Origin of the sequence: Petrimonas sulfuriphila, from assembly GCA_038561985.1 — a bacterium.
Lineage (GTDB): Bacteria > Bacteroidota > Bacteroidia > Bacteroidales > Dysgonomonadaceae > Petrimonas > Petrimonas sulfuriphila.
The window spans coordinates 2,364,529-2,422,199 of the sequence record CP073276.1 but is presented as its reverse complement, the minus strand read 5'-3'; the positions used below and the strand labels follow the sequence as shown (position 1 = coordinate 2,422,199).

Here is a 57,671-nt window from a genome sequence, read left to right as displayed (position 1 = left end):
AAAAAGGCTACAAAAGTCGATTGCTAATTCGTTACTGAAATTGCAGGATGTTACGCATATCGGATTAGGGAAAGCTCCGGTTTTTCAGGTTGCTTCCAACAGGAGAGTCGATACAATTAATGGGAAGATGGGCGTGATGCGTGGATCTTCTTGTTCTGACCCCCGGCTAAGGAATATGTCGGAAGGGGTAGTTGATCCCGATGTGTCGTTACTCAGCTTTTGGAATAAAAATATCCCGCTCGCTGTTTTAAGTTTTTATGCCACCCATCCGCAGAGCTATTACCGTACGGGCATTGCAAATCCTGATTTTCCCGGGATTGCCCGGTATCTTCGTCAGTTGGAAGTTCCCGATGCGTTGCATGTTCATTTTAATGGCGCAGGCGGGAATATTGCCGCGGGAAAATACAATGACGGTAGCCGTGAGACTCGGTTTATTCTCGCAAAAAGGCTTGCCGACGGCATGAAACGCGCATGGGAAAATACGCAGAGATATTCCGTAAATAGCGGTAATGTTACCTGGTCTGTTACGCCCGTTTTGTTGCCATCCAATCCTAAAACAGCCGATATCGAAAAGGAAATGGCCACGAAAGACGGCATTTATTTGGCCAATAATTTAGGCAGGTTGGGTTGGTATAAACGGACTTTGCAGCGGAAAGCAATTGGTTTTGCTTGTTTGGGAATTAATGATGCGAGAATTTTTTTCATGCCCGGCGAACTCTTCGTAGAGTATCAGTTGGCCGCCAAAGCAAAAGCTCCTGATAGATTCGTGGCGATGGCCGCGTATGGCGATTATGGCCCATTTTATATTGGGACCAGGAATGCGTACCGGGAAGGCGGATATGAAATTCTTTCAAGCCCTGTTACGGAGAATGCGGAAGGCGTTATAATGAGGGCAATTGATGAACTTTTTAACAGGAATTAAACGAATTGTAAACTTGACTATAACATTCTAATTACCAGCGTATATACTTGATTTAAGTTAAGTAAATAATAGAGTGTTATTTTTTATTGCTTTTGATATCGTTTTTTACGTCTAATATTGAACAGAAACGATATGTTTATTCTACGATTTTCAACTTTTTTTAACACAATAAAATGTATACAGGCTTATGATGGCTCAAACTATATTTCTATTACTTTTATTGAATTTCGGTCTTGATGGGACAAGCGAGATTCCAAAAACAGAAAAATTCCCGGTGGTCAATCAAATCGATAAGGAGATTGGCCTATTCCCAATAGATTATAAATACTCTGGCTGGCGCGGCGGTGTAGGTGTTGCTTTTGGTCAACCTACACTCAATATACCAGATATAACCGAACTTGGCGTTGAAATAGTGTGGGGAGGAGAAGACGCAAAACGTACGTCGATGTTGGACATAGCCGTCTTCGACTATTGGAATTCTGTGGTCGAGATATCGATTAAAGATCCAGAAGGACGATATGATTTCAGTCATATAGAAGACAAAGAGAAAGCGGCCGTAATAGCATTTGACAAATATGCTGAATTACAATACGGAGTGCCGGGACTTTCGAAGTACGCTAAAGTGAAGTATATTTCAGATGGGGCGTATGGGGATGTCTATGGTGAAATGGATCTGTCGTCGATTAATCCTTTGGTGAAAGCTGTAGTATCCAGCAAACTGGAAAGATTAACGAAAAACGGGAATAAATATGGGGGAATGGCGCTTGACAATGCCGGAAAAGTTCCCGAGACCTTTCTGGAGTATCTTCAAAACAGTTTGCATCCTGCGGGATTTGGTATTTTCACCAATGGAGGGCCAAGTCATTTATACCGCTATGTCGATCTCTTCGCGAATGAGGGTTTTCAATTCTCACAACAAAGGATGCATAATATGCAGGCGGATGGTTTTAAAGGAGTTCAGGCGGAATTACTTACCCGTCAATTGTCAGCCGGAGAACTGGAAAAATACCTGAAAGCGAAACACTTTAATGGTATTGTATATTTCGGATATACAGACGGAAGAGTCAGGGCGGCCGGGACACACTATTCATTTTTTTCTTCCCGACCGGATATTTATGACCATCAACGATGGGTTCTGCGTAAAATCTTGCCACTAACCCGATCTATGTTTAGCGCGGGACCACAAGATAATGCGTATGCTTATCTTCTAAACAACAAGACAGAGCGTCGCGCCGAGTCATCTAATAAGAGTCGTCAGAATCGTGTTGATGCAACCGGAAGAGTTATTGAGCCGGGGTTGATTGAACCGGAAGATAATGATATTTTTAACGGAACTTTGGCGCTAGATGGAAGTGTTAAAAGATATGGCGATGATGTTGAGAAAGGAATTTATTTTTATGTCAATTCTAATAGGCCGGAGACCGTTGAATGCCGTCTTGATAGTTTAGATGCGGAGACATCCGGCTTACTTGTTTTTGATGAATTTTCGGAAAAGCCATTGAAATATCAAAGAGATGGAAGAAAGATCCGATTCGAGACGCCATCCGGTCCTTCTCTCATTCAATTTGGGAAAAAAGAGGTAATTGTTGAAAAAATCCTCTCACGTATTTCAAATCTATTTAAAGTGCAGTTGTTACAACGTGAAATGGATGAAAAACTAGGAATTGGATATACTCAAAAGAAAATGACTCTGCCATCCCCTAATTTATTAAGGGCAGATTTCGATAAGCCAATGAAACCATGGACCCCGTTTTGTCAGGGTTATCTCATCGATTTAAAGACAAAAAGGTCTGGACGCGGCAGTCTACGAACCGACGGAAATACCTATTCGATGTATAATAATCAATGGCCTTACCATAACCGACAGGGTGCCGCCCAGTTTGTTACGCTGAACCAGTCGAAACCGGAACCTCTGACGCTTACGGCTTATAGTAAATCTGTGAACGTTAAGAGGTCAGATTTAAAGCAGATCACTGACGAGAACCGAAGAGATCATTTTGGTGAACGGTTAGGGTATTATTATGCAATGCATTTATATCTGGATTATCAAGATGGGAACTGGCCAGAAGTTCATACTTTCACCTTCTCTCCCGGGACACATGATTGGGAAGAAGGGAAGATTACCGTTATTCCTAAAAAAGCGGTAAAAACAGCAATGGTCCTAGTGGAGCTACATCAGCCTGAGGGTACTGCCTGGTTTGATGATTTTAGTCTTGTTGAAAGTACAAACCCCCAGCACAACTTACTTGCGAGCGCTGATTTTGAAAATTCCGATATTCTTTTGGACAAAGCCAACGCGCGTGAATACGATTTGAAAGTATCCGCATTAAATGAAAGCATAAATCAAACGAGAAAGAAAGTATCTCTCAAAGAATTGAAACAACTTGAAAATGAAGTCATGTCGATTCAGCAATGGCTAATTTCACAGGGAATTGCAGAAATATCGGGGCGTGAGATGCGTGATTTTTATGATGCGTCCGAAAAATTAAGAATTTGTCGGAATCTACTGGAGAAATAGAAGAAAAGTGAATATGGGGTATTTCAGTTGTTATCTTGACGAACAACCAATACTCCATTTCCTACAGCTCTCACACTCCCATCCGATGGGTTGTTAACCACTTGATCTCGGACTACCATTACCGATGATCCTCCTCCATCTAAATTAATGGCATACCAAGCTCCGGCCGACAAGAGTATTTCACCGAAATCTTTCATCGTGCATCCTTTTGAAAAGGTTTGCCTACCGTCGGCAACCATTAAATAGGCTTTTCTTTTATCTTTAGAATAACCAATTCCCGTTCTTGGATTATATAGGTCATCACCTTCGGCTCGTTCTCCGTTCTTTAGAATAATATTATCGCTTCCTCCAACCATCTCTTTAATTTTAATTGTCAGATTTGGATTCGATTTTAGGGTAACTCCAAGATAAATATTGATTTCTTCATTCATTTTTAGCGTTTTTAAAAAATCTGCGGAGCTCCCCCTGCCATGCAAAACGGCACATCTTTCAGGAATTATTGATTTCCCCGGGTTGTCATAAATGTCTTCAACCTTGCATCGGATTTCTCGATTAGCTTCAAAAAAGAAACTTTCATTATCCTTAGGTCGTATTACAACCTTTGTTCCACCATCGACAGTTCCCGTTGTTTTACCGAATGAAGGTGTATAAAGTGTCATCAAATTGGGGGTAAGATTAGGGTAAGCCTCTAATCTCAGCATATTTACGGTATGTATTGTTGTGGTAAACTCTCCTTTCTTCAAGATCCCCTGAAAAATGGGCCTATCGATATAAGGTATTCCATCTTCACTTAAAATGAAACAAGCCCGGCCGGTCGGATTGGTTACCATCCCTCCATGATGGAACTGCCCACTTCTTGGAATGCCTATTTCAATAGGATCCTGATAAAAATAAAAATCCCCGTTTGTGGCCGCAACGACGTCGTAACCTTGTAATCTTTTCCGCTCTACCATTGCATTTGGGCGTTCGGTTGCGATGGCATTGTCCATCGCGAGGCAGGTCTCTACTCGGATGAAAGGGTTTGTCAAATCGATTTCTAATGCATAGACTCTCAGGGGGTATTCTTTTATTGCGATAGAATAGTAGGATAAACCCGGGCTAATAGTTTGTCTTTGTTGGAGTGTATCTACTCGATACCATTTCCCGTTGATTTTACAAACATCTTTAAGTTCTGTAGTCGTTACGTATAACTTGTCCAGATAGATAATCTGATTGTTTTTATCTTTTACGTAAGGCAGCAGATTATAGGTTGTCGCCGGTTCTAAATTATCAATTAAGATTGTTGAATTAACCGATGATTTTTTAACTGGATCTTTAGCTGTTACTTCCGATTTACTGTAGTGTATTCCCCATTCTTTTAACCGGCTTGTTGAGTTGAATGAAATTTCAACGGAAGTGCTGGTAATTTTACTGTAATCAATTATTGCTTTAAAAGCGATTGGCGATAGAGTCGTGAATTTTTTTTCAATTCCGTGATAGGTAACGCCATCATCGACATAAGCGCGATAATAATAAAGCTGATCAGAGACTAATTCACTTAAACGGACTTCATATCCACTTTCAGAAGTATTTGTATGGGACATTTTTATATATCCATTACCATTTTTAATTTCAATGCCATAATCTCGAATGGTTCCACTTCCGGCATCGGTAATTTTTCCTAAACAAGTGGCAGATATATCGGTAATTTCCTTGACGCCTATCGTTTCAACTTGGGGCGGGTTCACTCCTTTTTCCGGCGTTTCATTACAACTTAAAGAAAAGAATACCAATAAAAGAAAGTATAATATAAATTGATTGCCTTTCATTGACGTTTCGGAAAATTCAATTAATGCTTTTCTTTACGGATGTGTTGCCACCTTCCGATAAGGATATATCAACCGGTTGATTGCCCTGCCATGCCCCTCTTGTAAAATCAGGTACTTCTATAGGCCTGGAATTATTAGATAAAGACCACTGACTCAACGAAGTTATCACACTCCATGCAGCAGCGTCGTACACATCAATATCCATCGGTAATCCGTTTCTTAAACAGTCGATAAGCCTCCATGTCATCAGAAAATCCATTCCTCCATGCCCTCCGACCTCCTGCGCCATATCTCCGATCCTTTTCACAATCTTCGGCATATATTGCTCATTTACCTTTTTCATTTCTTCTTCGTTCAACCACTCGTCCCCGACGGAGATTCTGGCCGGGAGCGGATATTTCTGGGCGGCAGCGCGGGTTCCGCTGATGGCATGTATCCGCGAATAAACTCTGGGGCTTGTAGTGTCATGCTGCAGCATGATAGTACGACCCTTTTCAGTACGAATGATCGAAGTATTTATATTACCCCTGTAGGAATCGGTATTGAATTTTTGATAGAACGGGTCGGATGAAGCCAACTCTGCTACATTTTTGCCCAACATAAAATCATCTGACGACATAGAAACCATATGGCTCAATTTATCCCCACGATTTATATTCATGATCTGACAAACCGGGCCTAATCCATGGGTAGGGTAGATATTCCCGTTATGATACTGACTCTCTTCGAGTCTCCACATATCATTATCCCTCGTCTTTTCATAGATCTTTTGAAAGTGCAGATAAGCAGCATCGCCGTGTATGATATCGCCGAAAAAGCCCTGACGTGCCATATTCAATGTCAATAATTCGAAGAAATCGTAACAGCAATTCTCCATCATATAACAATGTTTCATCGTGTTTTCTGATGTTTCCACGATATTCCACGCTTCATCCACCGTTGCGACGGCCGGTACCTCAACAGCCACATGCTTTCCGCATTCCATCGCATAAACGGATATTCTGGCGTGAAGCGGACCTCTCGGCACCGCAATACTGATCAGATCTATATCGGGATTCTCACATAAACCCCGCCAGGCATCATTGCTTCCGGTATAAACCCCGGCTGTAGGTAATCCTCTCTTTTGCAATAACTGCTGTGCCTCATCAATACGAAACTGAGCAATATCACAAATAGCTTTTATCTCCACCCCGTCCAAAAACGTCATCTGATTAAGATTGGAATATCCTCTGTTACCGACTCCTACAAAGCCGGTGCGAACAGTTTTAAGTATTGGAGCCCGGTAGCCGCACATATTATTATATTGATTGCTTTTTGTCTTGTAACCGGAAATAGTTTTAATTTCGTTCGAAACCATTTCGTTGGCCTTAAGGCCGGGGGCGACCGTCAAACCGATGCCTCCGATTGCAATTTGCTTTAAAAAGTCTCTCCTGTTCTCTTTCATACGACAATATTTATTTTTTCTCTTTTCTATTATCCGAAACCATCAGTCACCTATAAAACCCTATCCATATCTATAATAGGCCATGGCTTTGCATCCTTCCATTCTCCTCTCGTAAAATCCGGAACTTCTACCGAATTACTTCTGTCTAGAACCGATCTTTCACTTAACTCCACAATGGAGGACCATGCTGCCGCATCATAGACATCCTGATCCAAGGGTAAGCCATTTCTCAAACAATAAATCAGTCTCCAATCCATAATATAATCCATTCCTCCGTGCCCTCCGACCTTTTTGGCCTGTTCACCTATATACCTCGATAATGGATGTTCATACTTTTTCATGATAGCATTAAAATCCTCATCACTTAAAAATTCATGCGGGTCGGGCTCCAGGGCTATCTTTTGTTCCGGATATTTTACCGCATATCCTTTTGTCCCATAAAGTTTATGAAGACGGTCATACGGAGCCGGACTCGTCACGTTATGTTCGATTAGGATTGTATTTCCATTGACTGTTTTGACAGTTGTACAGTTCATGTCGCCCAACTTATAGACAGTTTTCGCTTCCGAAGAATCTTTACCGTATTTGTTTTCCGCATAGAGCGTCAATCCGTGATGATTTGAAGACATTGACGTAAGATAATCAAAGCGATCGCCTCTGTTAATACCCATCATTTGTGCAATCGGTCCCAGTCCATGAGTGGGATAGGGATTCCCCGTATGCCTGGTGTAATGATCCACTCTCCAGGTATTATGGTAGCTGTCGCTTCTGTCCAACTGGCATCTCAAATCATGGATATAAGCGCATTCACCGTGAAATACTTCTCCGAATAGACCTTTACGGGCCATGTTCAACGTAGTCAATTCAAAAAAGTCGTAACAACAATTTTCCAGCATCATGCAATGGCGTTGCGCCTGTTCAGCCATATCTACCAGTGCCCAACAGTCGTCTATCGTCATTGCCGCGGGAACTTCGATGGTAACATGTTTCCCATGTTTCATCGCGTACAAGGCGATTGGAACATGCAGATTCCAAGGCGTTGCATTGTAAATTAAATCAATATCATCACGCTCACATATTTTCTTCCAGTCTTCCTCTTTGGAATAGACAATTGCCTCCGGACGTCCGGCATCCCTAAGATTTTCTTGCGCCGATGCAATTCTTTCAGGTACTAAATCATCGATAGCGACAATCTGTGTGCCCTTAATTCTGGCCAGACGGTAAACCGCACTATTACCCCTTCCTAAGCCAATCACGGCAATTCTCACCACAGGGAGAGGTTCACAACGCAAGCCCATCACCGATTTACCTTTTCGTCTGGGTATTTTCAATCCTTTCTTCGCTGTTTCTGATGAATTCCCTGCATAACCGGGTAATCCCAAAGCTCCTAGCGCAACCCCGCTCAACACGGTCTTTTTAATAAAATCACGACGAGTACTCATAAATCTTGTATTATTTATATTTCACTAAGCAATATGACTGAACTATCAAATATGGCTTCAATTTGAAGATTTATCCCAATTTTCATCAACTCTTCTCCGGTAAATGTTTTTCCATCCGCCCAGAAACTCTTACGATTGTTTCTAGTATTCAATTCTTCCAGTCTGTACCTTTTATTCGGATCTAACCCCTTTAATTTACATTCAAAGTATTCTGTCCTACTGTGGAACTCCAGGCTGTACGCGAATAAAACGGCGTGGGACTGTTTCCTGTCAACGTAGAGCGATGCCGACCATCCGCCTTCATTATTGGGGGAAAGTAACCGATACAAATCTCCAAACTGAACGATCGGTCTAATTTTCTTGTATGTACGGATAGCTTCCGTTACAAAAACTTTATCGTCACCGGCTATATCCTTCAACTGTAATTCTAGTCCCAAGCGTTGTGACATCGCGACATCGAATCTGAATTTCAAAGGTGTTACCATCCCCGTTTGATGATTAGGGCTCGTTGAAACATGCGACGCCGTTGCCATTGCAGGAAAGAAGAGACTAGTACTGTACTGAATAAAAAGGCGATTCAACGGATTGGTATTATCACTTGCCCAAAATTCATCATGAAACCGCAACGCGCCGAAATCCAAACGTCCTCCTCCAGATGAGCAAAGTTGAATCATCACATCCGGGTGTGATTCCCTAATCCGTTCATAGACTTTATACAACCCTCTCGTATATTCTATCCAGAAATGGGTTTGCTCTTCAGCTCCCAGGTAATCGGAACCGACATTGTCGACATGTCTGTTGGCATCCCATTTAATATAACTGATATGTTCCGACAACGATAAAACATCATTGAATGTTTTCACTACAAAATCCTGCACTTTCGGGTTACTGAGATCCAATAACCATTGATTACGAATAGTCAGCATTTCCCTGTCCCCGCTTTTCACGATCCATTCAGGATGCTTTTCGGCCAGTTCGCTTTTAGGATTGACCATCTCAGGTTCTATCCATATTCCAAATCGGAGGCCTTTGTTTACAGCATATCGGGCAAGAAAATCAATTCCTCCCGGTATTTTTTTTCTGTTGACCTGCCAATCTCCCAATCCCTCACGATCATTGTTACGGGGATATTTATTGCCAAACCAACCATCATCCATTACAAACATTTCCACGCCAAATTCTGCCGCATGATCAATCATTTCCATAATGGTCTGCTCGTTGAACGAAAAATAGGCGCCTTCCCAGCTGTTAAGAACCACTGGACGTAACTGACCACCGTGAGCCAGCGCATATTTACGACTCCAGTTGTGATAATTGCGGGATATCTCTCCCATTCCGGATGAACTGTAAGTCATTATATTCTCCGGAGTTTGAAAAGATTCCCCGGCTTTGAGTTTATAGGATGACGCAAAAGGATTCATACCTGATAGGACATGGAGCCTGCCGAATTCATCAAATTCAAACGAAAGTTTGTAATTGCCCGACCATGCCAGCGATCCGGCGTATATTTCGCCACTGTTTTCTTGCACAGGATTATTTAATGATAACAAAAAGGATGGGCTTTCCGACTGAGTGGTACGGACACCTTTCTTCGACTCAACTTTTTTTATTCCGGGCGTCAGCTTTTCTTCAATCAGTTGCATCTCGTTTGCCCAAGTACCGGAAAAATGAGTTAAGTAATAGGACTGCGCTGTCAGCGGTAAATATGAAGAAGCCAATTCCTCTATCATTACCGGCTTACTCTCATTATGACTTACACAAACGCTCTGACTAATCACATTCTCCTTCCGGTATGCCTTAAACTGAAGATCAACCCAGACAGGATAGATTTTGTCCTTTAGCCGAATAACGGTTTCAGTCACATTATCATCGATATCTTTTGTATGGTGAGAATCATAGACGAGATCCGTGGTCAATACCCCATCCTGATGAACCAGACGGATCGCAGGCTCCATATATAATCTCCTCCCGTACGCCGGAAAGATCTCCGGAGCTGTACTCTCCTTTATATCCTGGTTCATTTTAAATCTCTCTTTGGAGATCTGCAAGGGAGTTGTCGACAGCTTATCTCCAAAATACTGGAAAATAGCTTTTTCACCCAGCTGAGACGTAAATATCAGACTGAGGCGTTCCGTTTCTATATGGATAAGCTCGCTGTTCTGTCCAACAGATACCATTATAAAAGAACTGAGGAAAAAACTGATAAAAACAATATATTTCATTAATAACAAGCCTTCTAAATTAATAAGTGGAGTATTTATACAATGCAAAACTGTTCATTTTAGGAAGATGTAGTGTAACGGATCCCGTATCGGATACCTGCTGTTTTATTCGGTCTCCATCTCCGGCTATAGGCGTCAAATTAACGACCCGGCCTGCAGGAAGCCATGTCTTAATCTTCGCACTAGCGTTCGGTGACATTTCCCTGAAAATCAGCAAATATCCCTGATCGTCCCGTATAGATTGAAAACCTGTCCAAGATTTTCCGGAAGGTTCATCCCCGATCGGTAAAATCACACCTTGGTGAAAATCGTGTTGAATGGTCCGGTATTTTTTTATCAGCTGTTGATTTGTAAATGCTCCTGCAGGAAGATCCGCCACATCCATCCAGACGAGAGGTTGTGCGGCCATGGTTGTGGCAAACAGGTATTCGAATGAATAATTTATCGGGGCAAACGGATCGTTTTCAGGGTATTTGTCTTTATTTTTCCACTTGTTGGGAAACTCAATAAGTAATTTTTCTGCAGGTATGTACCTTGACAACATCCAGAGATTTCTAAGGGTTTTATATGGATAGTAATTACCCCACTCAGTGTATCTGTTTTCTAAGAACAAGTTTCCATATTCCGTAAACATAAAATAACCGCCCCTGACTCCGGCTGTAATATCTATGTTAAAGAAGACATTTTCGTCAGTTTCACGCATCACTTTATCGTACATCATGCGGGTTCTTCTTTCTGCCAACTTGTTGGGCATCTTCTGACCATCAATTTTAAACATTCTTACCCCGTAATCCCGATACATTTTGATAATGGCATCGGCGTCTTTTTCCCAATCTTCATTATCATTGGAAAGCGACGGGTTTAAATAGAGGCAGACATCCACGCCAAGTTCTTTCCCTTTCTCAATGACGGGGGATAGTCCGTTAGGAAACAACTGCTTGTTGGGAGTCCAGAAATCAGGATTCTTTTTATAAACGTGCTGATAGGTCCCTTCATCGCTCCCTTCCTGCCAGCCATAATCCAATTGAAAATGGGTTATACCCAGCCGGGCACACGCTTCAATTTGCTTTTTGCAAAAATTTTCTGTCAATCTGCTGATGCTTCCTCTGTCCCCCCAAGTATTCATCACTATCATTTCATCCCTTTCAGGAAGGAGCTTGCGAAAATTTTTCTGATACTTTTGCAATGCAGTCAAACGTTGGATTTCTCCGCCGGAATAAACCCCGACAACAGCACTGTAGGCCTTTGTCCATTCATCCACATTCAAATCTTCAGGCGTAACGCCGAGTCCAATCATCCTTACATGTCCGAAGTTGGTAACAAAATCAGCTCCCGGATAGGCCAGTTGTACACCAGAACACGGAGCCTCTTTCAAGAAGAAGAGACCATCGTCAGATTCCATATTTTCACAAAAAAGTAGATTTCCCCGGTAAGTATTTTCGGTATAGGATGTACCCGAATAGGGTTTAACCATTGTGTTATTGAAATCAGACCTGTCCAGAAATTCAACAGTGTTCAAAGACCAATGTTTTCCTTCTAACGAAATTTGATCTATTATCGGAATTTCGTTGTATTGAGAGAGAATATTTCTGGATTCGACATAATCCAACTCCGCCGGATCTTTCTGTTTAATGACCCATTTTCCTTTTGCCTCTCCCCTTAAATAAATATCACAAGCGATGACGGGACAATCAGAATAAATTCGGTATACCTTTCGAATCTGCAAGTGATCAAGCGTATATTCAACAGTTATAGCCAAATGTCTGGGCAAAATAGCGGTTTCTATCTCTTCAGCAAACCATTTGTCATTTTTTGCGTCTTGATTTTGCTGGGGAATAAAAAAGTCGGGAGATAGTTTTTGATTGATCCAGCTATGGCAATTTTTTTTATCTTTGATAGAGATAGTTTTAAGATTCCCATTATTCCAGAGGAATTTTCGCTCGATCAAATTATTTCCAATAAATAAAGTATCATCATCGAATCTCGCGTAATAGGTATTTTTATCAATACAAAATATAAGTTGAATATTAATAATAAAGATTGAAAGGAAGATAAATTTTTTTAGAGTCATCTTGTCTATATTTAATTTCGCGGATAATTTTGGTAACATGTTATCCGAATCTAAAATATAGATTTGGATAACATGTTCACTTGATTTCTATAGGGATTTATTGATAGATCAATTGTGTCACCACCAATGAATATCAAATCATTCATTACTTCGCCCGCACACAAATATCTCTGAAATTTGTGTGTTCTGCGCATTATTCGAATCTCTTAAATAGATAAGCAGATAGCGTCCGGCAACATTCAATCCATCAGAAACCTCCAAGACCAATCTATTGTTTGATGCATTCGAGTCAAAAATTCCTTCGGTTATTTTTGTCCATTTATTAAAATCAACATTCATGTCTCCGGGGATATATTCATTTCCAACGTAATATTCCACTGAACGTGTCGAGTTGTTACTCCAACGGCGAAAGGTTTCAATCATCGCAATTTTTTTCGGTGACTTCATGTCTATTACTGCCCAGTGAGGAAGAGGTGCGACTGGAGACCATCGAGAATGCCAAAAATTAGATGGTATTCCTTGTGCATGAATGATCCCATCAATAATTGTTTTAACACCGCCTCCATCCGAAACTTGTTCATCGGAAACCCCTATGACTTCCCAGTTACTTCTGTCGAAAGGAAATTTTGTTTTATTGAACGACCAATCTGTAGCGAAAGTATCTATCGCGGTTGGTTCAGGTAAGAAAAATGTACGGTATTCGAAAGGTGAATCTGTTTTTGCATCTGGACAAGCCATGGACGTGGAAGATGCCGATAGCGATACAATTGCTTCTTGATTATCCTTCTTCGTGTATTTAACTTCTACCCCGATCATCTCTTCTGATGCTGCATACCAATCGATGGTTGCGTTCTCGTTTATGGCGTATTGTGAAACTGATTTTACCCTGCGATTTGAGAGCCCATTTTCAAAATTAGCGCCATATGAATTTGCAAAACCTTCGACTTTCAGAGAATAATTATCGGATGAATCTATTGTCTTCACGTGGAAAGAATAAGACCCTTCCTGTAAATTATCAATCATTACTTTTCCCGAATCACATAAAATGTGACTCTCTTTTATTGTTGCTCTTTCAATTGGAATTTCCAATGAATCTTTTCCATTATTCCAATATACATTAATTGATCGTACACTAGGCGAATCGTACAACCAATATTGAAATTGAATTCTACGTTTTCCAGATGAGAAAATAACCGAATCTACTTTCGGTGCATATACAATTTCTCCTCCTTTTGTATAGTCTTTATGATAATCCATCATATCTTCACATGAGAAAAATGCAAAAAAAGACAATATAATAATGTATAGATTGCTGTTTATCTTTTTCATCTTTTGTATTGTTAATCTATAATTTCACCGAAAAAACTTACTTCTGCAAAATAGCAGTTCGAAACATTTCCAAATGTCCTGTTAACTTTTACCCGTATATAACGCACTGCGGGTGAAGTTATGTCAATTGTAAAATCATGTCCTTTAGCGGCTACCGTAAAGTCTTCATCTGTTACAGTGCCTAATGGTGAACCGGAAGGCTTTATGGTTTTAAAATCTCCAATTTTTATCCATCCGGCCTCTTCCCATTTTCCATTCATAATCGGTTGATCTTGCGCACCCCATACTTCAAATAATTCAATATTTCCCTGATTATAAACACGTGGAGCGTAATTATAATCTCGTTGGAACGTATGAATGCGACTTAACTTCATCAGACAATGCAAGTCAATTGTAAACGCTGCTCCGGGAACCGTTGCTATGTATGTATGGCTCCAGGTGTCTCGGCTCCCGTCAAACATGCTGTAAGCGCTATTACCTGACGCCCACCCCGGGTAATCCCATCTTACGTCATTTTCATAAGGGTAAATAAGAGCAGCGCCTTGCGGTAAGGTGTTGTTATTTAGTATTTCAATTTTAGAACGATCTAACTGTTCTTCAAAAAGTGGAGTAATTACACCTTCTTTTGGGTATAGCGTATCAGAGTAATTCTCGTATCTGTCGCTGACAATGGCCCCAAAACGATATGGATTTGTATCGTATCCGCGAAGAGCGCCACTCCCGTCGGCTAATTGAGACGAAATTATCTCTACTGTCTGTAACTCGCCTTTGTCGTTTTCTCCTAGAAACTCGAAATTCAAGATCTCTTTGTCTTCATTTTTCCACCTAAACCCTACTCCTCCAAAATCGCTTAAGAATTCGAATGATTCTACAACTTTTTGGATGGCTGATTTTAGGGGAGTGAAACTTACTTCAACTGGATCTGAAAATTCAAGGGCGCGATTGAACGTATACAATGTTGCCGAATGTACCTTTTCATCGGTATATCCTTTTATTTCCAAGGATGTTTTATAATAAGAAGAAACTACTTCTCTTTGTTTTCCACTCTGTAAAGTGTAAATTGCTTTAACCCCTAATATATCATTTGAATTAGGAATTTCATAGGTAATTCGTACCCCCCCTGCTATGGGTGTCGTTTCCATGACAGTCACCTTGTCCGGCTTACCGGTTTTTTCATTTATCGGTTCCAAATTTTTCTCACTGCAGGAGAAGACAACCGATAACAAGATAGTGATATAAAAAACTTTTTTCATATTTATCATTTCCATTAATTGTTTATTACCAACCTGGATTTTGTATCAAATTCGGATTATTGATAATATCAGAATCAGGTATGGGCAGAAGATAATTATTTACTGTGAAAGATTGCGTGTAATAAGGAACTACTGTATAATATTCCCTGATATCAGTAGCACTGGTATTAAACCCTTCTATCTTACGATTATTTAAATTTTTCACGGCTGTTTTCCAACGACGACAATCCCAAAAATATGAACTTTCGGCAAATAACTCAATTTTACGTTCGCGGTGTATAATTTCTCTCATACCTGCTTTGGTCAGTGGTTTGTCAGGCTCATTAGAGTACTTCCTCCAGCTATCCAAGACACCCTCCAATCCGGCACGCCTACGAACCATATCCACGTATTGATAAATTTCTTGATCGGGGGAAGATTTCACTTCATTCAATGTTTCTGCATACAAGAGATAAAGATCAGCCAGACGCATCATTGGAACCGGGTATTTATATTCATACCAAGTATCTGCATTTCTAAATTGGGATTCAAAATTGACATACTTCTTTGGCCAGTACCCTGTTACATGAAGATCCCTAGGTTGAAGAGAACTTGATGCAGGTTCGCCCCAGCGCATCTTTACAGTAAAATTTGTTTGCGGTGTATTCCCGTACCAAACCGCCCTGTCAAAAGTCAGCCAAGAATAAAACCGGGGTTCTCTGTCGAAATTCATCGAAACGGTTTGTTCGGTTTGATCAATATAATATTTATGTTGACTATCCCCTTTACGAATGCTAAAACGTCCCTGATAATCATATATTTTATCTTCATTAATTGGCACTCCGTTTTTGGAATAAAACTCATCTACTATATCCAAGGGGACGCAATAGATTCCTCTGGTTGCCTGGCTGGAAGAGGCAGCATATCGAGGCATTGCGCAACCCTGATATATTGTCGTTGAACTACATCCCCATATTAATTCCACATTCCAGCGTTCAGTATAAACCGATCGTAACGTATTTAGCAGATTAACCTGTTCTGGAAGTCCTACAGGCGTTTTGTAATCGGATTGTTGATATAAACGAATTCCGGCCGTTTCACATGCCTCTATTGCTTTTTTACAGGCTGCCGCTGCTTTTTCCCATCGAGAAGGATCAGGTGTCTGATTAAAGAACGGTTTACCCTCATGGTTTAAAAAATTATTGAAGTCTGTATTCCCATTATAGAGGGGACTGGCCCAGGCTGTTAATACCCTCGCCTTAAACATCGATGCGATGGGATGCGTGTATCTCCCCAATTCTGTCGATGTTGTTGTTATGACATCGGGGAGGGGTTTGTTATCTTCCGAATCGCCCAATGCTTCTTCAGTGAGTTGAAGAATGTATTCAAAGCAATCATCAATTTTTTCCCGATACGCGCGAATTGTTTCTCCAGATGCTCCAACTGGTGGATTTTCTTTTAATAACACAACCGGACCATACATCTCCATCAGGAAGAATATATCCATCGCTTTATGTAGTTTTACTTCAGCGCTCCAACGTGCTTTTTCCTGAGAATCTAAATCCGGTACGCTTTCAATATTTTTCAAGAAAGTGTTGCAATCGTTTATATTTTTATATAAGCTAGGGGTATAGGCTGCACCTCCCGACCAATAATTTGCATACGGATCGGTAGGGGTAGAGTAGCCTAAAGCCACTTGCATCCCCATCCAATCGGGCCGAATTTGGTCGTTAACAATAAATTCGCCAGTACCCATGAAAGCCGGATTGGACGTGGCATCGCCATATCTTGGCCCTTGCTGATAGATTGTTGATAAATACTTTTCTGCATTATAACGATTTGAGAAAGCGTGATCTATTGTCGCTATATCGTCAGGAACAACATCTAGATAATTGCATGCACTTACTGTAAGTGCAAGAACTAATATTATTATGTAATTATAAATGTACTTCATATTCATAAGATTTAAAATCCAACATTTAGACCAATATTTATTACCCTTTGGAGCGGATATCCCAATCCGTTTCCACCCATTTCAGGATCCCAAAATTTGAAATTACTGAAACATAATAAGTTTGTACCACTTAAATAGAGACGAAGATTTCCTACATGCAGTGTGTCCATTACTCTTTTAGGAAAGGTATAACCCAACTCGGCACTCTTTAAACGCAAGAACGATGCATCTTGCATAAACCAAGTACTTGGTTTGTTATTGTTGTCGATTGCTTGATTAGCTAATCGCGGCCATACAGCATAAATATCCGGGTTAGATTCAGACCAATAACTATCTGAAAATGCTCTTAATACATTATTCCCATTTAAAAATGGGATAATGTTATTCGAATTATCTTTATTTGTATTCATCCAAAAAGATTGTCTGCCAGAGCCTTGGAAAAAGAATGAAAAATCCAAGCCTTTATATCCCATTGAAAGACCAAAACCATAATTGATTTCTGGTACTGTAGGATACCCAATTGGTACCATATCTAATTCTGAGATTCTTCCATCGCCGTTAAATATCCCTATACTTAATATCACCCGCCTTATAGTCTCCAAATTGCGTCGGGGAATTTTTAACTTCTTCTTCGTCTAAGAATAAACGCTCAGCGATGTATCCCCAAGTTTGATTGATGGAATATCCTACTCTGGAACGCCATGGAGCATCTGAATATTCCGGTTCTTCCCACTCTAATACTTTACTGGTGGCGTATGTAAAAGTTCCGCGCCCGATCAACCAAAAATATTTGTTAAAATTCTTTTCATAATTAAATTCAACATCGATCCCACTTCCTTTTGCTTTTCCAAGATTCGCTTTTACAGGCACACCTATACCTGTTGTCTTAGGAATAGTCCGGGATAATAAGATACCTTCCCGTTTTTCATTAAAAAAATCAGCGTTTGCCGAAAAACCATTCTTCAGGAGAATTTCAAATCCTAAATTAGTTTTATAAGATTTTTCCCAACCGATATCATCATTCGCATATCTTGAAATAGTAACTATACCGGGATTATAGTCTAGGTTGGTTCCCCAATTAACGAAGCTGCTACCACCTATATTCACTTTAGATAAATAGTAGAAACGGTCGCTGGCACTTCCTATTGCATCATTTCCTACTAATCCGTAGGTCGCTTTTAATTTAAATACAGGAACATATTCCTTCAATGATGCAAAAAAATCTTCGTTTGATACCATCCATGCTGTGCCAATAGACGGAAAGAAGCCAAAACGATGTTCGGTAGAAAAGCGTTCCGACCCATTGTATCCAAAATTAAATTCGCCGAAATATCGCGTATCATAATTATAGGCCAAACGTCCTGATAACCCTAAATTCCTATAGGGAAGTGATGATTGTAGATCTGGTGCAGTTCCTTCTTTTTCTTCCCGCATTTGATATACCAATAAAGCGTTGACATCGTGCTTTTCTTGAAACTTCCGATTATATTCAGTCATAGCTTCCAAATAAAAAGTGGATTTTATATAACGGTCGCCTTCCTTAAAGTCCAACCATTCAGTTCCAGAGGCTTGGTTCAGGACGTCCAATTCATATTTTTGAGTCCATTTGTCATAACTCCCATCCTTGATTTTGTAAAAAAATGGAGAATACTGACGAGTTACGGTGTAATCTGAATTTCTATTCATGTTTACCATTGCTCTTGCAGTGAGCCCTTTAGTAATCATGGAGAGGTCTTGTTTAATTTCAAATTGCGTGATTAACGTGTTTTTACTATAATCTTTATACCCTTTCATCGCTTCTGCATAAGGATTTAGGTATCCTCCGTTTCCATAATTTCCAAATAGAATGTGCTTCGTAAAGATATTCGCCTCGTCAGGCTCATAATATGGTTTAAACAATACCGGATTTGATCTCATTATTTTGCGGTATAGATCTGCACCTCCGTCCAGAGGTCCAGTATATTCATCAAAAGAAGAATTCATTTTTATGATCATCTCCGTAGTTTTCGTTACATTGATATTTACATTCGCACGAATATTATACTTTAATAAGTCAATATTCGAATTAAACTGATTCTTTGAGTCCGGTTTTAAATTGCCATTATCTTTTGTTAATGCTGCGGCAACATAGTAACGAGCTATATTACCCCCTCCACTTATACTTAAATTGGCACGTTGATTCATTGTCACATCATTGAACAATATATCATACCAGTCGGTAGATGGATAAAGATCAGGATATAATCCCCGTTCAGTCATACGTATTTTTTCTTCACTATATAAAGATACTGCAGATGGATCGCGCGTTTTTATCGCTTCATTTTGCATTCTCATGTATGTGATTGGATCGGTTAGCTTCACACGGTTCGTTGGTGATGAAATTGAATTTTCGACACGAATATTAAGTTTAGCTTTCCCCTCTCGCCCCTCTTTCGTTGTAACTAGAATTACTCCGTTTGCTCCCCTCGCACCGTAGAGTGCAGTGGCTGTCGCATCTTTCATTATTGAGAATGTGGCGATATCATCGGTATTTAGGCGAGCTAGATCGTCAGTAGTAAGTTCTACCCCATCAATTAAAATTAACGGGTCTTTCTTTGCTTCCGCCCCAAATGTAGTGACACCGCGGACAAAAAAACTTGCATTGTCCTTGCCAGGCTCTCCACTAAGTTGGTAAGAAATAAGGCCGGCAACTCTTCCGGCAAAAGCCGTGGTTAAGTTACTGCTTGGAACTTTAAGTTCGGATGTTTTAACCGTCGATATAGAGCCTATTACGCTTTCCTTCTTCTGTTTGGCAAAAGCCACAACAGTTACTTCATCCAATTCGCTTGGCTGCGGCTTCATGGCTATTTCTAAGTATGTCCTACCGTTTACCTTAATTGTTTGTGATTCCATTCCAAGAAAAGAGAAAATCAAATTATCAGTAGGTAATACTTTGATCTCAAAACTCCCATCTATGTCAGTTGTGACACCTCTGGTAGATTTATCTACAATTACACTTACACCAGGCAAGGGACTATTTGTCTCATCTTCAATAACTTTTCCTTTTACTTGTATTTGTTGTTGCGCAAATGAGGATAAAGAAAAAATGATGAAGATGCAACATAAAATAATAAATTTAATTCTGCTTTTCATTTCATCTCATTTTTATTTGTTAAATTAAATAACGGGTTATAATTTACAGAAGCTCTGTTTATATTGATTTATTTTATTAAAAATTTACATTATCCTTTAATAATTGTCTTCTTTGACTTATTCCTAAAAATAACATTTATTATTTGGAATACATGTTGAAACAACTGGAAAAAAATTGTCTCTAAATGGCAAAATATTATCCATAACATATGTATATAATGATTAGGGAACTACAAAATACTAATCCACTCAATGATCAAAATGAAATGATATAATATCGAAATACTCGTGTTTATTTCTTGATACAAAGGAATAAATGAAAAAAAGAATCAAGGAGTTTATTGCGAAATAATATATTCAAAAAACGTAAATAAACAAAAAATGCTTTTAAATGTAAACCTTGTAGTTATGAGAGAATTTGTGATGCAATAGAAACATCAATCTGTTCGAGCCAGCCATTCATCGTGGTCGGGTACCACATTTGTTGTTATGTTTCAACCATAGCAATCGTAAGCCATGAATTTTCATTCACCTCAATGGGAGTGACTTTACCGGGCTCTTCGACCGCACGATGTGCGGCAAGTTGAGCTACTTTTATCTGAAAAGGCGTAATCGAATGAGGGGCATAATTATTTCCAACCACAGATTTTTGAAATAACTTCTCATACCATACGCAAGATGCGGTGTATCTCCCGTAATTAAGATCTAAATGATAGCCATCCCTGCAAAATGTATCTCCCAAACTGCTTGTTCTTCCGTTTTGTATGGCTGTCCCGGCCGGGATAATAATATCAATGCCTGTTTTTTGCGCTGCCCGATTGTATGCATCAATAATAGCATTGAACATCGTTATCTGGTTATTTTCATAATTGGCAAAACCGGCATGCGTGGAGTTTTGTGCATAAGCCCAAGTGGCGTGCAACACGATTTTCATGACAGGATTAGTTGAATGTTCCCTTGCAAAATCCATCAAGCGGTCAAGGTAGGGAAAAAAAGATTCGTACAGGCCGGAAAGGGAACTCACCTGTTGAAAAGAGATGTAATCCCATTTTTCGTCGCTAACGGCATCGATCAGCCTGTAAATTGGGCGTTATGGTTTTAATCCCGTCAACAATTTTTCGATAAGAGTAATCCGGTGAGTTATTCACTGTATTGTTATAGTGTTTTTCTAAAGAACATCCAGCAATATACATGTTTCCGATTATAATGGTATCGCCGTTTGCTTCTACCAGTCCCGGGAGGTAATGCTCAATAGCATCATCCGAGAAGCTATTCCCTATCGCCAATAGTTTTATTTGCTTCGCATAGATAGAAGTTGCGAAGATGTAAAACACAAGGAAGATCAGGATAGTTTTTTTAGTTACCATGAGTATTCTGTTTTATCAACTTTCTGATCATATAAACAATAACTCTAACCAGAATAACCAGTAGATAGAAAAATAGAGCAATAAAAATGACATATCCCAGTTGGGTAAACACTTCGTACCAGGGTGTTTTGAAGAGGATGATTGAAACGATGTTCGTTAAAAATGCCGCGGCAAAGCAAGCGGAAAGAATATATATTTCTTTTTTTAATTGCCTGGATGTTATAATTAAGTCTTTCATCTGAATATTTTCTTTTTATTGATGAATCTTTTCTAAGAGAATTTCATATAAGGAATTTTGTATTCTTCGGGAAAAGTAATTTTCTTTTGCTCCGCCATCGCCTGATTTCCCAAATGACAAAGCATGGTGGCAAGATAGGCCTCTTCCACTATATTTTTCCCTTTTTCACCGGTAATGCAAGCCTGACAAAATGCGGACAAAATTTCATCGGAACCATCTTTTAATGCGCCAATCATGGATAGACCATCATTCACATGAAATTCACCTTCAAGAATGTTGTGAGGGATATATTTCTCTTTCGTTTCCGGGCGCCAGCTCGGGCCGGCAGCAGGTACGGAGGCATATAATTTATTTCCTATCTGCCCAATCAATTGTTCAATCCCGGATTTTTTCCCGCCGGCTTCATCTTCCAGATAATAAATACCGGTGGCCAGGTTCATGGTTCCTTTATTGCCCAGTATTTGATCTTCCATCCCGTTGAATTTATTGGAAATAAGCGATTCATAATTGATTTTGACCCCATTGGAGTAGTGATACACCAGATTTACACTATCATATACCTCTCTTCCGTCTTTCCAATATACGATGTCTCCTGTTCCTATCACTGATTCAGGCACCATCTGCATAGCCCAGCAGCAGACTTCCAATTGATGGGATGCCAATTCAGTCATTAACCCGGCTGAATAATCCCGATACAAACGCCAGTTGATCTGACGCTCCAGTTCCGGAGAAGGTACGGGGCGCCTCCAGTCATGGTTCCTGAACCAATGACAGCGTTCTCCCACAATTTCTCCGATTAAGCCGGAATGGATCATTTGTATCCCCTTTATATACTTCTTGTCGTACATACGCTGCATGCAGAAATAGAGAACTTTATCCGTTTTCCGATATGTATCGTAAATTGCTTTGCATTCCTCCATGGTTAAAGCCATTGCCTTTTCGCAATACACGTGCTTTCCCGCATCCAGGGCATCCAATGTCATAGGAGCATGCAGATAAAGCGGGGTAGATATAATAACTCCGTCGATGTCAGCAGATTCCAGCATCTTTCGATAGTCGGTATATGTCTTCGCGTTGGGACAAAGACCGGAAGCCTCTTTCAGGTTCGGGGGATATATATCACACAGAGCCACAATTTCGGCATGTTGCAGAGACAATACTGCGTGTATATTATACGTTCCTCTGGAACCCGTTCCGATAAATCCTATCCTGGCTTTCTCTTTTTTTATTTCTTTGGCTTTATCCGGGGTAAACGACTGCAACCAGGGGGTCGTAGCTAAAAGCGCGGCTCCTCCCGAAACGTAACCTAAGTCTTTGATAAATTGTCGCAGGCTCGTATCCACTTGTTTAGGCTTTTTGTTTGACATAATGTTACTTCACTAAAGTTAGACTAATATTCTACTGTATTTTGTACTTTAAAACCTTCTGTAATTCGTTTCTTTTCCGTATCATCGGCGATCATGAAAACTGTGCTTAGCACTTCAGCATCCAATGGATCTTTTGAGGTGATCGAGACGACCTTATTTCCTTTTATTGCTTCTCGCGACATAGGCCGTACTATATGGCCTGTGTAGGTCGGTGTATTTCCCGATACCGACAATGCCTCGTCCTTTAAAGAAATCTCACCTAAAACTTCATCATGGTTATATGGGTTTTCAATGCTCACCTTCCATGCATCTCCGTAAGGATGGTGCCCCATTCCCAGAATAGAACTGTTCCCGAAATCTACAAAACAGTGTTTTACTCCGGCTTGATGAATTAAATCCTTAATTTTCACCAGTGCATATCCTTTGGCATAGCCTCCAAAATCTAATGATATATCTTTTTTCAAAAAAATGACAGTGTGCTCTCTTTCATCCAGCAACACTTTTGAAAAATCATCCAATGTGATATCAAACAATCCCAATGTGCGGATATTGTATTGCCGGCAACTTTTCAGGATCGTCCACATCTCCTGGCTTACATGCACAGGTTCAAGAATAGCTTCGCGATTGATTTTTGAAGTTTCGCTTGTACTGCTAAAGCGATTAAAGATCCGGTCGAGCCGCCGAAGTTCGAAAACGACATCTTTCCAAACTTCCTGCGATTTCAATTTGTTTTGGCCGATGATAAGTATATCGAACCGTGTTCCCATGATGTTCTGCAATGAACCATGGAACATCTTTGATGATTCGTAATAAGTCCCGCCGATGTCAATCCCTATCTTTTGCAATTTCTACAGCTTTTGTTGTGATGTAATATTTTGCTAAGGTATTGATTTTTTCCCAGTCAGGCATATCGCGATTTACTAAGAAGCTGAAAAAACTTTCGGCAACATATTTGAAATGTGATTCGTGTCCCTCCCTGTTTTCGGAAGGAATATTGATGATATACTCCCCTTTTACGGTTGTAGGAGAAGCAGATACGAAAGGATAGGTTGTCCGGATTTTCTCGATCGCCTTTTGGAGGTTATCGGAAAATTCATTTTCATCCATCCCGTCGGTTTTTTGCACATACAGTTGTTTCACAAAATTCTGCTCTTTGTTCTGTATTGTTTTCAGCGTAGTTTTTGTTCCTTTTACAACCGACATGAAGGTATCTCCGCTACCTTCAGGCGCCTGGTAATTCCAAATAACTTTTAAGCCCACATTCCGGTGTTTTACATCGAAGTGGAGAGTGCCGTTGGCATACACCTTCAGTATGGAATTGTTGAGGTATTTTTGCAGGTAATCGGGGAAGGCGGTTTCACCGGTCGATTTTGTAAACTGCGGTAATGTGATCTCTGTTGCCCAATGAGAGGAAGAGATATTCCCGATATCCCGGGTGTAATTGATAGACTGTCCGGGAAAACATTTCCAGAACAACAAATCGATCAGGTGCGTGGTTACATCGGCAATCCCTTCGCCCTGTTGCTCCACGTCGTAATACCATGCCGGACGGATCAACGGGGTGCCGGACACTTCTTTATAGAAGTGATGCACGCTCTCCATATACACGGCGGGATCTTCCGGTGTTCCCGTTTTCAGCTCACCGAAAAAATCGGGATCGTTTATCAACTCTTTCTCGATGATATTTAGCATATCGTAACGTTCGGTCATCATATCATATAACAACACGTTTTGTGCCTCAGCATTGGCATACGCTTCTTCCAACAAAAGAAAATCTTCCCGGTTAATCGCCATCGGCTTATCCGACAAAACGTTTAATCCGGCATCTACCGCACTGAGAATATATTCGGTTTTCTCTTTATTGTTACCGGCAAGTACGACTACATTCCCTTTTTTGTCGGTTACCATCTTATTTAGAAAATCGTCGCCGGTATAGACAATTGTTTGCCAACTTGTAGGATCTTTATCTCTTTGGTTGAACGACTCAATGGCCGAAAGATACTGTTTTAATCCGGTATCTTCGGCGGGTGCATATATAAATACCGAATCGTTTACCTGTGGCATGGCGCTTTTTTGAAGCAGGTTGGCATGAAAATGCCCCGGGGCAAGGACGATCAGTTTTATTTCACCCTCTTTGCCGATAAATATCGTTTGGTTGCCCCGGGGGCTATTGTTCTTTTGCATACAAGAAAGTAATATCAGTCCGACTGCAATTATAGACCAACCCTTTTTCATTTTATTTTTAATTCCAGCAGTAATTCTTTAGCTTCTTTTAAGCCTTTACGATAGACATCCTCCATCAGGATGATTTTTCCATCATTACGCTTGCTTTCGTTCGAAGCCTCCATAAAGGTGAATATTTCGAGCGTTTCTTCTGCTGAAATCGGAGCAACGCGAGTTCTGAAAAATTTCAATATCTCCGTCAGTAGTACTTCATATCCCTCATAGGGACCGACAGGTTCCGCGCCTTTATCCGTAAAGGCTGTTCCTCCGTAGATACCCTTTCCCGCACGAAGGCCTCTGAACGTGCCTATCCTGCCATCGCTCCATAAGCCGGCGACTACGTCAGTTCCTTCAGCCGACATTCGATTCACGGATACACACCCCGTTCCCATAATAGTGAACAGGGTTTCCACGCCATGGATGCCATACCACCCAAAATCGGGATGCGATATTTCACGTGTTGCCGGAGAGTAACAATCCGCTCCTAAAACTTTACCATACTCTCCGTTGCGTAATTTTTGATTTTGCGGAACAAACCGTAGCGCGGATGAAGAGAAAATGGGAATATTATATTCCCTGGCTAATTGACAGATCGCTATGGATTGTGCCAAAGTGGCGCCAAGCGGTTTATCTATAAACATGATCTTACCTGCCTTGAACACTTCGTACGCCTGTTCCAGATGCAGGTTCCCATCGTTTGTTTCCAACATTACACAATCTACTTTTTTGAGCAATTCTGCTATGGAGGGAACAATCTCCACTCCCAATCCTTTAACCTGTTTTATATAATCAGGTATGCGGTCGTAACTCGATTTAATGGTTTTCGATCCGTAGGGATAGGCTGCGACAATTTTAAAATCTTTGAATTCTTCTTTTTTATCTTCTCCATTCAAAAATTTGGTAAAGGCAATAGAGTGAGAGGTATCGAGGCCGATGATGCCAATTTTTATTTGTTGTGCCTGGGCTATCCATAAAAGTCCGGACAAAATAGCTGACAAAATAACTTTTAGTCTCATAATGATTTTGTTTTAATTCAGTAATGACGCACTTTCTTTGTCCAGATACAATACAGCGCCTTTTTTCGTTCGTAAGATCGTAGCCGGGCATTCCTCGCTGATATCGTTATTCAGAGCGTGATACACGGCTTCAGCTTTATTTTTGGCCGGTACCATGCAGAACATATATTTTGCCCTTAACAGTGCCGGAATAGTCACGGTGATCGCATGGGTAGGTACCAAGTCTATTCCGGTGAAAAGGTTTTCATTGACTTGTTGTTGCCTGCAAGCCATATCCAGTTTTACCACTTTCACTAATTCAGGATCTTTGAAATCGGCTACTGGCGGGTCATTGAATGCGATATGGCCGTTCTCTCCGATCCCAAGACAAACAATATCAACAGGGTATTGATCCAATAAGCCGGCATACCTTTCGCACTCGGCAGAAGGATCTTCCGCTCCACCGTTTATCCCGTTTATATAATGGACACTTTTAAAGGGAACTTTATCAAAAATGCGTTCTCTCAGGAAATTACCGAATCCCTGAGGGGCATTCTCTTCCAACCCAATGTACTCATCCATGTGAAAGGCATTGATCTTCTCCCACCGGATTCGTTTATCGGCAATCAGCTCCTTCATAAAATCGCTTTGTGAGGGTGCGGCGGCAAAGATCATATTGATTTCCTCTTTTTCATTGAACAGTTGCCGTATAGTATCCGATACATTAGCTGCCGCTTCCATACCCATCTCCTCCCGGGTATGAAAGATTTTCACTTCCAACATTCCTTTGGTGAATGTGATTACATTCGTGTTAGTTTCCGTATATGACATTTCCTTCCAAGATTGTGTATGAAACATTAATATTATTATCAAAAATAACCAGATCAGCATCTTTACCTTTTTGGACAGATCCTTTCTGCTGATCTATCCGCATGATGCGGGCCGGAGTTAAGGTCATCATTCTTACCGCCTCCACCAAAGGCACATCAGCAATGTTTACCATGGTCCTGACCAAACGGTCGGTGGTGGCAACGCTTCCGGCAAAAGCTGTCCGATCCGGTAGTTTTGCCACGCCATCTTCGATGATTACCCTTTGTCCTTTTTCCAGGCTGCCTAAAATAGATTCCCCGTCGGGCATACCTGCCCCCCGCATTGAATCGGTACAAAGCGCAGTTTTGTCAGGCCCTTTGAATTTATATACGAACCGGAGAAGGGATTTAGGTAAATGCACTCCATCGGCAATGATCTCCACTGTCATGTCATCGATCAGGTATGCAGCTTCCAAAACGCCCGCGTAGCGGAATGCATTCCTGCGGGTAACGGTGGACATAGCCGAATAAAGGTGGGTTACGTGTGTAAACCCTGCGTTGAAGGCTTTCAGTACCTCCTCATAAATGGCATCGCTATGTGCTACGGAGGTGAGGATGCTTTTTGAAGTCAGCACCTTTCCGAAGTCGAGCGCACCGGGCAGCTCCGGCGCCAGGCTCCAGCGTACAATATCGTCCGACGCCGCTAAGATCTTATTGTATTCTTCCGGTTCGGGGTTTTTAAGATATTGGGGATCCTGAGCGCCCCGCTGATTATAGGCAAAATAGGGTCCTTCCAGATGTAGCCCGAGAAATTTAGCTCCTTTTGTGTTCTGTTTTACGGCTTCTTTATATACGTCAAACGTGTTAATCAGCTCGTCGAACGTGCTTGTCAACGTTGTAGGCAACAACGCCGTGGTTCCATACCGGGCATGAGTTTCCGCCGCTCCGAGATATGCCTCAACGGTCCCGTCCATAAAGTCATGCCCGCCACCGCCGTGTGTGTGGATATCAATAAAGCCGGGAGCAACATACTTGTTTGTCGCGTCTATCACAATATCGCTATTGCCGGGAGTGAATTCTTCATTATGAAGAATATCGGTTATTTTCCCATTTCCACATACAACGGTCAGGTTCTCCTCTATCGTATCGGGAAAAATGACCTTGCCGTTTTTTATGATGATTCTATTATCCATAATATCAATCAATTACCACATTAGTTCTTTGTTCTTCTCCAGAATTTGATCCGGTATCCTCTGGCCGCATACCATACAATATAGGCAAAACAGGGGATAAGAATCCAATAGGCCTGTTTCATTGCTTCAAAAGGCGAGAGAGACGAATTAAGCTCCACAAGCGAATGATAAATCATAGGCATAAATGCACTCCCGCAAAGCGCCATCACCAGAAAAGCAGCGCCAAGATTCGTGTGCTTGCCTAATCCGTTGATGGCAAGAGGCCAAATCCCGGCGTAAAGTAATGCATTGGGAAGTCCCATCATTACAAGGTACCAGATAGAAATATCGGACGTAATTCCGAAGAAATTAACCGTTCCTGATGTACTAATTATTAAAATAGAAAGAACTAAATTGAGTGAAGCGCAGATTAAAAGCGCATTACGTTGCTTCAAGTATTTGGGGATCAATATGATTCCGATAAAATATCCCAGAAAAGTCAACAGCATGGTGTATGAAGGGATATTTTTAGCCGGCCCGGCCAGGCTTTCACCCATAGTACCTGCATATTGGATGCTGGTAGCAAGAGCAATCATCTGTGTTCCTATATGGAAAAACATGGCAACCACCCCCAATATCAATGCAGGATATTGAAAAATGGATTTACCGGAGCTTTCATCTTCGGCAGAACATTTGTTCACTACCGAGGGATCTAATTCCGGTAAAGCCGAATAACGAACAATAATTCCAAAAACGAAGAGCGCTACAGCTAAAATCAGATATGGGAACATAACGCCTTTGATCAGATTATCCAAAGCAGCATCTAACGACGTGCCGGTATATAGGCCGGATTCAATCTCCCGCATCAATACCTTGTCGGATTCACGGATAACAACTCCGGCAAAAATAAGATTAGCTATAACACCGGCCAGTTTATTGCCCGTCCCAACTATACTCATCCGTTTGGCAGCGCTCTCGATTGGCCCTACAATGGTTACATAAGGGTTAGCGGCCGATTGTAAAATGGCAAGTCCTACACCCAGCAAAAACAGTCCCAGTAGAAACACCTGATAAACACGCCAATAGGCAGCAGGGACAAAGAGCAGCGCCCCGATTGCCATACACCACAGGCCATACATCATCCCCCTCTTATATCCCATCTTATTCAGCAAGAAAGATGAAGGGATAGCCATCACTAAATAAGCAATGTAAAAAGCAAATGTAACAAACGAGGATTGAAAATTAGTCAGTTGAAGGGTCAGTTGGAAATAAGGGACTAAAATAGTGTTTACCCACGATACCAATCCGAAAATAAAAAACAGCAACACCAGAATAATCATTGATTTGATCGTGGCGTTTTTGTTCTGAACATGTTTAACCCCTGGTTTTGTACTCATCTTTTATTGATTTAATACAAGTAAATAGTTTGTCCCACATTTTTGTAGTACACAAAATTATGTTTTATCAGGTATGGGAAATACGTTAATAACGAAATAGTAATCTCAAAAAACGTTATGGTGGAAAGTTATTGCTGTATTTTTTTTGAAATTCTACAGGAGTGCAGCCTCTATGCTTTTTAAAAATGCGCGATATATTTTTGCAGTCATTGAAACCGGCTTCAAGGGCCATATCGTATAGAGTCCTGTCAGTTGTTAGCAATAAATGAGCAAAATAGTCAATCCTGCAACTCAGGATAAATTGATAGATAGTGGTACCCATCTCTTCTTTGAATTTCACTTCCAGGTTACGCCGGGATAGCGGAACCAGTTCTGTGAGTTCCTCAATATTGATGTCGGTGTTGAAATTGTCTTCGATATAATTGACGACTTGAGAGATATAGCCATTGGATATATCATACTTCTCTGTCGATTTTCGAAGTTCGAACCGCGTTGGCCGGATAATGATGTTGAAGGGCTCTACGATCTCTCCCTTGATCATCCGGTCGATCAATCTTCCAGCTTCGTACCCTCCCTTTTCTACGTCTGTTACAATGGATGATATGGGAGGATCGGAAAGGTGACAAATCAGTTCATCGTTATCCACCCCCAGCAATGAAATTTCTTCAGGAATTTTAATGTTGTTAATTTTACAAATTTGAGATATTCTTAAAGCGAAATCATCGTCACAGGCAAAGAGGCCTACAGGTTTTGGAAGAGATAATAACCACTCATCCAACTCGGCATGAGTGCTGCTCCATTCCTTGCCCCCCAAATCTTCACTTTCAAAACAAAAGAAATTTCCTCCCGCTTTCTCAACCTCTTTCTGAAAACCCTCCGCCCTCTCCTTCGACCAAACAACACCCTTATTACCATAAAACGCGAAGTTGCGGAAACGGCGCATAATGAAAAACTTAGCAGCCATCACTCCGGTACCCACATAATCTCCGGTTAGGTTGGAAAAATAAGGACTTCTGGATTTGTAATTCTGTAGCACGATAGGTATATTTAAAGAGGCTAACAAATTGGTTCCTTCATGATCCCATCGTGCCAAAATTGCATCGGCCTTCCAGCTTTTGGCCCATTCAATTATACCCTCCTTTCCATACATCGTCTTATAATAAGTGGGTAGTCTGTAAAATAACCAAGGCCCGTGTTCATGAGCATATTGAATCAAACCTCTCAGTAGCCGGCGGCTGAATTCACTGGAGTAGTCAATAAGTATTAGAATTCTTTTCATTTACTTCTTGTTTTCAGATTTTTTTCACCTATAGGGTCAATATCAGAATGAACGACTTTCATTCTGCGAAAAAAACTTTTAATAATCCTCAAATATATACATTATTTTCAGAAAAAATTCAAGGAGGGTTGTTTTTAACCAAAAAGAAAATGTGTTTTGGTACTGAAGATTTTTAAAGGCTACAAAAAAAAGCAACTGCGATAAATTACGCAATTGCTTTAAAAACAGTCGGGATGACTGGATTCGAACCAGCGACCACTCGCCCCCCAGACGAGTACTCTAAACCGGACTGAGCTACATCCCGAAAAAGTGAATGCAAAGGTACTTTATATTTTTAAATCTGCAAAATTTATCTTAACTAAACATTTTCTGTACGCTTAACTTTGTCTGTTAGATTTTTATTTGTTAATTTGCATTTTTAAACCCAATAAAATAGAGTAAATGACCTTTACAGCACAACAAATTGCCGACTTTCTAAAGGGAGAGATTATAGGGAACCCGAACGTAGAAGTCGATAATTTTGCAAAAATTGAAGAGGGAAAACCACGAACCATTGCTTTTCTTTCCAACCCCAAATACACCCATTATATTTACGAGACTAAGGCAGATATTGTACTGGTAAACAATGACTTTATACCGGAAAAAACTGTTTCTGCCACATTAATTAAAGTCCCCGATGCTTATGCAGCTCTGGCTTCTCTGCTGGACCTGGTGAACAGCTTAACTCCACCAAAAATAGGAATAGAAGCGATGTCTTTCGTCTCGGCAACTGCAAAACTTGACGATAATATTTATGTCGGAGCGTTTGCCTATATCGGAGAAAACGTACAGGTGGGTAAAAACGTAAAAATCTATCCGCAAGCATATATTGGGGATAATGTAAAAATCGGAAATAATGTTGTTATTTATGCCGGAGTAAAAGTCTATCACAGTTGTATAATTGGCGACAACTGTATTTTACACGCAGGAGTTGTTGTTGGTGCGGACGGATTCGGGTTCAGCAAACAAGAGGGGGTGTACCATAAAATCCAACAGATCGGTAATGTGATACTGGAGGAAGATGTAGAAGTAGGTGCCAATACAACTATAGATCGTGCCGTTATGGGATCGACCATCATTCGTCGAGGAGTGAAACTCGATAATTTAATACAAGTTGCACACAATTGCGAAATCGGAAAGAATACGGTTATGGCGGCTCAGGTAGGAATTGCCGGATCAACCAAAATAGGTGAAGGTTGTGTCTTAGGCGGCCAGGTCGGAATAGGCGGACATATAACTATCGGTAACCAATCGCAGATTGGTGCACAGTCCGGAATTATCAGCAATACTCCTGAGGGATCTGAAGTAATGGGCTCGCCGGCATATCAAATAAAAAACTATTTCAAATCGAGCATAATCATCCCCAAGCTACCCGACATGTACCGTCAAATAAATGTGCTGGAAAAAGAAATCAAGGAGTTAAAAAAACAACTCTCCTAAGAACAGGAGACATGTTTTGCTAAAAAAACCTAACGGGAGAGCCAAATTCATACTTTTCAAGGCAAAGTTGTATCTTTGCCGGATTATCTGCACTCAAAATTAAATTTATCGATATAACAAGGTGAAACAGAAAACATTAAAATCCAGCTTTACGCTAAAAGGCCAGGGGCTTCATACCGGTTACAAAATTGAAATAACTTTCAATCCTGCACCCGTTGATTCCGGATACCGGATCCAACGGGTAGATTTAGAGGATCAACCTGTTATTGAAGCGGTGGCCGAAAATGTTGTCCATACCCAGCGAGGCACGGTTCTGGGAGTGGGTAATGTCACCGTCAGCACTGTTGAACATGCGTTTTCAACACTTTATGCACTTGGGATAGACAACTGTCTTATCGAAGTGAACGCGCCGGAATTTCCCATTCTTGACGGAAGCGCCATAGAATATATTCGTGCTATTGAAAAAGCAGGTATTGTAGAACAGGAAAAAGACAAAGACTTTTATGTTGTACGAAAAAAAATAGAAGTCTCCGACCCCGAAACCGGTTCTAAAATCACGTTACTTCCGGATGATGGTTTCGCGATCAATTCTAACATAGAATTCGAATCACAATATATCCCCAATCAATATGCCAGTTTGGAATCGTTGGAGAATTTTGCTACAGAAATAGCGCCTGCACGCACGTTTGTTTTTGTTCGTGAAATCCAAAAACTGCGTCAGGCCGGACTAATCAAAGGCGGTAACCTGGATAACGCCATCGTTATTTATGAAAGAAAGCTTCCTCAGAACGAGCTGGATGAGATAGCCGATGAACTAAACGTCCCTCGCATGGATGCAAACCAGCTGGGTTATCTGAATCACCGCGAACTGGCATTCCCTAACGAGCCTGCACGGCATAAACTGCTCGACATAATCGGAGACATGTCGCTGATAGGGAAACCTATAAAAGGACGGCTCATTGCTACACGTCCGGGGCATAAAATCAACAATCAACTGGCAAGGCTTATCCGTAGGGAGATAAAAAACAAAAATCAAGCACCGTTTTACGACCCCAATGTTGAACCCCTGATGGACATTAATCGCGTAAAACAATTGTTGCCACACCGTTATCCTTTCCTGATGGTGGACAAAGTAATTGAACAAACCGAAAGTTACATCGTAGGCGTAAAAAACATCACCAATGACGAGCCTTATTTCGTCGGCCATTTCCCCGATGAACCGGTTATGCCTGGAGTTCTGCAGGTAGAAGCCATGGCTCAGACAGGAGGATTGCTGGTGCTTTCCGGACTTGACGAACCCGAAAGATATTCGACTTATTTCCTAAAAATAGACAATGTGAAATTCCGAAGCAAGGTCGTTCCCGGCGATACCATACTTTTTAAAGTAGAGTTTTCGTCGGAAGTTCGCAGGGGCATCGCCACCATGCGAGGACTGGCTTTCGTGGGAGATAAAATAGTATCTGAAGCCGACTTCACCGCTCAAATAATCAAAAATAAATAATGCTCAATAAGTTATGAGTAATATATCTTCACTGGCATTTGTTCATCCCGAAGCCCAAATAGGCAAAGACGTTGTCATTGAACCCTTCGCATACATCGACAGAAATGTTGAAATTGGTGAGGGAACAGTTGTAATGCCATATGCAACCGTTCTTTTTGGTGCACGTATCGGGAAGAATTGCACCATTTTTCCGCACGCTACCATTTCCGCTATTCCGCAGGACCTGAAATTCAGGGGTGAAGAATCGTTAGCCATTATTGGCGACAGAACTTCAGTCCGCGAATGTGTAACTGTGAATCGCGGCACAGCGTCACGGGGAGAAACAGCAGTTGGCAGCGACTGCCTGTTAATGGCATACAGTCACGTGGCACACGATTGTGTATTAAAAGATTTCGTCATCCTGGGAAATGCCACGCAACTGGCCGGAGAAGTAGAAATTGACGATTACGCTATTCTCAGCGGCGGGACACTTGTACATCAGTTTTCACGAATTGGTGCGCACACGATGATACAGGGTGGTTCCAAAGTTCCGAAAGATATCCCCCCCTATACTATGGTCGGCCGCGAACCACTTACTTATGTAGGTTTGAATTTTGTTGGGTTACGACGCAGGGGATTTTCAAGCGAAGTGATAAATTCCATCCAGGATGTATACAGGTATCTGTATTTAGCTGGATACAACACCACACAGGCGCTGGAAAGAATTGAGAACGAATTGCCGGAAACGAAAGAGCGAAATCATATCATTGATTTCGTCAAAAATTCGTCCCGCGGAATTATTCGCGGAAATATGGAAGGATAAAAATCGATGAACAACGTTGTTTTTCCGCCGGAATGGTATCCGCAGAGCGGTGTGTTGGTCACTTGGCCTCACGCCGGTACTGACTGGTTCGACACCTTGGAGGAAGTTACGGAATGTTATGTGACATTTTCGAAAGAAATTCTGAAAAGGGAAAAGCTGCTAGTCGTATGCCCGGAAGAAGACGAGGTTGTGAAACATTTCACGCCTCAAGAACGTAAAAATCTTATTACGTCGGAACTGAAAAGCAACGATACCTGGTCGCGTGACCACGGTGCTATTTCGGTTTTTATCAATGGAAAACCAATGCTTTTCGATTTCGGTTTTAACGGTTGGGGACTTAAGTTTGCCGCCAACCACGATAATCAAATCACACAACATCTTTTCCGTCAAGAAGAATTCAAACCCGAGGTTCAATATACAAGCAAGAAAAGATTTATTCTGGAAGGCGGTTCAATAGAATCGAACGGAAAGGGAACTTTGCTTACCACATCGCAATGCCTGATGGCCCCTAACCGCAATCAGCCAATGATGCTGGAGGAGATTGACGAGTACCTGAAATCAACATTCGGGGTGCATCGGATTTTGTGGCTCAACCACGGTTATTTGGCCGGAGACGACACCGACAGCCACGTGGATACACTTGCCCGATTTTGCGACGAACAGACTATCGCATACGTAAAATGTGACGATAAAACCGACGAGCATTTCGATGAACTCAAGCGTATGGAAAATGAACTGGGATCGTTCAAAACCACCGAAGGGAAGCCTTACAGGTTAATTCCGCTACCCATGGCGGATGCTGTGTATCATGACGGCTATAGACTTCCCGCCACTTACGCCAATTTTCTGATTATCAACGATGCTGTTTTAATGCCTACTTATGCATCCGCAAAAGACGAAATGGCAAAAAAACAACTGCAAAAGGCATTTCCCTATCGTGAAATAATCGGCGTCGATTGTCTGCCTTTGATCAAGCAACACGGCTCACTCCACTGTGTAACGATGCAATTTCCGAAAGGTTTTATTTGATTTAGGATTTACTATTCTTCCGCCGGCGCCAAGCGGATTTTTTCTACCAATCAGACAACATATGAAAATCGGAATAATACAACAAGCCAACACGACAGACAGAAACGAGAACGTTTCGCGATTGCAGTCAAAAATCCGCGACTTAGTATCGAAAGGAGCAGACCTAATTGTGTTACAAGAATTGCATAACGGACTGTACTTTTGTCAGACCGAAGAGACGGGTATATTCGACCAGGCAGAGACCATTCCGGGCCCTTCCACCCATTCATTTGGCCAACTGGCAAAAGAGCTGGGAGTGGTTATCCTGTTATCTCTTTTCGAAAAACGGGCTCCTGGGCTGTATCACAATACAGCTGTGGTCATTGAAAAAGATGGAACAATAGCCGGAAAATACCGCAAAATGCATATACCCGACGATCCGGCCTATTACGAAAAATTTTATTTCACTCCCGGTGATTTGGGTTTTAACCCCATAGATACATCGGTGGGAAAACTTGGTGTGCTGGTCTGCTGGGACCAATGGTATCCCGAGGCTGCCCGAATGATGGCTTTAGCGGGAGCAGAAGTGCTCATCTACCCCACCGCTATCGGCTATGAGTCCTCCGATACCGAAGACGAAAAGAATCGTCAACGTGAAGCGTGGATCACTGTTCAGCGCGGGCACGCCGTAGCAAACGGCATTCCAGTAATTGCGGTGAACCGTACCGGTTACGAACCTGACCCATCGGGCCAGACTCGCGGGATTTCATTCTGGGGAAACAGCTTTATCTGCGGACCACAAGGTGAGTTCCTATTTCAGGCAGCAGAAGGTGAAATAACTCAGGTTGTTGAAATAGATAAAACCCGCACCGAAAACGTCCGTCGCTGGTGGCCTTTCCTTCGCGATCGCCGCATCGATGAGTACGGGGAATTGACACGACGGTTCAGGGATTAACAAAAACGGCTCCGCGACGTTATTCCGCGTGAGCCGTTCTATCTGATAACCTGAAAACTACGTATATCAATTTAATTTTTTATCCAGATTGCGCTTTAGCGCAGCCAGGAAATCCTGCGTATTCAGGTATTTTCCTTTCACATCATCGCCATATACCAGTACTGCCAGGTCTTTGGTCATTTCTCCGTTCTCAACGGTTTCCACACACACCTGTTCCAGCTTTTGACAGAAATCAATAAGTTCTTGGTTGCCATCAAGCTTTCCTCTGTGTTCCAAACCGCGAGTCCACGCAAAGATTGATGCGATCGGATTGGTGCTGGTTTCCTTGCCTTGCTGATGCTGACGATAATGGCGTGTTACCGTTCCGTGTGCAGCTTCAGCTTCCACTGTACGTCCGTCGGGTGTTACCAAAACCGAAGACATCATTCCCAGCGATCCGAAACCCTGTGCTACGGTATCCGACTGTACATCGCCGTCGTAATTCTTACAGGCCCACACAAAACCACCGTTCCATTTCATCGCTGATGCCACCATGTCATCGATCAGCCGATGCTCATAGGTAATCCCGGCTTCCTGAAACAACTCCCTGAACTCATTCTCATACACTTCCTGGAAAATATCCTTGAAGCGACCATCGTATGCCTTCAGAATAGTATTTTTAGTGGACATATATAGCGGATACTTTTTCGTGAGCGCCATTTGAAATGACGAACGGGCAAATCCATAAATCGATTCATCGGTATTGAACATGGCCATGGCCACTCCGTCTCCTTCGAAGTTGTAAACCTCCCATTCTTGCACGTCACCATTTTCAGCGGTAAAAGTAAGTTTCAGCTTACCTTTCCCTTTGACAATCTTATCCGTGGCACGATACTGGTCACCAAACGCATGACGCCCGATAATGATCGGTTGCGTCCAGCCCGGAACGTACCGCGGGATATTGGAACAAACAATGGGTTCACGGAAAACCGTCCCTCCAACGATGTTCCGGATAGTTCCGTTGGGAGACTTCCACATATGCTTTAATCCAAACTCTTTAACCCGCACTTCATCGGGCGTGATGGTAGCACACTTGACGCCCACGTTATATTTTTTGATAGCTTCTGCAGCCTCAACTGTAACCTGGTCATGGGTAGCATCCCGGTTCTGAATACTCAAATCGTAATATTTTATATCTACATCGAGGTACGGCAATATCAACTGCTGCTTGATAAACGACCAGATAATCCGAGTCATCTCATCGCCATCGATTTCCACAATAGGATTTTGTACTTTTATCTTCGTCATTTTACGTTCTGTCTTTCATCGGTATAAAATCCTGTAACGGACGTACGTTTTTGTATGCAGGACGTATAATTCTTTTGCTGGAGAAATTCAGTTCTTCAATACGATGCGCTGTCCAGCCCACAATACGCGCCATGGCGAAAATTGGTGTAAATACTTCTTCGGGAAGACCGATAGCGTCATAGACAAAACCGGAATAATAATCTACGTTGATACACGTACGTTGTTTAGCTCCTTGTTTTTTGTAATTAAGGAACACTTCCACGCCGCGTTCTTCGATCAACTCCATAAATGCGAATTCGTTCTCACGTCCCTTTTCTTTTGCCAGCTCACGTGCCATCTCCTTAAGCAACCCCGCACGCGGGTCACTGATAGTATAAACAGCGTGTCCTATACCGTAAATAAGCCCTGTCTTGTCATATGCTTCTTTATTCAGTACTTGGGTAAGGTAAGCATCTATTTCGCCAACATCTTTCCAGTCTTTGATATTTTTTTTCATATCTGCGAGCATACCGTTTACTTTCACGTTTGCCCCACCGTGAAGCGGACCTTTCAGTGATCCAATACCGGCAGCAACTGCTGAATAAGTGTCGGTTTCCGTAGAACTGGTCACACGCACCGAAAAAGTAGAGTTGTTACCCCCACCGTGATCGGCGTGCAGGATAAGCGCGAGATCAAGAATTTTCACATCCAGTTCGGTATATTTTCCGGGACCTTTCATCATATAAAGAAAGTTTTCGGCCACCGAATAATTTTCATAGGGATGGCGAACGTGTAAGGAACGTCCCTGTTGATCATGACGCAGTACTTGATAAGCCAGAGCAATAATGGTCGGAAATTTTGCTATCAGATTGATTGATTGATGAATCAAGTTGTCGGGAGAAATATCATCGGGATCCTGGTCATATGTATAAAGCTCCAGTACACTCCGGGCAAGGATATTCATGATGTTCTTCCCTTGCAACGACAAAATATTCATCGTTGCTGTGTGATTAAGAGGCATAGTCTGTGCTAGAAGGCTTGAAAAAGCCTGGAGGTTCTCTTTGTTCGGCAATTTTCCCGATAAAAGCAGGTAAGCCGTTTCTTCAAATCCAAGACGATTGTCTGCCTGAAGGCCGTGTACCAGGTCTTCAACATCAATACCCCGATAAAACAATTTGCCTGGGATAGGCTTCAGGGTTCCATCTTCCTGGCGCTCATAACCAACTACATCGCCCACCCGGGTAAGCCCGGCAAGCACACCGGAATGATCTTCGTTACGAAGTCCGCGCTTCACACCCATTTTGGTAAAAAGATCCTTATCGATATTGCTTGTTACTGCTATCGAGTCTGATAACACCTTAATCAATTGCTTGTTATCCATTATTGTTATTATTTTAATTTATTGGTTTTATTGTGCTTCGGTTATTTCTGTAATTGTAACAGTATTTTACCTGTTTTTGTTTGAACAACGTAGAAACTAAAGTGAATTTATTACTTCTGACGCAAACTCAGAAGTGGATAATGCCTTTCCGTTTTCCATAAACCGGGCCAGGTCGGAAGTAGCGTATCCTTTTTCAAACAGGTTTTCCAGAGATTTTGTGATAAGGCTGCCCGCTTCATTCCAGCCAATATATTCCAGCATCATCACACCCGAAAGCAACATTGAACAAGGATTCGCCTTGTTCTTACCTGCAATATCGGGTGCGGTTCCGTGCGTAGCTTCAAAAATAGCATGCCCGGTTATGTAATTGATGTTTGCCCCGGGAGCAATACCTATACCACCAACCATAGCGGCAAGCTGATCGGAGATATAGTCTCCGTTCAGGTTCAGCGTAGCTACCACAGCGTATTCTTCGGGTTTCAGCAATGTATTTTGCAAGAATGCGTCAGCAATAACGTCTTTAATGAAAACTTTTCCGTTTTCCATAGCCTTGTTATATGCTGCAACTGCTTCTTCCAAGCCTCTTTCGGTTTTTATTTTATTGAAAATATTTTCCGTGAAAACCTGATCAGCAAATTCTCTTTCGGCGAGTGCATATCCCCATTTTTTGAATCCTCCTTCGGTAAACTTCATGATGTTCCCTTTGTGAACCAGGGTAACCGATGGCAGTTTGTTCCTTATAGCGTACTCAATGGCTGAACGCACCAAACGCTCGGTACCTTCCACCGATACAGGCTTGACACCTATGGAGGTGGTTTCAGGAAAACGGATTTTAGCAACTCCCATCTCCTCCTTCAGAAATTTCAGGACTTTCTCAACCTCGGGAGTTCCGGCATTCCATTCGATTCCGGCATAGATATCCTCCGTGTTTTCCCGGAAAATAGTAACGTGAACCTTTTCAGGATGAAGCAGGGGGGTGGCTACTCCTTTGAACCACCGTACTGGCCGCAGACAGACGTATAAATCAAGTTCCTGTCGTAACGCAACGTTCAAGGAACGAATCCCCTCCCCTACGGGTGTAGTGAGCGGCCCTTTGATTCCTACCCGGTATTTTCGAAAAGCCTCCATGGTCTCCGCGGGGAGCCAGGTCCCAAGCTTGTTGTAGGCTTTTTCACCTGCAAGAACTTCTTTCCATTCAATTTTCCGTTTTCCGTTGTAGGATTTCTCAACCGCTTTATCGATGATTTTCCTGACGGAAGCTGTGATCTCCTTTCCGATTCCGTCACCCTCGATAAAGGGAATGACAGGATTATCGGGAAAGGACGAAAGGGTTATCTTCTGTGGGTTATCCATTTTATCAAAAAATTTACATCATCCCGTTCAATGCACTGCCGGCCTTGAACCAGCCAATCTGTTGTTCATTGTAGGTGTGGGCAGCTTCAAACTCATCCGTAGAGCCATCAGCGTGATGAAGAACAACTTTCAGGTTTCTTCCCGGGGTAAAACCGGTTAAACCTACGATGCTGATTCTGTCCTTTTCCTGCACTTTGTTGTAATCCTCCTTATCAACAAACGTAAGCGCAAGCATTCCTTGTTTTTTGAGATTTGTTTCATGGATACGGGCAAACGACTTTACCAGAATCACTTTCACGTTCAAGTGACGGGGTTCCATAGCCGCATGTTCGCGACTGCTGCCTTCACCGTAGTTTTCCTCGGCAACCACGACAGACCCCAGTCCTTCTGCCTTGAATTTCCGGGCCAACGCAGGAACCTCCGTGTATTGTAACGTTACAGGATCAAGAGTTTTATTGGTCTCGTCATTGAATGCATTTACGGCACCAATAAGCATATTGTCGGAAATATTGTCCAAATGTCCGCGGAAGCGAAGCCAGGGGCCGGCCATCGAAATATGGTCAGTTGTACATTTTCCTTTTACCTTTATCAAAAGCGGAAGCTCTTCGTAATCCTTGCCATTCCATGGCTCAAAAGGCTCCAGTTTCTGTAAACGGTTCGACTGCGGATTAATGCTTACCTCTATTTTACTGCCGTCTTCCGATGGAGGCAGGTAGCCGGCATCTTCCACCGCAAAGCCTCTCGGGGGCATCTCAAACCCAACGGGTTCGGCCAGTTTCACTTGCTCACCCTTGGAGTTGGTAAGCGTGTCCGTAAGCGGATTAAATGTTAAATCTCCGGCAATGGTGAGCGCCGCCACCAGTTCTGGCGAAGTTACAAAAGCATGGGTATTGGGATTTCCATCGTTCCGTTTGGCGAAATTCCGGTTGAATGAAGTAACGATTGAGTTTGAGCGCTCCGATTTCTCGTCGGTACGCTTCCATTGTCCGATGCACGGGCCACAGGCATTCGCCATAATTACCGCTCCTGCATCTTCGAATTCCTGTAAAATCCCATCACGTTCCGCGGTATACCGGACCTGTTCCGATCCGGGGTTGATAATGAATCTGGCGTTTACACTTAACCCTTCTTCTTTGGCTTTTCTTACGATATGCGCAGCCCGCGTAAGGTCTTCGTACGACGAATTGGTACAGGAGCCGATTAATCCCACTTCCATTTTCCGGGGATAGCCTTTTTCTTTCACTTCTTGGGCAAACTCAGAAATGGGGAAAGCAGCATCAGGGGTGAAAGGGCCGTTGATGTGCGGTTCCAATTCAGACAGGTTGATTTCGATGACTTGGTCGTAATAGCTTCCCGGGTTGTTGGCTGTTTCTGGATCGGCCTGCAGGTAAGGGGTAATTTTCCGGGCTTCATCGGCCACTTCCTTCCTGCCTGTCCCTTCGAGATAGGCAGCCGATTTTTCATCAAACGGAAAAATGGAAGTAGTTGCTCCTACTTCGGCCCCCATATTACAAATAGTACCTTTTCCGGTCGCAGAAAGTGTTGAAGTCCCTTCACCGAAATACTCGATGATGGCGTTTGTACCTCCTTTTACGGTCAGGATACCGGCAAGCTTGAGGATCACGTCTTTCGGCGATGCCCAGCCCGACAATCTCCCGGTCAGCTTCACGCCGATAAGTTTCGGCATTTTCAACTCCCACGGCAATCCGGCCATAACATCCACGGCATCAGCTCCTCCAACACCTATAGCAATCATTCCCAAGCCACCTGCGTTGGGCGTATGCGAATCGGTACCCACCATCATCCCTCCCGGGAAAGCATAATTTTCAAGCACAACCTGGTGAATAATTCCTGCTCCCGGCTTCCAAAAACCGATTCCATACTTGTTGGAAACATCGCGCAGGAAGTTAAACACCTCCTCATTGGTAACCTTTGCTGTATGTAAGTCGGTTTCCGCATTTTTATATGCCTGAATCAAGTGATCGCAGTGTACTGTTGACGGTACAGCAACGTTTTTCCGGCCCGAGTTCATCAATTGCAATAATGCCATTTGCGCAGTTGCATCCTGCATGGCTACCCTGTCGGGAGCGAAATTAACGTAATCTTCGGCGCGCCTGAATTTTTCCAGCGTTACTCCAGGCGAAAGGTGCGCAAATAAAATTTTTTCTGTTAACGTTAACGGACGGCCTAATTTCTGTTTTGCCTGCGTTATTTTTTCGGGAAGCTGACCGTATACCTCACGGATCATGTCGATATCAAAAATCATAGAAATAAAATGGGTATAATGTGATTTATAATGCGATGACTGGCGTTTCAACAATTTAAGGTACGAAATGTTCGAAACAGGCGTCAAAAAAATCAAAACAGTTTCTAACTGAATATTTCACAGATTTTTTGTATTTTCGTGCCATTCATCGCATCATTAAAATAAAAATAAGAAACCATGCAATCAAATAAAGATGACAAACAGCCGGTTAGCTTGCCTGAAAACGCTTACTCAGAGCTTAAGGAAGGTGAGGAGTACAAACCGGTATTACCTGCGGACAGGGCAATCAAAGAAATCACACCCTGGTCTGTAGGAATGGGATTACTGATGGCCATAATCTTTTCAGCAGCGGCAGCCTATTCCGGATTGAAAATCGGACAGGTTTTTGAAGCAGCCATTCCTATTTCCATTATAGCCGTAGGCGCGTCGGCAGCTTTGCGAAAAAAGAACGCACTGGGGCAAAACGTAATTATCCAATCCATCGGAGCTTCATCGGGAGTGATCGTTGCCGGGGCTGTTTTTACCATTCCAGGACTCTACATTCTGCAGGCCAAGTATCCTGAGATTCAGGTGGACTTCTGGCAGATTTTCTTTTCATCGCTCTTCGGTGGATTTTTGGGAATACTGTTTCTTATCCCTTTCAGAAAATACTTTGTAAAAGAGATGCACGGCAAGTTGCCGTTTCCTGAAGCTACGGCGACAACCGAAATTCTGATGACAGGCGAAAAAGGAGGCAATCAAGCCAAACTACTGGTAACAAGTGGTTTGATCGGAGGACTGTTCGACTTCTGCTTTTCGGCCTTGCGCTTGTGGAGCGAAGAGATATCCACACGCATCATTCCTGCCGGGGCCCTGCTGGCTGAAAAGTTCAAAATGGTACTGAAGTTCAACGTCAGCGCACTTATTTTCAGTTTCGGCTATCTTGTAGGATTACGTTACGCCCTTATCATTACGGTTGGGTCTTTGCTTTCTTGGCTTGTACTCATACCCCTGGTAAACGAGATAGGAGCCTTGGCGGCAGCAAACGGAGGAATGAACCCATTCGCGGCAATGTCTGCAGAAGAAATTTTTGCCGTCTACGTACGTCCGATAGGTATTGGCGCCATTGCCATGGCGGGGATTATCGGAATTATCAAATCGTCGGGAGTTATCGGAAACGCTTTTAAACTGGCCATGGGAAGTAAAAAAGGAAAAATCCACGACAGGGAACTCAGGGGAGAACGCACGCAACGCGATCTGAAGATGTCGTTTGTCATGTTGTTCCTGTTTTTGACACTTGTTGCTGTTTTTATATTCCTGCTCGCCGGCGTTAAGGTCACTCTTGTTCAGGCTATTGTAGCGCTGATCACCATAACCGTCATCTCGTTCCTGTTCACTACGGTTGCTGCCAACGCAATCGCCATTGTAGGGACCAATCCCGTTTCGGGAATGACCCTGATGACCCTGATCCTTTCATCGGTAATCCTTGTTGCCGTAGGGTTGAAAGGATGGCAGGGAATGGTCAGCGGGCTAATTATCGGAGGTATTGTCTGTACCGCACTTTCAATGGCAGGCGGTTTCGTGACCGACCTGAAAATCGGGTACTGGATTGGGACAACTCCTGCCAAACAGGAATCGTTTAAGTTCCTGGGAACGCTGGTTTCCGCCGCTACCGTCGGAGCCGTAATATTTATTCTGAACGAGGCGTACGGATTTGTCGCAACTGAAACGCACACCAACCCGATGGTGGCACCGCAGGCCAACGCTATGGCCGCCATTATCGAACCCTTGATGTCCGGTTCGGGTGTCAGCTGGATGTTGCTGGGAATCGGCGCGGTCATCTCTATTCTCATCAACTGGCTGAACATATCCCCGTTGGCGTTTGCGCTCGGGATGTTTATCCCGCTACCGTTAAACACACCGCTTGTAGTGGGGGGATTACTCAACCACTGGATCAGCAAACGTTCAAAAGATCCGGTGCTCAACAATGCCCGCCATCAACGTGCGATACTTATTGCATCGGGTTTTATAGCGGGCGCTGCACTGTTCGGCGTTATCGGCGCACTGGTCATTTTTGTTACAGGCAATGGGAATGCACTCAACTTGCGTATTTGGGAAGACCCGCACGGCACAGGAGCTCAGGTTACTGCTTTGATCGCTTTCACCGCGCTGATCACTTATTTTGTCTGGGAAGCCATGAGGGCGAAGAAATGAACTGAAATAAAGAACAACAAGACAATGAAAAAAATTCTTTTTTGTGTGACGGCAGCCGTGTTGGCTGTTGCCTGCACACAACAAAAACAAGGTATAAAGACCGATGAATCCGATTACACCAAGTACGTGAATCCATTTATCGGGACAGCTTTTACCGGCCATACATTTCCCGGGGCAACCTATCCTCTGGGAATGATTCAGGCCGGACCGCAAACCGGCAATTTTTCGTGGGCATACTGCTCGGGATACTTCTACGAGGATTCGCTGATTCAGGGATTTACACAAAACCGATTAAACGGAACCGGATGCGTAGATCTGGGAGATTTGCTGGTACAACCGTTTTCGGGAGAGAAGCGGGATAGTTTTGACAGCCGTTTCGACAAAGCTACGGAAAAAGCTTCTCCCGGATATTATGCCGTACAACTTTTGGATAACGAAGTGAACGTAGAGATTACGGCGTCGCCACACGTTGCTTTTCACAAATATGCTTTTCCTAAAGGGAAAGCGGCCAATATCCTCGCCGATTTTCAAAGCGGACTGGTGTGGCAGGACGCTCGTTTTCACACACACGTGCTTGATAATGAAGTAACCTTCGAAAGTGACCGGGTAATTTCGGGTTTTACGAGACGGACGGAATGGGTGGAACGGATTTATTACTTTGTAATCGAATTTGACAAACCAATTGTAACCAAAGAAGAACTTCCGAAACGTAGTCCGCTTGAAAAATCGTCACGCTACGTTCTTACGTTCGACATGCACAACGCCGATACGCTAAACATGAAAATTGGGATGTCGTCTGCAAGCGTGGAAGGAGCAAAAGCCAACCTGGCAGCCGAAGTTCCAGGCTGGGATTTCGAATCGGTGCTGCAGGATGCAAAAAAGGGATGGAACAGCTACCTGGCAAAAGTAAAAATAGAGGGATCGGAAGACGATAAAGTGAACTTCTATACATCGATGTATCACCTGTATATTCAACCCAACAACATTGCCGATGTGGATGGGAAATATACGGGTCCGAGCCGTAAAGTGTCGCAATCACCCAACGGAAAATACTATTCCACGTGGTCGCAGTGGGATACTTTCCGTGCAGCCTTTCCCATGTATACCATCCTCACCCCTGAACTTATACCCGATTTTGTGAACTCAATGCTCGACTACAGCGAGCAGCAGGGGCATCTGCCTATCTGGTCGTTGTGGGGACAGGAAACTTACACCATGATCGGGAACCATTCTGTTCCGATGATCGTAGATGCTTACCTGAAAGGGTTTACGGGATTCGATGCTGAACGGGCCTATAACGAAATAAAGAAATCCATTACCGAAAGTAAACACTATAAGTCTGATTGGGATATATACGACAAATTCGGATATTATCCGTATGATCTGATCAAGGTAGAGTCGGTTTCCCGTACACTCGAATGTGGATTCGACGACTATTGCATGGCTGTTTTTGCAGAAAAACTGGGCAAAACGGAGGATGCTGCTTTTTTCAGAAAACGGGCCGATTATTACAAAAATCACTACGACAAAGCGACCAACTCCATGCGTCCGAAAGACTCAAAAGGGAAATGGCTTACGCCTTTCGATCCGTATGCACTGGCGCACGCAGATTCAAATGTCGGCGGACATTACACCGAAGGAAACGCCCTCCAATACACGTGGCATGTGATGCAAGATATTCCGGGATTAATTGAATGGATGGGCGGAAAGGAAAAGGCAGGTGAAGTGCTGGATTATCTGTTCAACACCGAGCAGGAATCGACCGGAACGCTATCAGACGTAACGGGACTTATCGGACAATATGCACACGGAAACGAGCCGAGTCACCACGTAGCCTACATTTACCCCTACCTCGACCGTCCCGGGGAAACGCAACGCCTCGTACGGAAGATCTGCACCGATTTTTACAAGAACAAACCCGATGGACTTATCGGGAACGATGATTGCGGGCAAATGTCGGCCTGGTATATGTTCTCGGCAATGGGTTTTTATCCGGTAAACCCCGTAAGCGGCGAGTTTGTGCTGGGCGCCCCACAAGTTACTTCGGCAAGCCTTGATATAGGCAACGGCAAATGGTTTACGATGGAGGCCAAAAACCTGTCGAAAGAAAACCTCTACGTCGAGAAAGTGGAACTTAACGGAAAGCCGTACGGCAAGAGAACCATTACGTATAAGGACATAATGGACGGAAGTTCATTGGTGTTTTATATGACAAGTGAAGTTAAAAAGTAATAAGTTTTATCTGTTGTGTATTTAGTAAAAATTAATTGGGGTGTTGTTTCTGTTTCTGTGGATTGGATTTCCGGAATAGATTAAAAACAACCATCCACCTTTGATTTTTAATTTTTAAATAATAAAGACGAAAATGAGAAACGTTGATTTGTTGTTTTGTTTTTTGTGTTTGAATTTTCTTTTATCCGGCTATTGCATAGAAAACATCCACTCACAACCAATTAAAAATGATTTTTTTGTAGACATCACTCCCAATCAATTCAAAGGTTCTGACATTGAACGAATCCAACAAGCTATTCGTCTTGCCCAAAAAACTTCCCGAAAGGTGGTCATCCCGCAAAGCAATGCCAACGGTACACTTGCTTGGAAAATAGACCGGGCTATTTTACTGCCTTCAGACATAACCATCATTTTAGACAATTGCACCATCCAACTTTCCGATGAATGCCGCGACAATATGTTCAGAAGCGAAAATGTAGGAACAGGAATTGAACATCCTGTATGGTTGAATAACATACACCTTATCGGAGTAGGAAAAGTCCTGCTGAAAGGAGCCGATAATCCCCGCGCCACAGGAGATGCCTACCGCACACTGGTAATGGGAACCGGCAAAGGACGGATAAGCTACGGCAGTGACGCTGGAAAGAAAGGCGAAAAACAACGAGGCGACTGGAGGAACAACCTGATTCAGATTGCCTTAGTGGACGAATTTTCCATAAAAAATGTCACGATTCAAAACTCCCATGCCTGGGCCATGAGTTTTGAAAGGACAAAAAATGCCGAAATATCGGCCATCCGTTTCAATAATCCGGAAATCATTGAAATTAACGGAAAAAAAGTGAGTGTATATAATAAAGACGGTATAGATTTAAGGCATGGATGTAAATACTTTAAGATAGACGATATTTCCGGTTTAACCGGTGATGATTTTATCGCTTTATCAAGTTTGGATATTGAACCTTATTATCACTCAAACGGAGATATAAACTCGTATCAGGTGACCTCTACCCGCTGGAACGGTCCCGAGGACGACACCGAACAAATATTCATCACAAACTGCCGGACCAATTATCCGGGAGTAGCAATACGTGCCAGCGATAACGCAAGCATTCATCACGTATACATCGACGGAATTGTTGTAACAAACAGGCCTGACAGCCAGGCACCGTATATGGGAAGCCCTTATACCCTATACATAGGAGGCCGGGGATACGGTAAATTATCCATTGCCGGAAAAATCAACAATATCTATGCATCCAATTTAACAGGAGACGGGAAATCGTTGATTACTATTGAAGCTCCCATAACCGATTGCTTATTTATGAATGGAATTTATACCGGAACAGCGCCTTCGGCGATAACGTATAAAATAGATAAATCGGAAACAAAGAATATTATCGAAGTCAACTTGATAAAAACTTCAAAAGATTGAAAAAACAATGTATAAAATAAGCAAACGGTTCTATGGTCAGCAAACGGCTTGCGAAGCGACTTCATGCTTTAGCAACACTCCTCCAGCTCACAGTCTTCATCGGGTGTTTCAAACTCGATGGTAGAATGTTGTACATTTAGCGAGAACAGTCTCCTCCGGATCTCTTTCTTCAGACTATGCAGTTCAGCCATGGACAACGGTTTTGTAAGCACTACATGGATGGTCAGTACGTTATATTCTCCGTCCACCGACCAGACATGCAGGTCATGAACATTTTTTACGTTCATAAGCGCCATAACCGTCTTTTCAATCTCATCGATATTGATCAAATCGGGACTGCCTTGCAAAATAATCCGTAAACTCTCACGAATATTCCGGTATACGTTGAAAAGAATAAACACTGAAATGGCAATGGAAAGCAGCGGATCGATAAACGGTGCATCCACGAAATACATGACGCCGGCACCAAGAAGGACGGCCAGCCATCCCAGTACATCTTCAAGCAGATGCAACGAAACTACTTTTTCGTTCAATGAGCGTCCTTTACGCAGCTTCAGCACTGCTGTGCCGTTCACCACAACACCCAGCACGGCAAGTAAAAGCATTCCCTTTACATCGGGTTGCTGCGGGTTGAACAGCCGCGGAATGGCATTCATCAAAATAAGCACGCTGCCCACAGTCAATATCACCGAGTTGATCACAGCACCCATTAGGGAAAAGCGTTTGTAACCGTAGGTGTAGTTCCTGGTACGCGGACGCTTGGCAATTTTCTGAAAGTACCACGACAAGCCCAGCGAAAAACTGTCGCCTAAATCATGTACCGCATCAGACAGGATAGCGACACTGTTTGTCAGTATGCCACCTACGATCTCAATTACCGTAAAAAGGAGATTAAGAAAAAATGCCACCCGGATGTTCTTGACGTCCTCGTTGTGATGAGTATGATTGTGGTGTTGCATTTACTTGTTAAATGAGTTATTTGATATAACATAAGGATAATTTTTTTGTTCATAAAACACAATTATCAATAATAAATCATACATTTGCATCGTTTTAAATCCATATAAACAAACAATTTTTATACGGCCGGCTCAACCGGGATACTGTTTTTCTAAAAAATGCTGACAAAAAAGCATATAAATTGAACTCCATATTGTAAACGAATAAATCCAACAATAATGAAAAGCTGGAATTATATCCTTTCAATAGTTGCTGCAGCGTTGATGACCGCCTGCAACCCTTCGAAAAAAGAAACTGTCATGTTGAAACAATCAGATTTTCCCGCACCACCGGTAGCGGAAGTAATTCCCGACACATTCTCTAATTTCGGGCAAACGCGTATCGATAATTATTATTGGCTGAAGGACAAAAATAATCCGAAGGTGATTGATTACCTGAAAGCGGAGAATGCTTATACCGATACGGTTATGGCATCAACAAAAGCGTTGCAACAAACCATTTACGACGAAATTATCGGCCGGATAAAAGAAGACGATGAAAGTTACCCGTCGTTTTCCGACGGATACTATTATTACAGCCGCACCGAAAAGGGGAAACAATACCGGACCTATTGCCGGCGCAAAGGCACATTGGATGCGCCCGAAGAAATTATTTTCGACGTCAATAAAATGGCGGAAGGGAAGCCGGCATATATTTTCCGGGGATATTCCATTAGTCCCGACAACAGCAAAGCAGCCTATTTCTACAACGAAACCGGTTCCTATGCGGAATTTATTATGAAAGTGAAAGACCTTGCTTCGGGCAAGGATGTTGGATTTACGGTTAACGGCGCTACTTCCGTGGCCTGGGCAAACGATAACAAGACACTTTTTTACGGTATTGTCGACAACACGTTACGCTCCTACCGCATTTTACGTCAGGTACTGGATGGTTCCAGGGCCGACCTGGTATACGAGGAAACGGACGCACGGTTCTCTACTTACGTTTCGGGGAGCAAGACCAAACAATACATTTTTATCTCATCGGCAAGCTCCACTACCGCCGACGAACGCTATATTCCTGCAGATAAACCGCTCGAACAGTTCAAGGTGTTTCTGCCCCGTGTCCAAGACGTGGAATATTCAGTTTATCCGCACAAGGGGAAGTTTTTTGTCCGATACAAAGACAAGGAAAACCTGAACGGAAAAATTTACGAAACACCCTTGACAAGCCATGAAGACCGCAACACCTGGAAAGAGTTTCTAGCACACGACAAGAACGTTCGGATCGAAGGTATCGATATCCTGAGAGATTACGTGACAATCGAACTGCGCAGAAATGGGTTGAGTGAGATTATCGCGAAACCTGCTTCAGGCATAGGGGAAATTAAAACCATAGCTTTTCCTGAGCCGGTTTACTCGGCAGGATTAAACGGAAATCCAGAATACGATGCCACCACTTTCCGTTATTCCTATACATCACTCAACCGCCCCGGCACACTGTACGAATACAATATTGCTACAGGTGAGGCGGTAAAACTTAAAGAACAGGAAATTCCTTCGGGCTTCAATCCCGATGATTATGTGGTTGAGCGTCTTTGGGCAACTGCCCCCGATGGAGTGAAAGTGCCTATGGCCATCGTGTACAAGAAAGGATTAAAAAAGGACGGAACCAACCCCGCGTTGATCTATTCCTACGGAAGCTACGGAAGTAGTTCCGATGTGTCTTTCAGCGCTAGCCTTTACAGCCTCATTGATCGCGGCTTCGTGTATGCTCTGGCTCAGATACGTGGAGGAAGTGACCTTGGAGAACAATGGTACGAGGAGGGTAAACTGCTCCACAAGAAAAACACGTTTACCGATTTTATCGCATGCAGTGAACTGCTGGTCAACGAAAAATACACATCTACAAATAAGCTCGCAGCTATGGGCGGTAGCGCGGGCGGCCTGCTGATGGGGGCCGTCACAAACATGCGTCCGGATCTGTATCAAACCATCGTGGCACAAGTACCGTTTATAGACGTTATCAACACCATGCTGGATGACACGCTTCCACTCACTACAGGTGAATACGAGGAATGGGGCAATCCCTACGAAGAAGAATATTACAACTACATGCTCTCCTACTCGCCTTACGACAACATTAAAGCGCAAAACTATCCCAATATGCTCATTACTGGTGGCATTAACGACTCGCAAGTGCTTTTTCACGAACCCACCAAATATGTTGCCAAACTCCGTGCCCTAAAAACCGATGACAACCTCGTGCTATTGCACATGAATATGGATTCGGGACACGGCGGCGCTACAGGGCGTTACGACGGGATTAAAGATACAGCTTTTGAGTTTGCTTTTATTTTGAACAGAGTCGGGATTGAAAAGTAGTGTATCAAACCAAACTTACAGCTAAACGGTTTATCGCTTATGATAAAGATAAAACGCATATACGATTCTTCAGGAGATGAAGACGGCTGCCGTGTGTTGGTGGATCGTCTCTGGCCACGCGGCCTATCGAAAGAAAGCGCCCGGGTTGATGTATGGATGAAGGAAATCGCTCCATCTGCGATTTTACGGAAATGGTTCTGTCACGACACGGAAAAGTGGGAAGAATTCACCAAGCTCTACACCCGGGAACTTACTGAGAACAAACAGATGCTTCTGGAAATAAAGAGACTGGAGAAAGAACACAAGACGGTGACGCTTCTTTACGCTTCCAAAGACACAGAGCATAATCAGGCGCAAGTACTATACCGGGAGCTAAAGAAAATAGAGGCAAGCGAATAAAGAAACCTGCAAGTGTAGTTATCACGCCCCGTGCAGGAGATGCTGGAAAAGAATTTTCATCCCTATCGCAATCAGGATGATACCGCCCAGCATTTCGATGTTGAGCCGTAACCTCCGGCCAAATCGTACTCCTATAAACATTCCCGAAAAAGCGAAGAACAAGGTAACCAAACCTATGGTTATCGTTGCCGTTGATATGGTTCCCGGATAAGAAACGAAAACTAGCCCGGTAGCCATGGCGTCTATACTGGTAGCAAAAGCCAGTACAACTACTTTTCTCCAATCAACAACAATATCTTCCTGACAATCGCAACCTACACATACCTCATGAGGTTTGGAGATAAAGCTTTCGTATATCATTTTTATCCCGATAACCGAAAGAATAAAGAAGGCAAACCAATGGTCAAAAAGCTGCATCCATGAAGCAAAACTTATTCCGAGCACATACCCAACAAATGGCATCAGCCCTTGAAACAATCCAAAAACGGCAGCTATCTTCAACGATCTCCACAGGTAAAAACGCTGCCGGCACATTCCTTTCCCGACACAAACGGCAAACGAATCCATAGCCAAGCCAATGGCAATAAGCATTATCGAAATATAATCCACAACTATTTTTCAAAAAACGCACAAAGGTAAGGGATTTTCGGGAAACAATCGGAGAAAATGAAACTGTTTTGAATTTTTCATGCCCTGTTTTATGCCTGTTTTTGATGGATTTGACATTTCAGTTCGTACAGAATAGCGGGTTATTTTAAAGAAATCAAAATTCAAAACAGTCTCTATCAACATCGCTAAATTTTTTGATGAATTCTCGTTAATTAGAAATTTTATGTTATTTTTGCCTTCTCTCCTGATTAACAAAAAATTGTCCTATGAAAAATAGAAATTTATTCTTACTGCTGGGCCTTGTCCTGATAATAATTCAAGTAGCTCATTCCTGTAAAAATATGCCTCGAGCAACTCAGGCCCGCGACGCTGCAACAAACTACCGCATGTTTTGTGCTGGATGCCACGGCGACAATTTAGAAAAATTTGCCGCCAAACAATGGATGGAGGAAGCGGGAACCGCATCGGTAGAACGAAGCATCAGAAACGGGATATTGGATATCGGGATGCCCGCTTTTGCAAAAACTTTTTCCGACAGGGAAATAAAAGAGCTGGCTGGTTACGTTAAAAAAGGAATCCCCGCCGACAGAGCGCTACTCAAACCGGCTGTGACGGCTGAGGGAATTGTTAAATCGGAAGAATACAATTTCGTGATCGACACCGTGGTTACCGGATTGGAAGTTCCCTGGGGTTTGGCTTTTCTACCTAATGGAGATTTATTGATTTCGGAAAGAAAAGGAGCACTGCACACCTTCTCCAACGGAAGACTATCTGCACCGATAGAAGGATTGCCGCCCATTATGGCTTTTGGACAAGGCGGATTGTTGGATCTGGCTCTTCATCCCGATTACGATAAAAACAGCTGGATCTACATTTCCTATTCAGCTCTCGACACCACGAGCGAAAAAAGAACCGGATCCACCGGAGTAATGCGCGCTCGTTTGAGCGAAAATAAATTGACGGATCAGGAAATTCTTTTTATTGGGTTACCGGCCACCGATCGCGGACATCACTGGGGATGTAAGCTTGCATTCGATGGAAAGGGCTATCTGTTTTTTGGGGTAGGTGAACGCGGTCAACATTTCGATTTTCCGCAGAGACTCGACAATACAAACGGAAAGATACACCGCATTCACGACGATGGAAGAATCCCGGCCGATAATCCTTTCGTAAACACTCCCGGGGCCATTAAATCCATCTACAGCTACGGCCACCGCAATCCACAGGGTACGGTTATCCACCCCACAACAGGTGATGTATGGGAAACCGAACACGGTCCTATGGGCGGTGACGAACTGAATCTGATAAAGCCCGGAATGAATTACGGCTGGCCAGTCATTTCCTACGGAATCAACTACGACGGAACCGTTCTTACCGAACTGACAGAAAAAGAAGGAATGGAGCAGCCGGTTTTCCAATGGACACCATCTATCGCTCCCTGTGGGATGACAGTTGTCACCGGTGATCGGTTTAAAAAATGGGAAAACAACATGTTGGTCGGTTCACTCCGGTTCGATTACATCGAACGGATGGTGTTAGACGGCCAAAAAGTTGTCCACACCGAAAAATTGGCCGAGGGCATAGGCCGGGTAAGAAACGTGGTGATGAGTCCCGACGGGTTGGTTTATATCGGTTTGGAGGAACCGGGAATGATTGTCCGGCTCGTACCGGTGGAATAAACCCGTAAAATGTTGAAAAAAAGAATACGCTTTTTTTTAGGTATTATTTTCTTACCGCTAGCTATTGATGCACAGGAGCTGTCGCCCCGGAAGGAAGATTCAACCCTTCTTCTCCAGGAAGTGATTGTGAATGCGTATCAAGTGAATACGAGATGGCACAACGTCCCCGGCAGCATTTCGGTTCTGTCGGGGAGAGAGGTACAGGCAGGCGACGGTAACAATTTCGCATCAGTACTGCATGCCCTTCCCGGCATTTACATGCACAGCGGGACATACGCCACGAACCGTATAGTGATCCGGGGAGTGGGAAGCAGAACACCTTACAACACCAACCGCATCAAAGCGTACCTGAACGATATTCCCCTCACTTCATCCGACGGAATTTCTTCACCCGAAGACATCGACTTGTCCGGAATCGGGAGGATAGAAATTACCAAAGGGCCGGCCTCTGCGCTTTATGGCTCCGGACTTGGCGGCAACATCAACCTGTTCACCCAGGATTCATACAGAAACTCCTTCAACGCCCTGTTGCAACAAGGAAGTTTCAATACCCTGAAAGCAGCTATAGGAAGCAGCTTCCACCACAACGACCTGGATATTTCCGGAAACATCAACCATACCCGTTCCGACGGATACCGGGAAAACAATCATTTCCGGCGGACATCGTTACTCTCGTCAGGAAGTTGGGAAAAGCCGGAACATGCACTGGAATACACGCTGCTTTTGCTAGACATGAATGCAGGAATTCCGAGTTCCATTGGCGAGTCATTATTCAAAACCGATCCAAAAGCGGCAGCCCCCAACTGGGAAACAATCGGGGGTTTCAAAGAGTATCGCCGCGGACTTGCAGGCATTACGCTTGAAAATCGGTTGTCTGGTGTTTTGAATAACCGACTTACGTTTTTCGGAAGATGGGTGGAAAGTTACGAGAAACGACCTTTCAACAACCTGACCGATGGATCACGGGGTGGTGGAATAAGGAACAAGCTGAATTATCACGCCGAAAAATACGATGCCGTGATCGGTTTGGAATGGATTACCGACACATACCGATGGAAGCTGGATCTGCAGGACGAAGTCATCAACAAAAACAGCGAAGCCCGAAACCACCTAAATGTGTTTGCCATGACCTATTTTCGACCATCGTTGAAATGGAATGTTTCGCTGGGTGGGGCCGTTAACAAAATCGGGTATGAGCTGACGGATAAGTTCCCCGGTAACGGCAACCAAAGTGGGAACCGCGGTTTTCCGGTTATTTTTTCTCCCCGGTTGGGAGTAAATTATGCACCCGGCAATAGGATGGCCTTGTATGCGTCCGTGGGACACGGATTTTCGATGCCGTCTCCCGAAGAAACATTGCTCCCTGAAGGCAATATCAACAAAGAACTTCAACCTGAACAGGGTTGGCAATATGAAGCGGGTATCCGGTTGAATTTGCTGCGCAACACTGCGCAGGTTGAAGCAACGGTCTACCAGATAAACTTAAATAATCTGTTAGTAACAAAGCGTTTAACCGAAGACATCTTTACAGGTATCAATGCTGGAAAAACCCGTCACCGGGGGGTTGAGTTGTTGTGGAAACAGCAGATTTTTCATAACCTTAATTTTCCAGGGAATCTCCATATGAATGCCAATTACACCTTTTCTCAAAACCGATTTATCGATTTTACCGACGACAACAAGACCTATGACGGTAACCTGCTCCCCGGTATTCCGTCGCATCTTTTCCAGACGACGTTGGTTTGGAATCCCTTAAAACAGCTGGTTTTGAATGTTCGGTTTCAATATACGGGTGAACAACTCATAGATGATGCCAATACTGTGACAAACGACGCCTATTTCTTATCGGATGGAAAAGTAAGTTATCTTTTTAAAACAACGCGGTTGGGAAATGTAGAGTTGTACGCTGGCATGAACAACATAACCGATACCCTTTATTCACCTATGCTCAACGTGAATGCCGTCGCTTTCGGCAATGCCGAACCAAGATACTATTATCCCGGTCTTCCGAGGCATTACTACTGCGGTGTTTCGTGGAGTTTTTAAGCAGGTAAGAAGAAATAAGCTTAATTACAGCTTTATTATTTTGAAATAGAAACCAATAAAATTAGAATAAATTGCTATCTTTGCAGCTTAATTCCATACTATTTCACATAAAAATGGTTATCTCCTCAAAAAATAACGTTTTGCTCGGCTTAGCTGATTTATTGAAAAGAAATAAATCGGAAATTCTGCGGAAAAATGCACTGGATATGGATTCGTTTGCCGATATGGACGAGTCGATGAAAGACCGTCTGAAAGTAGATGAGAATAAAGTTGACGGAATGATCCGTTCTCTTCGGGAAGTGGCAGAACAAGAGGATCCCGAAGGTAGGATCCTGTACGATTTTACCCGCTCAGACGGGTTAAGAATAGTCAACCGTTCCGTTCCGTTCGGAACCATTCTTATTATTTATGAATCGCGCCCCGACGTAACCATTGAAGCGGCAGCCACGGCATTCAAGGCAGGTAACCGTATCTTACTTAAAGGAGGAAAAGAATCCTTCCTTACAAACACCTACCTGACGGAGTTGTGGCAACAATCATTGTCTGCAAACGGCTTTGATGCTTATTTTGTGGAATACCTGAACTTATCACGCAACGAAACGCAACAGCTGATCAGGGAAAATACCCGCAACGTCGATATCATCATTCCCCGTGGAGGAGATAAGCTTATTAATTTTGTGACCGAAAATTCATCGGTACCCGTAATTGTGAGTGGCAGGGGCAATAATTTTATGTACGTAGATGATAATTGCGATACAGAAATGGCTGCCCGTCTTATTATCAACGGTAAGAAACGCATCAGCGTCTGCAATGCGCTCGATAAAGT

The 57,671-nt window shown here is 42.8% G+C and carries 38 protein-coding genes, 1 tRNA gene and 2 pseudogenes (2 of these 41 only partly in view); 15 read left to right on the top strand and 26 right to left on the bottom strand.

Features of this window, described 5'->3' with window-relative positions:
- On the top strand, positions 1–922 hold the 3' portion of the coding sequence (locus tag KCV26_10120; GenBank protein WZX35676.1) for a hypothetical protein. It extends 482 nt beyond the left edge of the window; the window shows 922 of its 1,404 coding nt (coding positions 483–1,404); its start codon lies off the left edge, out of view; it ends in the stop codon at positions 920–922.
- A 187-nt stretch (positions 923–1,109) separates the two neighbouring features.
- Positions 1,110–3,440, top strand: coding sequence for a hypothetical protein (locus KCV26_10115; GenBank protein ID WZX35675.1), 2,331 nt, complete (start codon positions 1,110–1,112; stop codon positions 3,438–3,440).
- Positions 3,441–3,463: 23 nt separating this feature from the next.
- Here the strand turns inward: KCV26_10115 and KCV26_10110 are convergent, their stop codons facing one another.
- The 20 genes and pseudogenes from KCV26_10110 to KCV26_10015 form a co-directional block, all read right to left on the bottom strand.
- Positions 3,464–5,248: a phosphodiester glycosidase family protein gene (locus tag KCV26_10110; protein ID WZX35674.1), complete on the bottom strand. Its 1,785-nt coding sequence runs from the start codon at positions 5,246–5,248 to the stop codon at positions 3,464–3,466.
- Between the two features lie 16 nt (positions 5,249–5,264).
- Entirely contained in the window at positions 5,265–6,692 is a 1,428-nt protein-coding gene (locus KCV26_10105) for a Gfo/Idh/MocA family oxidoreductase (GenBank protein ID WZX35673.1), read from the bottom strand.
- A 50-nt stretch (positions 6,693–6,742) separates the two neighbouring features.
- Entirely contained in the window at positions 6,743–8,134 is a 1,392-nt protein-coding gene (locus KCV26_10100; GenBank protein WZX35672.1) for a Gfo/Idh/MocA family oxidoreductase, read from the bottom strand.
- Between the two features lie 14 nt (positions 8,135–8,148).
- Positions 8,149–10,356: an alpha-galactosidase gene (locus KCV26_10095; protein ID WZX35671.1), complete on the bottom strand. Its 2,208-nt coding sequence runs from the start codon at positions 10,354–10,356 to the stop codon at positions 8,149–8,151.
- Positions 10,357–10,375: 19 nt separating this feature from the next.
- Entirely contained in the window at positions 10,376–12,427 is a 2,052-nt protein-coding gene (locus tag KCV26_10090; protein ID WZX35670.1) for an alpha-galactosidase, read from the bottom strand.
- Between the two features lie 138 nt (positions 12,428–12,565).
- Positions 12,566–13,756 (bottom strand): discoidin domain-containing protein, encoded by a 1,191-nt coding sequence (locus KCV26_10085; GenBank protein ID WZX35669.1) that lies wholly within the window; start codon positions 13,754–13,756, stop codon positions 12,566–12,568.
- Positions 13,757–13,767: 11 nt separating this feature from the next.
- Positions 13,768–15,009 (bottom strand): DUF4959 domain-containing protein, encoded by a 1,242-nt coding sequence (locus KCV26_10080; GenBank protein ID WZX35668.1) that lies wholly within the window; start codon positions 15,007–15,009, stop codon positions 13,768–13,770.
- Positions 15,010–15,034: 25 nt separating this feature from the next.
- A complete protein-coding gene (locus tag KCV26_10075; GenBank protein ID WZX35667.1) occupies positions 15,035–16,942 on the bottom strand; it encodes a RagB/SusD family nutrient uptake outer membrane protein in 1,908 nt (635 codons plus the stop codon).
- An 11-nt stretch (positions 16,943–16,953) separates the two neighbouring features.
- Positions 16,954–20,074 (bottom strand): annotated as a pseudogene (locus KCV26_10070) (TonB-dependent receptor).
- 487 nt (positions 20,075–20,561) lie between these two features.
- Positions 20,562–21,441: pseudogene (locus KCV26_10065) on the bottom strand (DUF4886 domain-containing protein).
- Complete coding sequence (locus KCV26_10060; GenBank protein WZX35666.1) at positions 21,431–21,679, bottom strand: hypothetical protein; 249 nt, start codon at positions 21,677–21,679, stop codon at positions 21,431–21,433. Before KCV26_10060 ends, KCV26_10065 begins: the two are co-directional and overlap by 11 nt.
- A gap of 32 nt (positions 21,680–21,711) precedes the next feature.
- Positions 21,712–23,046, bottom strand: coding sequence for a Gfo/Idh/MocA family oxidoreductase (locus KCV26_10055; protein ID WZX35665.1), 1,335 nt, complete (start codon positions 23,044–23,046; stop codon positions 21,712–21,714).
- A gap of 23 nt (positions 23,047–23,069) precedes the next feature.
- Entirely contained in the window at positions 23,070–23,840 is a 771-nt protein-coding gene (locus KCV26_10050; GenBank protein ID WZX38371.1) for an FAD:protein FMN transferase, read from the bottom strand.
- A gap of 31 nt (positions 23,841–23,871) precedes the next feature.
- A complete protein-coding gene (locus KCV26_10045) occupies positions 23,872–25,281 on the bottom strand; it encodes an oxidoreductase (GenBank protein WZX35664.1) in 1,410 nt (469 codons plus the stop codon).
- Positions 25,278–26,285: a Gfo/Idh/MocA family oxidoreductase gene (locus tag KCV26_10040; protein ID WZX35663.1), complete on the bottom strand. Its 1,008-nt coding sequence runs from the start codon at positions 26,283–26,285 to the stop codon at positions 25,278–25,280. The genes KCV26_10045 and KCV26_10040 overlap by 4 nt, the downstream gene beginning before the upstream one ends.
- Before the next feature lie 12 nt (positions 26,286–26,297).
- Positions 26,298–27,095, bottom strand: coding sequence for a glucosamine-6-phosphate deaminase (locus KCV26_10035; GenBank protein ID WZX35662.1), 798 nt, complete (start codon positions 27,093–27,095; stop codon positions 26,298–26,300).
- Positions 27,076–28,266: an N-acetylglucosamine-6-phosphate deacetylase gene (gene nagA / locus KCV26_10030; GenBank protein ID WZX35661.1), complete on the bottom strand. Its 1,191-nt coding sequence runs from the start codon at positions 28,264–28,266 to the stop codon at positions 27,076–27,078. The genes KCV26_10035 and nagA overlap by 20 nt, the downstream gene beginning before the upstream one ends.
- A gap of 20 nt (positions 28,267–28,286) precedes the next feature.
- The gene (locus tag KCV26_10025) at positions 28,287–29,642 is read right to left on the bottom strand and encodes an MFS transporter (protein ID WZX35660.1); all 1,356 of its coding nucleotides are present in this window, start codon (positions 29,640–29,642) and stop codon (positions 28,287–28,289) included.
- Between the two features lie 115 nt (positions 29,643–29,757).
- Positions 29,758–30,921, bottom strand: coding sequence for a DNA-binding transcriptional regulator (locus tag KCV26_10020; GenBank protein WZX35659.1), 1,164 nt, complete (start codon positions 30,919–30,921; stop codon positions 29,758–29,760).
- Between the two features lie 228 nt (positions 30,922–31,149).
- Positions 31,150–31,225 (bottom strand) — tRNA-Pro (locus KCV26_10015).
- 137 nt (positions 31,226–31,362) lie between these two features.
- Here KCV26_10015 and lpxD point away from each other — a divergent pair.
- From lpxD to KCV26_09990, 5 genes are all read left to right on the top strand, one after another.
- On the top strand, positions 31,363–32,400 hold the full coding sequence (gene lpxD, locus KCV26_10010; GenBank protein WZX35658.1) for a UDP-3-O-(3-hydroxymyristoyl)glucosamine N-acyltransferase: 1,038 nt from the start codon (positions 31,363–31,365) through the stop codon (positions 32,398–32,400).
- 121 nt (positions 32,401–32,521) lie between these two features.
- A complete protein-coding gene (locus tag KCV26_10005) occupies positions 32,522–33,901 on the top strand; it encodes a bifunctional UDP-3-O-[3-hydroxymyristoyl] N-acetylglucosamine deacetylase/3-hydroxyacyl-ACP dehydratase (GenBank protein WZX35657.1) in 1,380 nt (459 codons plus the stop codon).
- 13 nt (positions 33,902–33,914) lie between these two features.
- Positions 33,915–34,703, top strand: coding sequence for an acyl-ACP--UDP-N-acetylglucosamine O-acyltransferase (gene lpxA, locus KCV26_10000; protein ID WZX35656.1), 789 nt, complete (start codon positions 33,915–33,917; stop codon positions 34,701–34,703).
- A gap of 6 nt (positions 34,704–34,709) precedes the next feature.
- A complete protein-coding gene (locus KCV26_09995) occupies positions 34,710–35,732 on the top strand; it encodes an agmatine deiminase family protein (protein WZX35655.1) in 1,023 nt (340 codons plus the stop codon).
- Between the two features lie 61 nt (positions 35,733–35,793).
- Positions 35,794–36,666, top strand: coding sequence for a carbon-nitrogen hydrolase (locus KCV26_09990; protein ID WZX35654.1), 873 nt, complete (start codon positions 35,794–35,796; stop codon positions 36,664–36,666).
- A gap of 66 nt (positions 36,667–36,732) precedes the next feature.
- Here KCV26_09990 and KCV26_09985 read toward each other — a convergent pair whose 3' ends face one another.
- The 4 genes from KCV26_09985 to KCV26_09970 all read right to left on the bottom strand — a co-directional run bounded on the left by KCV26_09985 (position 36,733) and on the right by KCV26_09970 (position 42,932).
- Positions 36,733–37,953: an NADP-dependent isocitrate dehydrogenase gene (locus tag KCV26_09985; protein WZX35653.1), complete on the bottom strand. Its 1,221-nt coding sequence runs from the start codon at positions 37,951–37,953 to the stop codon at positions 36,733–36,735.
- A gap of 1 nt (position 37,954) precedes the next feature.
- Positions 37,955–39,313, bottom strand: coding sequence for a citrate synthase (locus KCV26_09980; protein WZX35652.1), 1,359 nt, complete (start codon positions 39,311–39,313; stop codon positions 37,955–37,957).
- A gap of 96 nt (positions 39,314–39,409) precedes the next feature.
- The gene (gene icd / locus KCV26_09975) at positions 39,410–40,666 is read right to left on the bottom strand and encodes an NADP-dependent isocitrate dehydrogenase (GenBank protein ID WZX35651.1); all 1,257 of its coding nucleotides are present in this window, start codon (positions 40,664–40,666) and stop codon (positions 39,410–39,412) included.
- Between the two features lie 13 nt (positions 40,667–40,679).
- On the bottom strand, positions 40,680–42,932 hold the full coding sequence (locus KCV26_09970; GenBank protein ID WZX35650.1) for an aconitate hydratase: 2,253 nt from the start codon (positions 42,930–42,932) through the stop codon (positions 40,680–40,682).
- 177 nt (positions 42,933–43,109) lie between these two features.
- Between KCV26_09970 and KCV26_09965 the strand changes: the two genes are divergently transcribed.
- The 3 genes from KCV26_09965 (at position 43,110) to KCV26_09955 (ending at position 48,789) form a co-directional block, all read left to right on the top strand.
- The gene (locus KCV26_09965; protein ID WZX35649.1) at positions 43,110–45,125 is read left to right on the top strand and encodes an oligopeptide transporter, OPT family; all 2,016 of its coding nucleotides are present in this window, start codon (positions 43,110–43,112) and stop codon (positions 45,123–45,125) included.
- Between the two features lie 24 nt (positions 45,126–45,149).
- Complete coding sequence (locus KCV26_09960) at positions 45,150–47,357, top strand: GH92 family glycosyl hydrolase (protein WZX35648.1); 2,208 nt, start codon at positions 45,150–45,152, stop codon at positions 47,355–47,357.
- 133 nt (positions 47,358–47,490) lie between these two features.
- Positions 47,491–48,789 carry a hypothetical protein gene (locus KCV26_09955; protein ID WZX35647.1) on the top strand — a complete coding sequence of 433 codons (1,299 nt, stop codon included), beginning with the start codon at positions 47,491–47,493 and terminating at the stop codon, positions 48,787–48,789.
- A gap of 68 nt (positions 48,790–48,857) precedes the next feature.
- Here the strand turns inward: KCV26_09955 and KCV26_09950 are convergent, their stop codons facing one another.
- Positions 48,858–49,748 (bottom strand): cation transporter, encoded by an 891-nt coding sequence (locus KCV26_09950; protein WZX35646.1) that lies wholly within the window; start codon positions 49,746–49,748, stop codon positions 48,858–48,860.
- A gap of 264 nt (positions 49,749–50,012) precedes the next feature.
- On the opposite strand from KCV26_09950, the gene KCV26_09945 reads away from it, so the two are divergent.
- The gene (locus KCV26_09945) at positions 50,013–52,112 is read left to right on the top strand and encodes a S9 family peptidase (GenBank protein WZX38370.1); all 2,100 of its coding nucleotides are present in this window, start codon (positions 50,013–50,015) and stop codon (positions 52,110–52,112) included.
- A 39-nt stretch (positions 52,113–52,151) separates the two neighbouring features.
- Complete coding sequence (locus KCV26_09940; GenBank protein ID WZX35645.1) at positions 52,152–52,511, top strand: DUF488 family protein; 360 nt, start codon at positions 52,152–52,154, stop codon at positions 52,509–52,511.
- 21 nt (positions 52,512–52,532) lie between these two features.
- Here the strand turns inward: KCV26_09940 and KCV26_09935 are convergent, their stop codons facing one another.
- Positions 52,533–53,120: a manganese efflux pump gene (locus KCV26_09935; protein WZX35644.1), complete on the bottom strand. Its 588-nt coding sequence runs from the start codon at positions 53,118–53,120 to the stop codon at positions 52,533–52,535.
- 341 nt (positions 53,121–53,461) lie between these two features.
- Here KCV26_09935 and KCV26_09930 point away from each other — a divergent pair, with 341 nt between their 5' ends.
- The 3 genes from KCV26_09930 to KCV26_09920 form a co-directional block, all read left to right on the top strand.
- Positions 53,462–54,799, top strand: coding sequence for a PQQ-dependent sugar dehydrogenase (locus KCV26_09930; GenBank protein WZX35643.1), 1,338 nt, complete (start codon positions 53,462–53,464; stop codon positions 54,797–54,799).
- Between the two features lie 9 nt (positions 54,800–54,808).
- A complete protein-coding gene (locus KCV26_09925) occupies positions 54,809–56,845 on the top strand; it encodes a TonB-dependent receptor (protein WZX35642.1) in 2,037 nt (678 codons plus the stop codon).
- Between the two features lie 113 nt (positions 56,846–56,958).
- Positions 56,959–57,671, top strand: partial view of a glutamate-5-semialdehyde dehydrogenase gene (locus KCV26_09920; protein WZX35641.1) — the 5' portion only. 475 nt of this gene lie beyond the right edge of the window; 713 of the gene's 1,188 nt are visible here — the first part of the coding sequence; its start codon is at positions 56,959–56,961; its stop codon lies off the right edge, out of view.

Bases quoted from the DNA above. Each gene is read 5' to 3' on its own strand.
- KCV26_10115 (WZX35675.1), top strand. From the start codon at position 1,110: ATGATGGCTCAAACTATATTTCTATTACTTTTATTGAATTTCGGTCTT.
- KCV26_10110 (WZX35674.1), bottom strand. From the start codon at position 5,248: ATGAAAGGCAATCAATTTATATTATACTTTCTTTTATTGGTATTCTTT.
- KCV26_10105 (WZX35673.1), bottom strand. From the start codon at position 6,692: ATGAAAGAGAACAGGAGAGACTTTTTAAAGCAAATTGCAATCGGAGGC.
- KCV26_10100 (WZX35672.1), bottom strand. From the start codon at position 8,134: ATGAGTACTCGTCGTGATTTTATTAAAAAGACCGTGTTGAGCGGGGTT.
- KCV26_10095 (WZX35671.1), bottom strand. From the start codon at position 10,356: ATGAAATATATTGTTTTTATCAGTTTTTTCCTCAGTTCTTTTATAATG.
- KCV26_10090 (WZX35670.1), bottom strand. From the start codon at position 12,427: ATGACTCTAAAAAAATTTATCTTCCTTTCAATCTTTATTATTAATATT.
- KCV26_10085 (WZX35669.1), bottom strand. From the start codon at position 13,756: ATGAAAAAGATAAACAGCAATCTATACATTATTATATTGTCTTTTTTT.
- KCV26_10080 (WZX35668.1), bottom strand. From the start codon at position 15,009: ATGAAAAAAGTTTTTTATATCACTATCTTGTTATCGGTTGTCTTCTCC.
- KCV26_10075 (WZX35667.1), bottom strand. From the start codon at position 16,942: ATGAAGTACATTTATAATTACATAATAATATTAGTTCTTGCACTTACA.
- KCV26_10060 (WZX35666.1), bottom strand. From the start codon at position 21,679: ATGAAAGACTTAATTATAACATCCAGGCAATTAAAAAAAGAAATATAT.
- KCV26_10055 (WZX35665.1), bottom strand. From the start codon at position 23,046: ATGTCAAACAAAAAGCCTAAACAAGTGGATACGAGCCTGCGACAATTT.
- KCV26_10050 (WZX38371.1), bottom strand. From the start codon at position 23,840: ATGTTCCATGGTTCATTGCAGAACATCATGGGAACACGGTTCGATATA.
- KCV26_10045 (WZX35664.1), bottom strand. From the start codon at position 25,281: ATGAAAAAGGGTTGGTCTATAATTGCAGTCGGACTGATATTACTTTCT.
- KCV26_10040 (WZX35663.1), bottom strand. From the start codon at position 26,285: ATGAGACTAAAAGTTATTTTGTCAGCTATTTTGTCCGGACTTTTATGG.
- KCV26_10035 (WZX35662.1), bottom strand. From the start codon at position 27,095: ATGTCATATACGGAAACTAACACGAATGTAATCACATTCACCAAAGGA.
- nagA (WZX35661.1), bottom strand. From the start codon at position 28,266: ATGGATAATAGAATCATCATAAAAAACGGCAAGGTCATTTTTCCCGAT.
- KCV26_10025 (WZX35660.1), bottom strand. From the start codon at position 29,642: ATGAGTACAAAACCAGGGGTTAAACATGTTCAGAACAAAAACGCCACG.
- KCV26_10020 (WZX35659.1), bottom strand. From the start codon at position 30,921: ATGAAAAGAATTCTAATACTTATTGACTACTCCAGTGAATTCAGCCGC.
- lpxD (WZX35658.1), top strand. From the start codon at position 31,363: ATGACCTTTACAGCACAACAAATTGCCGACTTTCTAAAGGGAGAGATT.
- lpxA (WZX35656.1), top strand. From the start codon at position 33,915: ATGAGTAATATATCTTCACTGGCATTTGTTCATCCCGAAGCCCAAATA.
- KCV26_09995 (WZX35655.1), top strand. From the start codon at position 34,710: ATGAACAACGTTGTTTTTCCGCCGGAATGGTATCCGCAGAGCGGTGTG.
- KCV26_09990 (WZX35654.1), top strand. From the start codon at position 35,794: ATGAAAATCGGAATAATACAACAAGCCAACACGACAGACAGAAACGAG.
- KCV26_09985 (WZX35653.1), bottom strand. From the start codon at position 37,953: ATGACGAAGATAAAAGTACAAAATCCTATTGTGGAAATCGATGGCGAT.
- KCV26_09980 (WZX35652.1), bottom strand. From the start codon at position 39,313: ATGGATAACAAGCAATTGATTAAGGTGTTATCAGACTCGATAGCAGTA.
- icd (WZX35651.1), bottom strand. From the start codon at position 40,666: ATGGATAACCCACAGAAGATAACCCTTTCGTCCTTTCCCGATAATCCT.
- KCV26_09970 (WZX35650.1), bottom strand. From the start codon at position 42,932: ATGATTTTTGATATCGACATGATCCGTGAGGTATACGGTCAGCTTCCC.
- KCV26_09965 (WZX35649.1), top strand. From the start codon at position 43,110: ATGCAATCAAATAAAGATGACAAACAGCCGGTTAGCTTGCCTGAAAAC.
- KCV26_09960 (WZX35648.1), top strand. From the start codon at position 45,150: ATGAAAAAAATTCTTTTTTGTGTGACGGCAGCCGTGTTGGCTGTTGCC.
- KCV26_09955 (WZX35647.1), top strand. From the start codon at position 47,491: ATGAGAAACGTTGATTTGTTGTTTTGTTTTTTGTGTTTGAATTTTCTT.
- KCV26_09950 (WZX35646.1), bottom strand. From the start codon at position 49,748: ATGCAACACCACAATCATACTCATCACAACGAGGACGTCAAGAACATC.
- KCV26_09945 (WZX38370.1), top strand. From the start codon at position 50,013: ATGACCGCCTGCAACCCTTCGAAAAAAGAAACTGTCATGTTGAAACAA.
- KCV26_09940 (WZX35645.1), top strand. From the start codon at position 52,152: ATGATAAAGATAAAACGCATATACGATTCTTCAGGAGATGAAGACGGC.
- KCV26_09930 (WZX35643.1), top strand. From the start codon at position 53,462: ATGCCTCGAGCAACTCAGGCCCGCGACGCTGCAACAAACTACCGCATG.
- KCV26_09925 (WZX35642.1), top strand. From the start codon at position 54,809: ATGTTGAAAAAAAGAATACGCTTTTTTTTAGGTATTATTTTCTTACCG.